Genomic DNA, 57,216 nt, shown 5'->3' on the forward strand with positions numbered 1-57,216 from the left:
AAAGACATGGACCTGCTGTCCGAGCAGAGCGATGCCCTGGGCAAGATCCTGTATCTGGATGAGCAGAACGCCGTCCTGATGACCTATTACCGCAACAACGTGCTGCATATCTTTGCCTTGCCGGCGCTGCTGGCGAGTTTCTTCCAGAGCTCGTCGCGCATGAGCCGCGAGCAGATCCTGCGTTACACCCGCGCGCTCTACCCCTACCTGCAGGCAGAGCTGTTCATTCGCTGGTCGCTGGAGGAGTTGGACGCGGTGGTCGATCAGTGGCTGGAAGCGTTCGTCGAACAAGGCCTGCTGCGCTTTGAAGGCGAGGTTTACCTGCGCCCGGCCCCCAGCTCACGGCATTTTGTGCTGCTGACCCTGCTCTCCAAAAGCATCGCCCAGACCCTGCAACGCTTCTACATGGCCATCTCGCTGCTGCTCAACAGCGGCCAGAACAGCATCAGCGCCGAGGAACTGGAAGACCTGTGCACGGTCATGGCCCAGCGCCTGTCGATCCTGCATGGCTTGAATGCCCCGGAGTTCTTCGACAAGAGCCTGTTCCGCCACTTTATCCAGACCCTGCTCGACGTCGGCGTGCTGCGCCGCGACGAAGCCGGCAAGCTGAGTTATCACCCGGCCCTCGGCGAGTTGGCCGAAGGTGCGGCCAAGCGCGTATTGCCGGCGGACATCCGCCTGTCGATCCGCCAGGTCGCGTTGCACCGCAGCGAGGACGCCAGCGAAGACGCCGCCGAGCAGCTCGCAGCCCCCGTACAAACCGACTAGATTCTTACTGGCGCCAGGTTGTCGCTGGCGCCTTAGACGGAGATCCACCATGAAAAAAATCTGCCTGCTGGCCGTCAGCACTTTGCTTGGCGCCTGTCAGACCCTTCACCCCGCGGCCAAGGCCGACCTTGCAGGAGAAGTGTTCTACCTGCAACGCATCGCCCTGCCACCGGCGGCGACCCTGAGTGTCAGCCTGCAGGACGTGTCCCTGGCCGATGCGCCGGCGGTGGTCCTGGCCGAGCAGAAAGGCCCGGTCAAGGGCCAGGTTCCGCTGCCCTTCCACCTCAGCTACGACCCGGCCCAGGTCAAGCCCGGCCACCGCTACTCGGTGAGTGCGCGGATCGAGGTCGATGGCCAGCTCATCTTTATCAGCACCGAACATCACGCAGTCAACCTCGACGGCCAGGATCCTCAGCCGTTGAAAATCCGCGTCGACGCCGTCCGTTAATCCCCCTTGAACAAGGAAGCCGCCATGCTCCGCTCCTCCCTTCGCTTCACCGGCCTGTGTGCAGGCCTGCTGCTGTCCGCCAGCGCCCTGGCCCTGTCGCTCAGCGACCTGTCCCAGAGTGACGCCAGCGGCGGCCTCAAGGACGCCCTGACCCAAGGCGCGCAAATCGCCGTCAAGCAACTGGGTACCCCGGGTGGTTTCAGCAACAACCCCGAGGTGCGCATCGAGCTGCCGGGCAACCTGGGCAAAGTCGCGAAAAAGATGAAGCAGTTCGGCATGGGCGATCAGGTCGACCAGTTGGAAACCAGCATGAACAAAGCCGCCGAGGCCGCTGTGCCGCAAGCCCAGGCGCTGCTGGTGGATGCCGTGAAGAAAATGACCGTGGCCGATGCCAAGGGCATCCTCAGCGGTGGCAATGATTCCGCGACCCAATACCTGAACAAGTCGAGCCGCGAGCAGATTCGCGCCAAGTTCCTGCCCATCGTCAAGCAAGCCACCGATCAGGTGGGTCTGGCCAAGCAGTACAACTCGTTCGCCGGCCAGGCCGCGACCCTTGGCGTGGTGGATGCCAAGAGCGCCAATATCGAAAGCTACGTCACCGAAAAAGCCCTCGACGGCCTGTTCGAAATGATTGGCAAGCAGGAAGAAACCATTCGCCAGAACCCGGCAGCCGCTGCCACCAGCCTGGCCAAGAAAGTCTTCGGCACCCTGTAAAACCCCGCACCCCACCAGCGCCCGGGAGCAACTCCCGGGCGCTGGCTGCTAAGTCTTCTTGATCCTGAACCACGCCGCATACAACGCCGGCAGGAACAGCAGGGTCAACGCCGTCGCCACAATCAAGCCCCCCATGATCGCCACCGCCATCGGTCCGAAGAACACGCTGCGTGACAGCGGGATCATCGCCAGCACCGCCGCCAGCGCGGTCAGCACGATTGGGCGGAAACGCCGTACCGTGGCTTCGATAATCGCATCCCAGGGTTTGAGGCCGGCGCTGATGTCCTGCTCGATCTGATCCACCAGAATCACCGAGTTGCGCATGATCATCCCGGACAGGGCGATGGTGCCGAGCATCGCCACAAAGCCGAAGGGCTGGCGGAACACAATCAGGAACAGGGTCACGCCGATCAGCCCCAGGGGCGCGGTGAGGAACACCATGACCGTGCGCGAGAAGCTGCGCAGTTGCAGCATCAGCAAGGTCAGCACCACCACGATAAACAGCGGCACACCGGCCTTCACCGAGTTCTGGCCACGGGTCGAGTCTTCGACGGTGCCGCCCACGTCCAGCAGGTAGCCGTCAGGCAGCTCGGCACGGATCTGCTCCAGGGTCGGCAGAATCTGCTTCACCAGGGTCACCGGTTGTTCCTGGCCATAGATATCGGCACGGACCGTGACGTTCGGCAGGCGGTTGTAGCGCCAGATAATGCCCTCTTCGAAGCCATACTCCAGGGTAGCGATCTGCGACAACGACACGCTTTTGCCGTTGTCGGTGGGCACCGAGAGGCTCGGCAGCAACGACAGTTCGGTGCGCTCATGCACGGTGCCGCGCAGCAGGATCTCGATCAACTCGTTGTCCTCGCGGTACTGGCTGACGCTGGAGCCCGACAGCGAGCTTTGCAGGAACTTCGACAGGTTCGCGGTGCTCACCCCCAGGGCCCGCGCCCGGTCCTGGTCGACGTTGAGGTACACCACCTTGCTCGGTTCTTCCCAGTCCAGGTGAACGTTGACCACATGCGGGTTCTCGCGGACCTTGGCCGCCACCTTGCGCGCCAGGGCGCGCACCTCGGCGATGTTCTCCCCCGACAGCCGGAACTGCACCGGGTAACCCACGGGCGGGCCGTTTTCCAGGCGCGTGACCCGCGAGCGCAAGGCCGGGAACTGTTCATTGAGGGTTGCGATCAGCCAACTGCGCAGGGCTTCACGTTCCTCGATGGTCTTGGCCAGCACCACGAACTGGGCAAAGCTTGCCGCCGGCAGTTGCTGATCCAGGGGCAGATAGAAACGCGGTGAACCGGTGCCGATATAGGCCACGTAGTTATCGATCCCCGCGTGGTCCTTGAGCATCGCTTCCAGGCGCTTGACTTGCTCGGCGGTGTTGCTCAGGGAGGCGCCTTCGGCCAGCTTCAGGTCGACCATCAATTCCAGGCGGCCCGAAGCCGGGAAGAACTGCTGCGGTACGAAGCGGAACAGCACCACCGAGGCCACGAACAGCACCACGGTCAGGGTGATCACGGTCTTGCGCCGCCGCACGCACCAGCCCACCAGACCCCGTACCCGCTGATAGAACGGCGTGCCGTACGGGTCCGGCTGGCCGTCGCCGGTGCCGTGCTTGGCGGCATGAATCTTCGCCAGGTCCGGCAGCAGTTTTTCACCCAGGTACGGCACGAACACCACCGCGGCAATCCACGAGGCGATCAGGGCAATGGTCACCACCTGGAAAATCGAGCGGGTGTACTCGCCGGTGCCGGACTGCGCGGTGGCAATCGGCAGGAAGCCGGCAGCGGTAATCAGGGTCCCGGTGAGCATCGGGAACGCGGTGCTGGTCCAGGCGAAGCTGGCGGCCTTGATCCGGTCGTAGCCCTGCTCCATCTTGATCGCCATCATTTCCACGGCAATGATCGCGTCGTCCACCAACAGGCCCAGGGCCAGGACCAGCGCCCCCAGGGAAATCTTGTGCAAGCCGATGCCCAGGTAATACATGGTGGCAAACGTCATCGCCAACACCAGGGGAATCGCCAGTGCCACCACCATGCCGGTGCGCACGCCAAGGGAGAAGAAGCTCACCAGCAACACGATCGCCAGGGCCTCGACCAGCACCTGGACAAACTCGCCGACCCCGGTTTTCACCGCCGCCGGCTGGTCAGACACCTTGCGCAGCTCCATGCCGGCCGGCAGATGCTTCTGGATCCGCGCAAACTCGACCTCCAGCGCCTTGCCCAGGACCAGGATGTCGCCACCGTCCTTCATCGCCACGGCCAGGCCTATGGCGTCTTCGCCCATAAAGCGCATGCGGGGCGATGGCGGGTCGCTGAAACCACGGTGCACATCCGCCACATCGGCGATGCGGAAGGTGCGATTGTCGACGCGAATCGGGAAGTTCCGGATCTGCTCGACGCTCTGGAAATTACCGGAAACACGCAGTTGCAGGCGCTCGCTGGAGGTCTCGAAGAAGCCAGCGGTAGATACCGCGTTCTGCTCCTGCAACGCCTGTTGCACCGCAGCCAGGGGCAGGCCGAGGGTGGCCAGCTTGACGTTCGACAGCTCGATCCAGATTTTCTCGTCCTGTAAACCCAACAGGTCGACCTTGCCCACGTCCTTGACCCGTTGCAGTTGGATCTGCACGCGGTCGGCGTAATCCTTGAGCACCGCGTAGTCAAAACCGTCGCCGGTCAGGGCATAGATGTTGCCGAAGGTGGTGCCGAACTCATCGTTGAAAAAAGGCCCCTGCACACCCGGTGGCAGGTTCTGGCGGATATCGCTGACCTTCTTGCGCACCTGATACCAGAGGTCGGGGATCTCTGCCGAGTGCATCGAGTCCCGGGCAACGAAACGCACCTGGGATTCGCCAGGACGCGAGAAAGAGATGATCCGGTCGTACTCGCCGGTTTCCATCAGTTTCTTTTCAATACGCTCGGTGACCTGGCGCGAGACTTCCTCGGCGGTGGCCCCCGGCCAACTGGTCTGGATGACCATGGCCTTGAAGGTAAAGGGTGGGTCTTCGCTCTGCCCCAACTTGGTGTAGGACAAGGCGCCGACCGTGGCCAGCAACAGCATCAGGAACAGGACGATCTGGCGATTGCGCAACGCCCATGCAGAAAGGTTGAAACCCATCGGGAATTACTCCTTGGCCGCCAGATTGACCACGCGGTTGGAGCGATCCACCGGGCGAACTTGCTGGCCCTCATGGAGCACATGGACCCCGGCAGCCACCACCCAGTCGCTGGCATTCAGGCCTTCGAGCACCGGCACGCTGTTTTCACCGAACGCACCGACCCGGACCGGGGTTTTCTGCAAGGTATTGTTGGCGTCCACGCGCCAGACATAGGTTGCGCCGTTTTCCGCCGTCAGCGCCGACAGCGGTACGGACAGCGGCACCACATCGGCGCTCTGGATAAACACCCGGGCGCTCTGCCCCAGCTCGGCAGGAACCTTGCCGGTGCTGAAGGCGATACGCGCGGCGAAAGTCCGCGACTTGGGGTCGGCCGCCGGCGACAACTCACGGATCCGCCCGGCAAAACGCTGGCCCGGCTGGGTCCAGAGCTCGACCGAGACCGGCTGCTCGATCTTGAAACGCCCGAAGCTCTGCTCGGGAAAGCTGATCAGTACCTCACGCTCGCCATCGGTGGCCAGGGTGAACACGGTTTGCCCGGCCGCCACCACTTGCCCGACTTCCACCGCACGCTTGGCCACCACGCCATCCTGGGGTGCACGCAATACTGCGTAGCCAGCCTGGTTATTGGCGACGTCGAACTCGGCCTTGATCTGCTGGAGGCGTGCTTCGCCGGAACGGTAGAGGTTTTCGGCGTTGTCGTATTGCGAACGACTGACCATCTGCCGCTCGAGCAAGGTCTTGTAGCGATCACGCTCGGCCCGCACCAGGCTCAGGTTGGCCTGGGCCGCCGCGACCTGCGCGCGACTGGCCTCCAGTTGCAGGCGCACGTCCTGGGGATCGAGCTCCGCCAGGGGCTGGTTGGCCTTGACCCGCTCACCCTCGTCGACCAGTCGTCGGCTGACTTTACCCGGGATGCGGAACGCGAGATCCGGCTCGTAGCGTGCCCGCACCTCACCGGGATAGCTGTCCATGCCGCGCGCCGATGGCTCTGGCTGAACCACCATGGCCGGGCGCACGGTGGTCTGCACCGGTTCTTCATGCCCGCAGGCAGACAATAAAAAAGCCAGACTGACTGGCAGGGCGATGGGCAGGGCATAGCGGAACATGGTGGCGGACCTTTCGCTAATGGCGCTTGGAATAATTATACTGGCCGGTATGTTATTAATAGCAAACTCACCAGTCCAGTATTAAAAGCGAAGAATGTCAGACAATAATTCCGTATCCACCGGCCCCGGCCGCCCCAAGGACCTGGCAAAACGCCAGGCCATTCTCGAAGCAGCTAAAAAACTGTTTTTGAGCAACGGATATGCAAACACCAGCATGGATGCGGTAGCCGCCGAAGCCGGCGTGTCAAAACTCACGGTTTACAGCCACTTCACCGACAAGGAAACCCTGTTCTCTGCCGCCGTGGTAGCCAAGTGCGAGACCCAATTGCCGAACTTGATGTTCGAGCTGCCGGACGGCGTGCCGATCAAGCAGGTGCTGCTCAATATCGCGCGCGGTTTCAACGTGCTGATCAACAGTGAAGACTCGGTGAACCTGCATCGGCTGATCATGGCCCTGGGCAGCCAGGACCCGAAGCTGTCGCTGATCTTCTTCGAAGCCGGGCCCGAACGCGTACTCAAAGGCATGGAGCGCCTGCTGAGCAAGGTCCATCAGCTCGGCACCCTGCACATTGAAAAACCGCACAATGCCGCCGAACACTTCTTTTGCCTGGTCAAGGGCGGCGCCAACTTCCGTTTGTTGTTCGGCTGCGGCGACGTCCTGATCGGCGACGCAGCAGAAGCTCACCTGCTGGAAGTGGTGGAATTGTTTATGCGGGCTTATCGGCCTGAACCGGCCTGAGAAATAACGCCCTGGCAGGTCGGCCCCTGCAGGCATGACCTGCAAGGACCGACGCGGCGGCCATCAGGCCTTGAGCGCTTTTTTCGGATAGATGTCGTAGCGGCTGGACTTGCCGTCCAGCGCGTGGCTGGGCTTGGGCCCCTCGATGCAGGGCGCCTTGCGCGGCCGCTTGACCACCACCCGGTGGCTGGCCAAGGCCAGGGCCGCCTCAAGCAGCGCTGGGGCATCGGGATCGTCGCCAACCAAGGGCCGGAACAGGCGCATTTCTTTTTTCACCAGCGCGGTTTTCTCGCGGTGGGGGAACATCGGGTCGAGGTAGATCACCTGGGGCGGCTCGCCCTGCCAATTGCGCATCAACTCGATGGAGTTGCCCTTGAGCAACTGCATGCGCGCGACGATCGGCGCCACTTCAAAATCCGCGGCAGCCCGCAACAGGCCATCTTCCAGCAGGGCACCGATCAGCGGCTGGCGCTCGATCAGGCTCATCTGGCAGCCCAGGCTGGCCAGCACGAATGCATCCTTGCCCAGCCCGGCGGTGGCATCCAGCACCCTGGGGCGCACGCCCTGGGCGACGCCGACCGCCTTGGCGATCATCTGCCCACTGCCGCCGCCATACAGCCTGCGATGGGCCGCACCACCCTCGACAAAGTCGACCCGCACCGGCCCCGGAGCGTCCGGCCCCAGTTGCTGCAACTGCAACCCCTGCTCGCCGAACTGCAGGGCAAACTCGGCATCTGCGTCCTGCAACGGCAAGCCCAGGCGCTCGGCCCACTGCCGTGCCGGGTCGGCGAACGCCTCGGCCAAGGCCTCGACTCTGATGCGGCAGGCCGCTGGTTGCTCACTCATCGTTAAAACACGCTCAAAAAATTAATGATCGGCAAAAACTGCCGATAAAAGAACTATCAGGCATTTTGCCAGAGCTGAGCGTCGACCGAGAGAAATGTCAGACATTCAATCCATCCCAGTAGGCTTTATCTCGCCCTATGGCGATTACGGCTTGCGCAATTCCCAGGCACTGAGCGGCGTCAGCCATCTGTGGCAGGATTTCTTTGCCCGGGCATTGGCCGAGCAACAGGGTGATGGAGCGAAGGCTGTTGGCGACCAGCCGCTGGCGGAACTTGACCCCGCGGTCGAACCCAGCGCCGGCAGTGACCTGTTGATGCAGATCGTCAGCCAGCGCCAGTGCGACGTGAAAGACACCGAAGTCCGTCCGCCGGAACCGTTGTTCCTGCCCATCGCCGAGTTCGAGACCGACCTGCTGGACAAACCGTTCCCGCCCTTCCCGCCGGAAGAAATCACCGCCCAGCAGCGCCAGCAGGATTTCGAGAGCGGTTGGGTCCGCCCGATCGTGCTCAACGCCGGCCAGCCACTGCCTGAGCCGGGCCCGGCGCCCGAGCCACGGCCGCTGCACCTGCCCATAGCCGAGTTTGAAATGGACCTGCTGGACAAACCGGCCGAGCCGTTCCCGCCTCAGGAAATCATCGAGCAGAACCGCCAGTTTGATTTCGATATCGGCTGGGCGCGCCCGCTGGTCCTGCAGAACCTGCGCATCGCCGCCTGACCCCTACCCGCTTCAGCGACAGATCCACCACGGCCCCACATCCAGATGGAAGTGATTGCGATGGGCGGCGTTGTAGTCCGGGCCCAACACCACATTGAAACTGTCGCAGGCCCCATCCCGGGCCAGGCGTAGAAAACGCGCGTCCGCCCCTTGCTTGGGCCAGTCCTTGAGTACGCTGATGCTGCGCCCGTCGGCCAGGCGAAAGCCGGCGATGTCCAGGGCATTGGCACTGGCATGCTGACTGCGGGCACCCTGCTCGCGCCCGTACATGTTGCGGCAGGCAAAGCTGCCCAGATGATCGACCCGCACCACCGCCTGCCCATACACCGCTTGAGCGGCCGGCTGCAGCCCGTGACGCTCGAACAGGGCAAAGGCCACGGCCAACGGGCAGCTGGCGAGAAAGCTGCTGCTCAACGCCACCTCACCGCCCTGCACCCGCAAGGTATTGCTCAGCGGGCACGTCACATCCGGGCGGCTGTCCTGCTGGCGGGTCACCCGCAGGCCGGACCGGCTCAGCACCTGATCGCACAATTGCGGGTTGTCCCGCAGGCGGCTCAGCTTGTAGCGGGTCAGCAGGTTCGGTTCGGCGCGCACATCCAGCGGCGCCCAGGGATTCCAGGCCGGCGGCAACCAGTCGCGCCAGGCACTGAGGACAAACAGGGCAATGATGAGCAGTAACGGCAAAAGCACTTTCAGGGACCGCACGACAACTCCTGGCTGATCAGTTCTTGAACAATTGATTGATCTGCCCGAACGGCATCGCCTGGTTGGCCAGGTCAAAGCGCCCCTGGCCCTGAATCTCCTGCGCCGCCGCATAAAACGCCCCGTAGGCGGCGCGGGCCAGCGTCGAGCCGAGACTGATCCGCTTGACTCCCAGGGCCCCAAGCTCGGCCACGGTCAGGCTGAGGCCGCCGGACATCAGCACGTTCACCGGTTTTGGCGCCACCGCGCGCACCACCGCCAGGACCTCTTCAGGGGTCCGCAGGCCCGGGGCATACAGCACGTCGGCGCCGGCTTCGGCGAATGCCTGCAGGCGGCGAATGGTGTCCGCCAAGTCATTGCGGCCATGCAGCAGGTTTTCGGCGCGCGCCGTCAGGGTGAAAGGCAGGCCGAGACTGCGCACTGCCGTGACCGAGGCCTGGATGCGCTCCACAGCCAGCTGGAAGTCATAGATAGGGTCCTCGGCGCGGCCCGTGGCGTCTTCAATCGAGGCGCCGACCGCGCCACTGGCGGCCGCTTGCAACAGCGCCTGGGCGCAACCGGCCGGGCTGTCGGCGAAGCCGTTCTCCAGGTCCACCGCCAACGGCAGGTCGCTGGCGCCGACAATCGCCCGCACATTGCCCAGGGTGTCCTCCAGGGACAACGCGCCTTCGGCATCCGGGCGCCCCAGGGAAAAGGCAAAACCGGCGCTGGTAGTGGCCAATGCCTCAAAACCCAGGCTCGCCAGCATCCTGGCTGAACCGGCATCCCAGGGGTTGGGGATTACAAAAGCGCCATCGCGCTCGTGCAGGGCTTTGAAGGCATGGGCACGACGGGTTTGAGCATCCATGGGCTCGCTCCTGAAGAAGGTCGGGAACCTGCGTCAGAGCAAACCGAGCTGCTCCGCGGCGGGTTCTCTGTATAACTCAGGCAAGGCGGGCAAGCCAGGCAAACGTGCCATCAATTGCTGATGAAAACGCCGCGCCAGCTCGGCGGCCAGACGGTTGTCGGCGGTGTGCAGGAAGATATAGGGGGTGCGCCCTTCCTCGATCCAGCCGGCGATTTTCTCGACCCAGGGCACCAGGAACGGATCATTGGCCTCAAGCTCCGGATGGCCGATAAAGCGCACCTGGGGAAACTGAGTGAAGGCCGCGGGCCGTGGTGGCACCTTGGGCTTTTTCGACTGGGCGTGGAGCACCGATGGCGCGGTGGAAGTGCAGCTGAACAACGCTCGTGGATCCAGGCAGATCCGCTCCACGCCGCGCTCCAGCAGCAAGCGGTTGAGCATGCGCTCGGCATCGCCCTTGGCGAAGAACTCCGGATGCCGGACCTCCACCGCCAACGGCCGCTCAAGGCCATCGATAAAGCCCGCGAGCTCCGCCAGGCGCTGCGGGGCGAAGCTTGCCGGCAGTTGCAACCACAAGGGCGAAACCCTCGCACCCATGGGGCTGAGCAACTGCACAAAGGTTTCGGCGGCGGTCAGTTGCTCGCGCAGGTCGCCGCCGTGGCTGATGTCGCCGGGGAACTTGGCGGTGAAGCGAAACGTCTCGGGCATGATCTGCGCCCAGCGCTCCACAGTACTGGCCGAGGGCCTGGCATAGAACGTGGTATTGCCTTCCACCGCGTTGAACACCTGGCTGTACAGCCCGAGGAAGTCCGTCGGGCGCGCGTTATCCGGGTACAGGTACTCACGCCAGGCGTTTTCGCTCCAGGAAGGGCAACCCAGGTAATACGGCAGCATCAGATATGCAGATCGAGCCCCAGCACTTCCATGTCCCAATCAACAAAACCGGCGGTGGTCAGGTAACTGGCCAGGGCATTGGCCACGCTTTTGCTCATGGCGCGCTGGAAAATCATGTCTTGCTGGCGGGCGGGGAGATTGCTGGTGCGTCCGGCGGATGCCTGGGAACGCGGTTGGGCGGGGCTGGCGTCGGCTTGAACGTCAACGGCATCGGCATCTTCCAGGGACTCGTCAACCAGCACATTACCTTTGCGAGGCTTGCGCTTGATGGGATACGAGTGAGAGGAAACGCCGTCTATGCGCATAAATACATGCCCGGTATCAATGATGGCAATTTAGCGGCACAACACCGACTTAGCAAATGCCCAAGTGATAACTAGAACACAGAAAACGTAAAAGGTTTAAAAACAGGGGAAATCTGGCATGAAAACCAGACGATTGACCAGATCCTGAAGAGAAAAACGCAGAAAATCCGGCGTGGTCGGCACGCCGGGCAACCTGGCAGCAGGCCTCAGCGGGCCTTGGGCGTGGCCACTTTATCGCGCAGATACACCGGTTGCGCGTCATCCGCGGCAATCGCCTCGCCCCGAGCCCAGGCAAACCGCGCCAGGCTCAGCAGGTCTTCGGCGTGGGGCAGCATGGCCGCATCCTGCCCCACCGTTTTGACGCCAATGCGTTCGGCATAACCCCAGCCGGTGCCGGCACCGAACCAATCGCCGCTGGCATCGACAGGCAGCGTTGCCGCTTCGGGTGGCAACACCGCTTCAGCACCGACCAGACGCATCTCGCCGGCGGTTTCCTGATAGCAGCCCCAGTAGACTTCATCCATCCGCGCATCGATGGCCGCGGCCACTTGGGTGGCGCCGTGTTCACGCAGGGCGCGCTGGGCCAGCACCGCCAGGTTCGACACCGGCAATACGGGGCGTTCCAGGGCAAATGCCAGGCCCTGGACCACTCCGATCGCAATCCGCACCCCGGTGAAAGCCCCCGGGCCCCGGCCAAAGGCAATCGCGTCGACCGCCTGCAAGGTGGTGCCGGCATCGGCCAGCAATTGCTGAATCATCGGCAACAGTTTTTGCGCATGCAGGCGCGGGATCACCTCGTAATGGCTCGTGACCTTGCCGTCATGCAGCAAGGCAACGGAGCAAGCTTCAGTCGCGGTGTCCAGGGCCAGCAAGGTGCTCATCGATGTTTCCGTTACAAAGTGGGAGTAAAAAAGTCACGCATTATAAACAGCAACGGCCCGCAAGCGGGCCGTTGAAGATGCAGCAAAACCGACTTATCAGCTCAGTGCTTCAAGCACCTTGCCGGTGATCGCTTCTACCGAGCCAACGCCAGCGATGTGGCTGTACTTTGGCTTGCCCTGGCTGGCAGCCAGGTTCTGGTAGAACTCGACCAGCGGTTTGGTCTGGGAGTGGTAGACCGACAGGCGATGACGCACGGTTTCTTCGGTGTCGTCTTTGCGCTGCACCAGCTCTTCACCGGTGATGTCGTCCTTGCCAGCGATTTTCGGCGGGTTGTAGACGGTGTGGTAAACCCGGCCAGAGGCCTCGTGTACACGGCGACCGGCGATACGCTGGACGATTTCTTCGTCATCGACGGCGATTTCGACCACGTTGTCCAGCTCGACGCCGGCCTTGACCAGTGCTTCAGCCTGGGGAATGGTGCGCGGGAAACCGTCGAACAGGAAACCGTTGGCGCAGTCAGCCTGGCTGATGCGTTCCTTGACCAGGTTGATGATCAGGTCGTCGGATACCAGGCCACCGCTGTCCATGACGCTCTTGGCGATCAGGCCCAGCTCGGTGCCGGCCTTGACGGCTGCACGCAGCATGTCGCCGGTGGAGATTTGCGGAATGCCGAATTTTTCGGTGATGAACTTAGCCTGAGTACCTTTACCGGCCCCGGGAGCTCCCAGCAGAATTACGCGCATCGATGTGCTCCTCAATTTTTTATTTAGAAACGCTCGGATTCGCCTCGTGGGGCCAATCTCGGAAATAGGATCGCGGCCGCCCAAACGGCCAAAGGCTGATCAAGATACACAGCCGACACAGAGCACACAAGCAGCCGAAAGTCGGAGGAACCCGCTCCCTTTGTGCCCTGGCGACGGGGTGCGACAAGTCGCAACCCCATAACAAACTGTCGCCTGGCGACGCTGACCAGGGCCCGACGCACGGTTACCGGCCGACGGCGCCAAGCCCCTGAAATACCGGCAAATACCTCAACCGGTATTGCGCAACCCGGCGGCGATCCCCGCTACAGACACCAGCAGCGCTTGTTCTACCGGGCTGCCCTGGACCACATCCGGTTGCCGCGAGCGTGCCAGCAGTTCGGCCTGCAATAGATGCAGCGGGTCCAGGTAGGTGTTGCGCAAGCGGATGAACTCCAGGGTGTCCGGGCTATGTGCCAGCAACTGCGACTGGCCGGTCAGGCCCAGGACCACGGTGCACGCCTGCGACAATAGGTCGCGTAAATGGGCGCCCAAAGGCAGCAGATCCACCTCTACCAGGCGCTCGTCATACGAGCGGGCGATGTCGGCGTCGGCCTTGGCCAGGACCATTTCCAGCATATCGATACGGGTGCGGAAAAACGGCCACTGCTCACGCATCTGCCCCAGCAACTCACCCTCGCCGCGTTCCAATGCCTTGCTCAGGGCCGCTTCCCAGCCGAGCCAGGCCGGCAGCATGAGGCGGGTCTGGGTCCAGCCGAAAATCCACGGGATGGCGCGCAGACTTTCGATGCCGCCGGCGCGGCGCTTGGCCGGCCGGCTGCCGAGGGGCAAGCGGCCCAGCTCCTGCTCTGGTGTGGATTGGCGGAAATACTCGACGAACTGCGGGTTCTCGCGCACCACCGCGCGGTAGGCCTTGACCCCATCGCTGGCCAGTTCGTCCATCAGGTGGCGCCAGGCCGGCTGCGGCGGCGGTGGCGGCAGCAACGTCGCCTCCAGCACGGCGGCCAGGTACAAGTTGAGGTTCTGCTCGGCGATGTCCGGCAGGCCGAATTTGAAACGAATCATTTCCCCTTGCTCGGTGGTGCGGAAACGCCCGGCCACCGACCCCGGCGGCTGGGACAGAATCGCCGCGTGTGCCGGGCCACCGCCCCGCCCGACGGTGCCACCACGGCCGTGGAACAACAACAGCTCGACCTGCTGCTCGCGGCAGATTTCGACCAATTGTTCCTGGGCCCGGTACTGCGCCCAGGCGGCCGCGGTGGTGCCGGCATCCTTGGCCGAATCGGAGTAGCCGATCATCACTTCCTGCGGGCCGTGCAAGCGCGAACGATAGCCCGGCAACAGCAGCAGCTTCTCGATCACTGGACCGGCGTTATCGAGGTCGGCCAGGGTCTCGAACAGCGGTACTACGCGCATCGGCCGCAGCACGCCGGACTCCTTGAGCAGCAGTTGCACCGCAAGGACGTCCGAGGCGGCGCCGGCCATGGAAATCACGTAGGAACCCAGGGACGCAGCCGGCGCATCGGCCACTTCGCGACAGGTGGCCAGCACTTCGGCGGTGTCCGCCGAGGGTTTGAAATGGCCCGGCAGCAAGGGACGCCGGTTGCTAAGTTCGCGCATCAGGAACTCGATGCGCTGCTCTTCGCTCCAGTCCTCGTAACGGCCCAACCCCAGGTAATCGGTGATTTCGCTCATGGCGCCGCTGTGGCGGCTGGAGTCCTGGCGCACATCCAGGCGGACCAGGAACAGGCCGAAGGTCACCGCCCGGCGCAGGCAATCGAGCAACGGCCCATCGGCGATCACGCCCATGCCGCATTCGTGCAGCGAGTGGTAGCAAAGCAGCAACGGATCAAGCAGGTCGCGATTGTTCTGCAGCACATCCGGGGTGGCCGGCACCGGTCCCTTGAGCGCCGCCTGCGCCCAGTTGCGGGTTGCCCGCAGCCGCTCGCGCAATTGTTTGAGCACCGCGCGATAGGGTTCAGAGCTGTCCCCGGCCTTGGCCTGCAGGGCGGCACTGGTCTGTTGCATGGACAGTTCGGCCGCCAGGTGATCGATATCGCGCAAGTACAGGTCCGCCGCCATCCAGCGTGCCAGCAGCAGCACCTCGCGGGTCACTGCGGCCGTGACGTTGGGGTTGCCGTCGCGATCGCCGCCCATCCACGAAGCGAAGCGGATCGGTGCCGACTCCAGCGGCAGGTGCAGGCCGGTCGCCGCATGCAGGGCTTTGTCGGCCTTGCGCAGATAGCTCGGGATGGCCTGCCACAGGGAATGCTCGATGACCGCAAAGCCCCACTTGGCCTCGTCCACCGGCGTCGGCCGGGTGCGGCGGATTTCTTCGGTGTGCCAGGCTTCGGCGATCAGCCGTTGCAGGCGTTCGTGGATCTGCGCGCGCTCGGCACTGGTCAGGTCGCGATGGTCCTGGGCTGCCAATTGCGCGGCAATGGCGTCGTACTTTTGAATCAGGGTGCGACGGGCCACTTCGGTGGGGTGCGCGGTCAGCACCAGTTCGATTTCCAGGCGCCCCAACTGCTTGGCCAGGGACTCGGCACCGTGGCCCTCGGCACGCAGCCGCGCCAGCAGCTCGGGCAGGACTCGTGCCTCGAACGGCGCCGGTTGCGACTCATCGCGACGGTGAATCAATTGGTATTGCTCGGCGATGTTCGCCAGGTTGAGAAACTGGTTGAAGGCCCGGGCCACCGGCAGCAGCTCGTCTTCGCTCAACTGGTCCAGGCTGGCACTCAGTTCGGCGCTGGCCGAACCACGCCGGTCGGCCTTGGCGCCCTTGCGAATCTGCTCGATCTTGTCAAGAAACCCCTCCCCGTACTGCTCGCGGATGGTGTTGCCCAACAGCTCACCCAAGAGGTGAACATCTTCGCGCAGGCGCGCATCAATATCGCTCATGTACCTGTTCTCCGGCTGATTCGGGGCGGCTCGCAAGCCTCAAGAGTGCCGTCAGCACAAGGTGCTTAGCAAGCGCGCGACCAACTGACTTTAAACCTTGCGCGTTGCGGCTAGTCTCAAGAGTACGCCGCACAACGGCGCAGCGCCGGCCCGGGCCGGTCATTCACCCACCCCTGCCACGAGCAGGTGTCGATTGAGGTCGCCATGAAAATCCGTGAGCTCGCGCAACACTGGGAAGAAAACGCCAAGGGTCGCCTGACCAAGACCGGCTATGTGATCCATCTGGATGTCGAAGCCGCTGCACGCCTGGCCGCCATTGCCGAGATGTACCCCAAGCGCCAGACCGAGGAACTGCTGGGCGAACTGATCGGCGCCGCCCTCGAAGAACTGGAAGCCAGCTTCCCCTACGTCCAGGGCCAGCACGTCGTTGCCACCGATGAGGAGGGCGATCCACTGTACGAGGACGTCGGCCCTACACCCCGCTTCCTGGCCTTGTCCCGGCGTCATCTGCAGGATTTGTCGGCGCAACCCGACGAACAAAAGCACTGATCCAACTGCCCCTTTCCTGACCTTGCACAGCGTTATTCCTGACCCGTCCCCGGGTCGGGAATACCCCTGCGCGCCGCAAAAGTTCCCGGCCTAGAGCGCTGTCCGTTCGGTCAGAAATTTTTTTAGGCAATTCGCCATCTGCGCTGAACTATTCAAAAAAGCCTCGGGTCACAGCCAGTAGCCATCACTGGAACAGCCGTTTCAAATTTTGTGAAGAGCGTCACTGCCACTCAGGGTCGCGGCGCTAGAACCGGGATGGATTTAGATGTTTTCCAGGAGTTACCCAATGGAGTTGAAGACCATGAAGATCAGCACTGCCACATCCTCGTCTAACCCTTTGCGCGGGCTCAAACTGGCCGCCCTGGCCCTCGGTAGCAGCCTGGTTCTGGCCGGTTGTGCCGGCAACCCGCCAACCGAGCAATACGCTGTGACCCAATCTGCGGTCAACAGCGCCGTCAGCGCCGGCGGTACCGAGTTTGCTGCCGTGGAAATGAAGTCGGCCCAGGACAAGCTCAAGCAAGCCGAGATTGCCATGCACGACAAAAAGTATGACGAAGCCAAGCGTCTGGCCGAACAGGCCGAGTGGGACGCCCGCGTCGCCGAACGCAAGGCCCAGGCCGCCAAAGCCGAACAGGCTGTGAAGGACTCTCAGAAAGGTGTTCAGGAACTGCGTCAGGAAAGCCAGCGCACCGTGCAATAAGCACCGTGCCCACGCCTACCGAACCTCGTTACCTGAAGTTTCAACCGATAGAAAGGACGAACCATTATGCGTAAACAATTGATGATCCCAGCCCTTCTGGCCCTGAGCGTTGGCCTGGCGGCCTGTTCCTCACAGCCAAACGTGAACCTGGAACAGGCCCGGACCAATTACTCGGCGCTGCAAGCCAACCCTCAGGCCAGCAAAGTAGCGGCCCTGGAAACCAAGGACGCCAGCGATTGGCTGGACAAGGCCGACAAGGCCTATATGAACAAGGAAGACCAGGCCAAGGTCGACCAACTGGCTTACCTGACCAACCAGCGCGTTGAAGTGGCCAAGCAGACCATCGCCCTGCGCACCGCTGAAGCCAATCTGAAAGATGCCGCTGCGCAACGTGCCCAGGCCCGCCTGGACGCTCGTGACGCACAGATCAAGCAACTGCAGAACAGCCTCAACGCCAAGCAGACCGAACGCGGCACCCTGGTGACCTTCGGTGACGTGCTGTTCGCCACCAACAAGGCCGACCTGAAATCCAGCGGTCTGGTGAACATCAACAAGCTGGCGCAGTTCCTTCAGGAAAACCCTGATCGCAAAGTGATTGTCGAAGGCTACACCGACAGCACCGGTTCGGCGGCTTACAACCAGTCGCTGTCCGAGCGTCGCGCCACTTCCGTGCAGGTTGCGCTGATCAAGATGGGTGTCGATCCATCGCGCATCGTGGTCCAGGGCTATGGCAAGGAATACCCGGTAGCGGATAACACCAGCGTTTCCGGTCGTGCCATGAACCGTCGTGTGGAAGTCACCATTTCCAACGACAACCAGCCGGTTGCCCCACGTTCTTCGATGAGCAACTAAGCCGGGGTCGCCCCCAGCCTGGTAACCGCCAGTAAAAAGCCCCGCCTATGCAGATAGGCGGGGCTTTTTTTCGACTGCGATCTCTCGCCCGTGTGCTTACTGTTGCAGCTGCGGGGTTTCCTGGCCCATGCAGCGCACGGCTTTTTTCTTGCTGTTGATCAGCACGCCGCTCAGGCCCTTCTGCTCGGTATCGAACAGCACCAGCACGCCGTCGATGCACTGGGCAACTTGCGCCGCTGGTTCCAGGGAGACCTTGTAGTCCTCGCCCGGCACGGTCTTGAGCATGGTGAAGTCGCTGAGCAGCAGCGCATCCTCGGGCTTGGCGAAGTGCAGGTAACCGTAGTACCAGAGGCAACCCACGGTGCCGAGGATGGTGCAGATACCGGTGATGATCAGGGGGATGGCGTTACGTTCTTCGCTCATTGCGGACTCTCTGGAGGTTCAACTTCTGAATTCGGGGGTGTCGGGTAGTTCGGGATCTCGCCAAGGCGGCGCAGGCCGTTGAAGTGCAGCGGATCCTCGAGGTAGCGCAGCATCACCTGGCGCCAGGTCGGATCGGCAAAGGTCTGCACGTGGCCGCCTCGGGTCAGTTGCAGCACCCGCGGCGCGGGCGCAGCTTGATACAGACGGATGCCATTGGAAAGGGGCACGATCGGGTCATCGATGCTGTGATACAGCAGTTTCGGCACCCCGGTCAGGCGCGGTATGGCGTGGATGGCGCTATCGGCGTCCGGCACCAGCCACGACAGCGGCACCTGCAACGGCCAGGTCAGCCATGAGGTGCTCAGGGCGTACTGCCCGACATCGCGGTAACTGGCCGGCACACCGTCGAGCACGATGGCCTTGAGCTGGCGCTGGCGCTCCGGGTGCTCCACCAGGTAATGAATCGCCAGCGCGCCGCCCAGGCTCTGGCCGAGCACGATCAGCGGCTTGTCCTGGACCTCCGGAGCCTGGTCCAGCCATTTGAAGGCGGCATCGACGTCCTGATAGACCGCCGGCAGGCTGGGCGCGCCTTGGGACAGGCCATAACCGCGATAGTCCACCAGCAACACCTGGTAGCCCTGTTCCGGCAACCACCAACTGCCACCCAGGTGCCAGGCCAGGTTGCCGCCATTGCCGTGCAGATGCAGCACCGTGCCCTTGAGCGGCACCCCGGCCTTGGCCGGCAGCCACCAGGCATGCAGCTTCAGGCCATCGGCGGTGGTCAGGGTGACGTCGCGGTACTCGAGCTTGGCGCGCTCGGGGGTAAAGGGCAGGCCCTGCTCGGGGTAGAACAGCAGTGAGCTGCAAGCGCTGAGAGAGAGCAGCAGCGCCAGGGCGGCAACGATTCGGATCATCGCGCGCCCCCTGTGGCGACTTTTGAGGTCAGGGGTGAGCTCACGCTGGGCGTCGGCAGCGCTGTCGAGCGCGGCCTGCGGCAGCGGCTACAAGTGGTGGGTGAAGCGTCCATGTGCAGCCCCCATGAGCGTCAAAGGATATTGGAGTAGTCGGCCTCGATCCGGTCCAGGCTCAGGTGATTGAGGAAGTTGGAGAAGCACATCCAGGCCGACAGCGCGTTCATGTCGCGGAACTGGTCCGGCAGGTACTTGGGCGGCACCACCAGGCCTTCGTCCACCAGCTGGCGCAGGGTACGCATGTCTTCCAAGGTGGTCTTGCCGCAGAACAACAGCGGCACTTGCTCCAGCTTGCCTTTACGCACGGCCAACTGAATGTAGTTGTAAACCATGATAAAGCCCTTGAGATAGGACAAGTCTTTGGTAAATGGCAGCCCGGTCGGCACCGAACCACGGAACACCCGGCTGGCGTTGCCGTAGCTTTCGGCCATTTCAAAGCCCTGCTCGCGGAAGAACTCGAACACCTGCAAAAAGTCGGCGCCCTCCTCCACCATGTGGATCGCCCGGGTACGGTTGGTCAGTTTGCGCAGGCGGCTGGGGTAGGACGCGAAGGTGATGATCTCCATCAGGATCGCCAGGCCTTCCTGGGTCACGGTGGACGAAGGCGGCCCCTTGGACAGGAAGGTGCAGATCGGCTGGTTCTGCCCATTGAGGGTGGTGCCCACATGCACCAGGCCTTCGTGGACTTCCAGGGCGCGCACGTCACGGTCGTTGAACATGGCGTCGGCGCGGATCTTGATGTAGTCGGCGCCAGCCGCGGCATCGGCGACGATCCCGTCCGACTCGAATACGCGGATGGTTTCCTCGGCCTCGCCGAACACCTTGTTCAGCCGGCTTTGCAGCAGGCTTACGGCGTCCTTGGCGGTCAGGGTCTTGGGCTCGTCCTTGAGGTCGCCACGGCCGTCGATGTTGTTCAGGTAGTCGGAAAGCATCAGCCCGAGGTCGGCCAGGGTCGGGTCGCCGGCGTGAAACGCATCGGATGCGGCGCCGTACAGCTCCTGGGAGATCAGGCCGAAGTCCTCGGTGCCGCGGGCTTCGAGCATGCGCACCACCATGCGGTATTCCTTGCACATGCGCCGCATGATCTGCCCGACCGGGTTGAACTGCCCGAGTTGGCGGGTGATGTCGCGCTCGATGTTCTGGAACTCCAGCTTGACCGCGCTGGAGTCGAAGGACAGGGGTCGGTTCTGGTAGTAATCACGGTCGACCGCAGGCATTTCCTTGCCCTGGGCCTTGAGGAAGCCCTTGCGGATGTTGTCGTCCCACTTCACCGCATCCAGTACCCGGATTGGCGTTTGTGCCAGCACTATGCGATCGGACAAGGTGCGTATCGTCTGCTGGTAATCGTCCACCCGAAGTTCCTCTTGATAACGTTTGTGCCGCGCCCTGGTTACTTGCCCGCGCGGGTGAAGCGCGCCGCCTCGACAAACACGTCAGAGTTGGCCGGGTCGTCCAGGTACGCGAAAACCTCAGGCAACGGGCTGCTGATCAGCACGCCATCGCCTTCGGTGGTAGTAAAGGCTTCGCCGCTCAGGGCTCTTTGACCCAGGGCCTGGTTGATCTGTTCCAGATCGAGGTTGTACAGCACCAGTTCGTGCTGCTCGTTGAGTTCAAAACCGGCGATGGTGAAGCGTCCGCCCAGACGCTGGGGAACCGCCGCCGACAGGTACCAGCGGTTGCCATGGCGCGACACGGTGAAATCATAGCTCTCGCGCTGCCGGGATTGCCCCGGGTGAGACGTCACGGCCTGGTAGCGATTGCTGGCAATGCGCTTGAGTTCAAGGCTCAGGGGCTCGCCCCAGGCATTCTTGCTGGTCCATTTGCCCAGCAACGCCGCAGGCGCGGCCTGATCGGCGGGCAGCGGGTCCTTGAAGGTCACCAGGCAGCCGCTGAGCAGGAGAAACGACAAGGCGATCAGGGCACGCCAGGCTTTCATTCAACACTCCTAATGGACACAACAGTGGGCCGGCGGCGGTGACCGGTGAACCTCAGACCGAGGCCAGCACCAGGTGCATGTAGCGGGTGAGGATACCGAGCATGTCTTCGTCAGCCAGAGGCTCTGCGCCGTTGAGCAGGCCCTGATATTCCATCCGTCCGATAATCGCCGTCAACACTTTGGCATCTTGTTGTGGCTCCCGGGAACCCAATACCTGAAAAAACTGGCAAGTGCCCTGCAACAGAATTTGCTGGTGCGAGCGCACCAACAGCGCCAGGCGCGGGTTGAGCAAGGCTTCCTGGCGGAACGCCTGTTCAGCCATCAGGTGCTCGCGGCGGTTTTGCAACTGGCGCTGGACGTAGTCAGCCGTGAGCCGGGCAATGTCATCGGCCAGATGGGAGCGCGACTCGGGACTGCCGTCGCCGTAGGCCACCATCTCGCGCAGCAGGCCTTCATTGTTGGTCCAGAACTTGGCCATGTACGCGGCACTGCGTTCGACGTATTGGGCAAAGGTATCGGTGAGCAGGTCATCGATATCCTTGAAGTAGTAGGTGGTGGCCGACAGCGGCACACCGGCTTCGGCGGCCACCGCGCGATGGCGCACGGCGCGCACGCCGTCACGCACGACAATGCGCATGGCGGCGTCGAGAATGTCCTGTCGCCGTTGCTCGCTGCCCTGCCGGCTGGCTTTGCGCCCCTGGTACTGAACGCTTTCAGCTACCGCAGTGGCGATACCCGCTGCGCCTTCTTGAGCAATTGCACGGTTCACGACAGGTCTTCCTCTTAAAAATCACACAGAATTAAAAGCGGTACGTCAGTTCCACACAGACAATAAAAAGCCGCCTGATAAAGGCGGCTGATTATTCAAGGCACTTACGCCTGCGGCCGCATGTGCGGGAACAGGATCACGTCACGGATCGACGGCGAGTTGGTCAGCAGCATCACCAGGCGGTCGATACCAATGCCTTCACCGGCGGTCGGCGGCATGCCGTATTCCAGGGCACGTACGAAGTCGGCATCGTAATGCATGGCTTCGTCGTCGCCGGCGTCCTTGTCGGCCACCTGGGCCATGAAGCGCTCGGCCTGGTCTTCCGCGTCATTGAGCTCGGAGTAGGCATTGGCGATTTCGCGGCCACCGATGAACAGTTCGAAACGGTCGGTGACGTTCGGGTTTTCATCGTTGCGACGGGCCAGCGGCGACACTTCGAACGGGTACTGGGTAATGAAGTGCGGCTGCTCCAGCTTGTGCTCCACCAGCTCTTCGAAAATCATCACCTGCAGCTTGCCCAGGCCTTCAAAGCCCAGGACCTTGGCCCCGGCTTTCTTGGCGATGGCACGGGCCTTGTCGATGTCGTTCAAGTCATCGGCCGTCAGGTCCGGGTTGTACTTGAGGATCGAGTCGAATACCGACAGGCGCACGAACGGCTCGCCGAAGTGGAACACCTTGTCGCCGTACGGCACGTCGGTTGTCCCGAGAACAAGTTGCGCCAGTTCGCGGAACAGCTCTTCGGTCAGGTCCATGTTGTCTTCGTAGTCGGCGTAGGCCTGGTAGAACTCCAACATGGTGAATTCAGGGTTGTGACGAGTCGAAACGCCTTCGTTACGGAAGTTGCGGTTGATCTCGAACACTTTCTCGAAGCCGCCAACCACCAGGCGCTTGAGGTACAGCTCCGGGGCGATCCGCAGGAACATTTCCATGTCCAGCGCATTGTGGTGGGTTTCGAACGGCTTGGCTGCCGCGCCGCCAGGAATGGTTTGCAGCATCGGCGTTTCGACTTCCAGGAAGTCACGCTGCATCAGGAAGCTGCGGATGTGGGCGATCACTTGCGAACGCACGCGGAACGTCTGGCGTACTTCTTCGTTGACGATCAGGTCGACGTAGCGCTGGCGATAACGCTGCTCGGTGTCGGTCAGGCCGTGGTGCTTGTCCGGCAGCGGGCGCAGGGATTTGGTCAGCAGACGCACGCTGGTCATTTCAACGTACAGGTCACCCTTGCCGGAACGGGCCAGGGTGCCTTCGGCAGCGATGATGTCGCCCAGGTCCCAGGTTTTCACCTCAGCCAGGGTTTCTTCCGGCAGGGTCTTGCGGTTGACGTAGACCTGGATGCGCCCGGTCATGTCCTGAATCACCATGAACGAGCCACGGTTGAGCATGATGCGACCAGCAACCTTGACCGGGATCGCAGCCTCTGCCAACTCTTCCTTGGTCTTGTCGACGTACTGCTTCTGCAGGTCCTGGCAGTAGCTGTCACGGCGGAAGTCGTTGGGGAAGGCGTTGCCCTTGGCGCGCTCGGCAGCAAGCTTTTCCTTGCGCAAGGCGATCAGGGTGTTTTCTTCCTGTTGCAGGGCTTGCGGGTCGAGTTGTTGGTCGCTCATGTCTTTTGAAATTCCATCACAGGTTCGTTGCCCCCACGGGTGGCAGGGGACTTAAGGTCTAGGCTGACGGTTTACAGCCCCGATTTCAGGCTGGCTTCCAGGTATTCGTCGATATCGCCGTCGAGCACCTTGTCGCAGTCGCTGCGTTCGATGTTAGTGCGCAGATCCTTGATCCGCGACGCATCGAGCACATACGAACGGATCTGGTGACCCCAGCCGATATCCGACTTGGTGTCTTCCAGCGCCTGGGAAGCGGCGTTGCGTTTCTGCATTTCCTGCTCGTACAACTTGGCCCGCAGCATTTTCATGGCGGTGTCCTTGTTCGCGTGCTGGGATCGTTCGTTCTGGCAACTGACCACAGTGTTGGTCGGTACGTGGGTAATACGTACGGCCGAGTCGGTGGTGTTTACGTGCTGACCACCGGCACCGGAGGAACGATAGGTGTCGATCCGCAGGTCGGCCGGGTTGATCTCGATTTCCACCTTGTCGTCGATCTCTGGCGAGACGAACACCGCGGAGAACGAGGTGTGGCGACGGTTGCCGGAGTCGAATGGGCTCTTGCGCACCAGACGGTGCACGCCGATCTCGGTCCGCAACCAGCCAAAGGCGTATTCACCCTTGATGTGTACGGTCGCGCCCTTGATACCGGCCACTTCACCGGCCGACAGCTCCATGATGGTCGCGTCGAAACCGCGTTTGTCGGCCCAGCGCAGGTACATGCGCAGCAGAATGTTGGCCCAGTCCTGGGCCTCGGTGCCGCCGGAACCGGCCTGGATGTCCAGGTACGCGTTGTTCGGGTCCATTTCGTGGCTGAACATGCGGCGGAATTCAAGCTTGGCGAGGTTTTCCTCGAGACGGGCCAGCTCGGCGACGACATCGCCCACTGCGCTCTCGTCATCTTCTTCGACGGCCATGTCCAGCAGGTCGCGGCAATCGCCCAGACCGGTGTTCAGTTCGTCGAGGGTTTCGACGATCTGCGCCAGCGCAGCGCGCTCGCGGCCCAGTTCCTGGGCGTATTCAGGTTTGTTCCAGACACTCGGATCTTCAAGCTCGCGATTGACCTCGGTCAGACGCTCATGCTTTTGATCGTAGTCAAAGATACCCCCGAATAGTTTCGGAGCGCTCGGACAGGTCCTTGATGGTGTTAAGGATCGGGTTGATTTCCATGGCGGGCAGCACTCGTTGGCGAACTTTTGAAAGCCGGCGAGTATAACGGAATCGCCGATTCACGGCAGCCCGCTTAGCGGGTTTAGCGGCGAATCGGCCATCTAATTTTGCCGATAAGGCCTGCAAAAACCTGCTGTACGGGCAATTTGATCCCGCGTATCGCCCCGCCCCCCTCGTAGCCGCGGACAACCACGGTACCCCGGGACCGGCCCGCGCTATACAATCCCCGGGCGAAATGACAAGGAAGCAGCAGGCACCATGGGCAGACGACTCAGCCACGCCGAGATCGAACACATCAAGCGCCGGGAGCGCCGAAACCTCAAGGGTGGCCAGGCGTTCATCTCGGCGCTGCTCAGTGCACTGGTCTGTATGCCGTTGATGGCGGTCTGGCTGATTGTCTCGCCGGAGCTGGCCTGCGTGCTGGGGTTGGTTTGGCTGATCTTTCTGTGGTGGTGGGTCTGCTACCGCCTGCGAGCGATGGTCGATGAGGTCGGCGAGCAAACCCAATGGCTGCAAGCCAGCTTCAGCGCACACCCGGTGTATGCCCACCGGAACTTCCACTTCGACTATCGCTTTGGCGACTACACGATTGCCGGCAGCAACCTGTTGAACAACTGGTTTATCGACAACACCCTCAACACCCACACCCTGTACCGCATTGAGGCGGTCACACTCACCTGCCCGCAGACCTCGGCCGTCAGCTATTACCTGCTCCGGGAGACCCTGGTCGAAGCGACACCCGCGCAGGTTGTCGCCAACGAGGCCGTCCCACAGGCGGCACGCTGAAAACGCCTACTCGATCCCGACCTGATTGCGCCCATTGTGCTTGGCCAGGTACAGGCCCTTGTCCGCCGCCGAAATCAACTGCCGGCAGTGGCTGTTGGGCTGCGGGGTCATGGTCGACAGGCCGATGCTGATGGTCAGGCTCGAACCTTCGGTCGGCGCCAGATGGGGGATTTTCAGCATGGCAACGGTCTGGCGCAGCTTTTCAGCCACCAGGCGCGCCCCGCCCGGCGAGGTGTTGGGCAGCACCAGGGCGAACTCCTCACCGCCATAGCGCGCCGGCAGGTCCGAAGGACGGCTGCTGGCCTCGCGGATGGCCGTGGCCACTTTGCGCAGGGCCTCGTCGCCCTCCAGGTGGCCAAAGTTGTCGTTGTAAGACTTGAAGTAGTCGACATCGATCATCAGCAGCGACAGCTGGGTCTGATCGCGCATGGCCCGGCGCCACTCCAGCTCCATGTATTCGTCGAAGTGGCGGCGGTTGGACAGCCCGGTCAGGCCATCGGAATTCATCAGCCGCTGCAGCACCAGGTTGGTGTCCAGCAGTTGCTGCTGGCTGACGCGCAGGGCCCGGTAGGCCGCGTCACGCTGCAACAGGGTCATGTAGGACCGCGAGTGGTAGCGAATACGCGCCACCAGCTCGATGTTGTCCGGCAGTTTGACCAGGTAATCATTGGCCCCGGCAGCGAAGGCCGCACTCTTGATCAGCGGGTCTTCCTTGGTCGAAAGCACAATGATCGGAATGTTCTGGGTCGCCGGGTGATTGCGGTACTCACGCACCAGGGTCAGGCCGTCGAGGCCGGGCATCACCAGGTCCTGCAGAATCACCGTCGGCTTGATACGGATCGCCTGGGCGATGGCCTGGTGCGGATCGGCACAGAAGTGGAAATCAATGTTTTCTTCATTGGCCAACCCACGCCGGACAGCTTCACCGATCATTGCCTGGTCATCGACCAACAACACCATGGCGGCATTTTCATCGGTCTTGAATTCGTCGAGCTGTAAATCATTCATGGGTTGTCACCTGAATTGCTACCTGGCCAGGACAGCTGCGTGTGTCAGTCATTTGGCAAATATCTCCAGCAAACGTGGAGCGATCTTGTCCAGTGGGCGAATCTCTACGGCGGCGTCGATGGCAGCGGCCGCCTTGGGCATGCCATACACCGCGCTGCTGTTCTGGTCCTGCGCGATGGTCATATAGCCTTGATCACGCATGAGTTTGAGGCCCTGGGCACCGTCGCGCCCCATGCCGGTCAGCAGCACGCCAACCGCATCGCCATTCCAGTAGGTGGCGACGCTCTCGAAAAACACATCGATCGAGGGTCGATAGATTTCATTCACCGGCTCGGCGGTGTACGCCAGGGTGCCGTTCTTCAACAGACGGATATGGTGATTGGTGCCCGCCAGCAGTACCGTGCCGCTTTGCGGCGGCTCGCCTTCCCGGGCCAGGCGAACCTTGAGCCCGGAAGCGCTGCTGAGCCATTCGGCCATGCCCGCGGCAAACACCTGGTCAACGTGCTGGACCAGCACAATGGCGGCGCGAAAGTCCTGGGGCAAGCCCTTGAGCAGGACCTCCAGGGCCGCCGGACCGCCTGCGGAGGAGCCGATGGCCACCAGGCTCTGGCGCGGAGCGCTGCTGCGCAAGGGCGCCGGCGCCGAACGCACGCGGCTGCCGCGCTGGCCGATCAGCCAGCCGATATTGAGGATCTTGCGCAACAGTGGCGCGGCCGCCTCCTGGGCATTGCCGGCGCCCAGGGCCGGGGTGTCGACCACGTCCAGGGCGCCATAGCCCATGGCCTCGAACACCCGGTGCACGTTCTGCTGGCGGTCGACGGTGACAATCACAATGGCGCAGGGAGATTCGGCCATGATCCGCCGGGTCGCCTCCACGCCATCCATGACCGGCATGATCAGGTCCATGAGAATCAGGTCCGGGGTCAGCTCGGCGCAGTATTTGACCGCCTCCGCGCCGTTGGTGGCAACCCACACCAACTCATGGCTCGGATCGAAAGCCAGGGCTCTGCGCAAGGCCTCCACGGCCATGGGCATGTCGTTGACAATAGCGATTTTCATGCCCGCGCTCCTCCAATCAACTCCACCACCGCGTCGAGCAGGGCGTCGTCGTGGAAACTGGCTTTGGCTAGATAATAGTCGGCTCCGGCGTCCAGTCCACGACGGCGGTCCTCTTCCCGATCCTTGTAGGAAACCACCATCACCGGTAGCGACTGCAAACGGTTGTCGCGACGTAAAAGTGTGACCAATTCAATACCGTCCATGCGGGGCATATCGATGTCGGTGATCAGCAGGTCGAAGTCTTCGGAACGCAAAGCGTTCCAGCCATCCATGCCATCGACCGCGACCGCCACGTCATAACCGCGATTGAGCAGCAGCTTGCGCTGCAATTCACGCACCGTAAGCGAATCGTCGACCACCAGAATGCGCTTGCGCGCGGCCTCGGCCTGGGGCCGGTCATGCCGGGCAATCCGTTCCAGACGCCCGGTGTTGAGCAGTTTGTCCACCGAACGCAGCATGTCTTCGACATCGACGATCAGCACCACCGAACCATCGTCGAGCAGCGCACCGGCGGAAATATCCTGGATCTTGCCCAACCGATCATCCAGCGGCAGCACCACCAGGGTCCGCTCGCCGATAAAACGCTCTACCGCCACGCCATACACCGCGTCGCGCTCGCGAATCACCACCACTTTCAGGGTCTGCTGGCTGCCTTGCGCCGCGGGGCGCTGCAACAACTGGCTGGCGGCCACCAGGCCGACGTGGCGGCCTTCATGCCAGAAATGCTGGCGCCCCTCGACCTGCACAATGTCCTCGGGCGCGAGGTCGCACATGCGTTCGATATGGGCCAGCGGGAACGCATAGGCCTCGCCGCCGACCTCCACCACCAGGCTGCGCACTACCGACAGGGTCAGCGGAACTTCAAGGTGGAAGCGACTGCCTTCGCCGGCGGTCTGCTCCAGCACCACCGCGCCGCGCAGCTGGCGAACCATATGCTGCACCGCATCCAGCCCCACGCCCCGTCCCGAGACCTCGGTGACTTTGTCACGCAGGCTGAAGCCGGGCAGGAACAGAAAGGTCAGCAGCTCTTCTTCGCTGAGCTGGGCGGCGGTTTCCGCCGGGGACAATTGGCGTTCGATGATGTTCTGCCGCAGCCGGTCCAGGTCCACGCCGTGACCGTCGTCAGTCAGCTCCAATACCAGCAGGCCGGCCTGGTGCGAGGCCCGCAGGCGGATCAGGCCTTCGGCCGGCTTGCCGGCCAGCAGACGCTGGTCCGGCGGCTCGATGCCATGATCGACGGCATTGCGCAGCAAGTGGGTCAGGGGTGCTTCGAGTTTTTCCAGCACATCGCGGTCGACCTGGGTCTTTTCACCTTCAATCTCCAGGCGCACTTGCTTGCCGAGGCTACGGCCCAGGTCGCGGACCATCCGCACCTGGCCTGCCAGCACATCGGCGAACGGGCGCATGCGACAGGCCAGCGCGGTGTCGTAGAGCACCTGGGCGCGCTGGCTGGCCTGCCAGCCGAACTCGTCGAGCTCGGCGGTCTTTTCCGCGAGCAACTGTTGCGATTCGGCCAACAGCCGGCGGGCATCCTCCAGCGCTTCCTGGGCCTCCAGGCTCAGGGCGTGCTCCTTGAGGTGCACATTGAGACTTTCGAGGGCGCGCAGGCTGTTGTTCTGCATGCGCTTGAGGCGCTGCAGATTGGCCAGATAAGGTTTCAGACGCTGGGTTTCCACCAGCGACTTGCTCGACAGGTCGAGCAGGCTATTGAGGCGTTCGGCGGTGACCCGCAATACCCGCTCGCCGCCTTCGGTCAGGCGCGAGCCCTTGCGCACCGGGGCCGCCACGGACTCCGCAGGAGCCTCGGGCAGCAGCGACTCGGGGTTGGGCTCGGTAGCGGCCTCGCTACTCGGCGCCTGCAACTGCAACTCGGCCATCGGCGGGGGCGCCACGGGCGGCGGGACCGGGCTCGCGCCAGGCGTTGCCGGCGCCAGCAGGCGCGCCATCAGCTCGACATAGGCCTCGATATCCTGGGGCCCGACATTGGCACTGCCCGGGTTGGCGATGCGCATCAGGAAGTCAGTGCCCTGGAGCAAGGCATCAATATGTTCAGGCAGCAGGTACAGGCGCCCTTCCTGCGCACTGACCAGGCAATCTTCCATGACGTGGGCGACGCTGACGCCGGCATCGACGCCGACAATCCGCGCCGCGCCCTTGAGGGAGTGCGCCGCGCGCATGCAGGCTTCCAACTGGTCGGCCTGGGTCGGGTTGCGCTCCAGGGCCAGCAGCCCGGCGCTGAGCACCTGGGTCTGGGCCTCGGCCTCCAGGCTGAACAACTCCAGCAGCGATGCGTCGCGCATTTGATCGGGGGTCATGAAAGGCTCCGGGTCACGGCCGCGAGCAATTGCTCTTCATCCAGCAGGCGCAAACTGCGCCCCTTCCACTGCAACACGCCACGGGTGTAGCGGGCGCTGGCCTGCGAACCCGAAACCGAAGCGGCATTGAGGGTGCGCTCATCGATGGCGTGGATGCCGTCCACCTCATCCACTGGCACCACCACCGGCCCGCCATGGGCCGCGATGATCAGCATGCGCGGCATGATCCGTGCGCCCGACGCCACGCCGACAGTCGCATCCAGCCCCAGCAGTTCGACCAGGGACAGGCAGGCCACCAGCGCACCGCGCACATTGGCCACGCCCAGCAGGGCGCGCGAGCGCTGGTGAGGCAACGAGTGAATGGTCTGCAACGGCGCCACCTCGACCAGGCAGCGGGTCGGCAGGCCCAGCCATTCCTCGCCCAGGCGGAACATCAACAGCGAACGGGTGACGATGTCGCTGTCGACCTCCAGCGCCATGGATTGCACGCGGTCCTGTTGCTGCAACGAATAGCGATCGAGCAAGCGGGTGGCCGCCGCCGAGTACACCGAACAGTTGCGGCAATGGATATGCTCGACCAGCAGCGGACAGGATTTGTCGCCATGGATGCCGATGCGATTCCAGCAGTCATCGATCTGCTGGGCATCTTCATGGGTCACGTTCAACGAATAGGAGCTGCTCATCGTTCAGGCTCACGGTCAACGGTGCGTACGCTGCGGGCGGCACGCTCCTGCAATCGACGGGCACCCGCGGTATCGCCCTGGGAGGCCAGCAAGGCGGCCAGGTGCGCCAGCGCCTCGGGATGCTGCGGCTGCAGGTACAGGGCCTTGCGATAAAAACCCTGGGCTTGCAGGGTACTGCCGGCCACATCACTGAGCAGGCCCAGCCAGTAAAACACTTGGGCGACCGGCTCATGGCTGCGCAGGTACAGCTCGCAGGCGGCACGGGCTTCGGCGCTCTTGCCTTCGTTGGCCAGCGCGGCAATCTTCGCCAACAAGGCGTTGGCGTCGCTGGGCGGCGCTGCCGGAGCATGCCGCGCAGGCGCCGGCATGGAACTGAAAGGCCGAGCACGTGGTGCCGGCGGCGGCACACTGCGCAGTGGCTGGCGCGGCGCCAGGGGCAACACCGGTGGCGCCAGGACCGGGGCAGGAACCGGCAACGGTGCCGGCTCGACATGGCGACTGAAGGCAAAGGACTGCGCGATACCGATCGAGCGCATGCCCAGGCGGCCCAACAGGCTGCCTTCGGCCGGGCCGATAAACAGCACGCCGTCGACATGGGTCAGCCGCTTCAGCACCTCGAACACCTGCTGCTGGGTCGGCTGGTCGAAATAGATCAGCAGATTGCGGCAGAACACAAAGTCATAGGGCGGCTCATTGGCCAGCAGGTGGGGGTCGAGCAAGTTGCCGACTTGCAGGCGCACCTGCTCGCGGACCCGCTCATCCAGCCGATAGCGCTCGTCCTCGGCACTGAAGTGGCGCTCGCGAAACCCGCTCTGCTGGCCGCGAAAGGAATTCTTGCCATACACCGCCGCCTTGGCCCGCTCCACCGACAGCGGGCTGACGTCCAGGCCATCGACCTTGAACTGGTGCGGCGCGATGCCGGCATCCAACAGGGCCATGGCAATGGAATAGGGTTCTTCACCGGTGGAGCACGGCAGGCTGAGCAGGCGCAGGGCGCGCATGCCGCGAATCTCGGCCAGGCGCGCCTGGGCCAGTCTGGCCAGGGTTGCGAAAGACTCCGGATAGCGAAAGAACCAGGTCTCCGGGACGATCACCGCCTCGATCAGTGCCTGCTGCTCATCCTTGCTGCCGCGCAGGGTGTTCCAGTACTCCTCGGCATCCCGGGCCTGTTGCGCGGTCATGCGTTGGCGCACCGCGCGCTCGATGATGGCCTCGCCCACCGACGCCACGTCGAGGCCGATGCGCTCCTTGAGAAAATCGAAAAAACGCTGGTCGCGGCTCACGGCAGTTCCTCGAGCAGCGCCGGATCCAGCGGCGGAGACGGAAACAGCAGCGCACGCACCTGGGTATCGAGCAGGTCGTCGACCCGCACCCATTGCAGCAGGCCGTGCTCGTCTTCACGCACCGGGCCCAGGTACGGGCTCTGCCGGTTATCCAGGCCGTAGGGCTGGAACTGCGCCGGGTCGCAGCGCAAGGTGTCGCTGGCCTGCTCCAGGATCAAGCCCAGCAACTGGCCGGCCTGCCCGGGGCTGGCGCGATAGTGCACCAGCACCAGGCGGGTGCTGGTCCGTGCCTGTGCCGGCTGGCCAAATGTCAGGGCGCTGAGGTCGATGACCGGCACCACCACGCCCCGATAGGCAAAGATCCCGGCAACCCAGGCCGGGGCCTGGGCGATGGGCTTGAGCAACAGGCGCGGCAGGACTTCGACCACCTCGGTGGCCTGCAGGGCATAACGTTGGTTGCCGATGCGAAACACCAGAAACAACACCTTCTTCGGCGGCGCCTGTGAGCCGCGCCTGGCCGCGAGATCGCTCATCAGACTTTGAAACGCGAGACGCCGCTACGCAGCCCCACGGCCACCTGGCTCAACTCGTCGATGGCGAAGCTGGCCTGGCGCAGGGATTCAACGGTCTGGCTGCTGGCATCGCCCAGTTGCACCAGCGCGTGGTTGATCTGCTCGGCGCCGGTGGCCTGGGCCTGCATGCCTTCGTTGACCATCAGCACCCGTGGCGCCAGCGCCTGGACCTGATGAATGATCTGCGACAGTTGCTCACCCACCTGCTGCACCTCGGACATGCCGCGGCGCACCTCCTCGGAGAACTTGTCCATGCCCATCACCCCGGCCGACACCGCCGACTGGATCTCGCGCACCATCTGTTCGATGTCATAGGTGGCTACGGCGGTCTGGTCCGCCAGGCGCCGGACTTCGGTCGCCACCACGGCAAACCCGCGTCCGTACTCACCGGCTTTTTCGGCCTCGATCGCAGCGTTGAGCGACAACAGGTTGGTCTGGTCGGCGACCTTGACGATGGTCACCACCACCTGGTTGATGTTGCCGGCCTTCTCATTGAGGATCGCCAGCTTGGCGTTGACCAGGTCGGCCGCGCCCATCACCGAGTGCATGGTGTCTTCCATCCGCGCCAGGCCTTGCTGGCCGGAGCCCGCCAATACCGACGCTTGGTCGGCGGCGGTCGACACTTCGGTCATGGTGCGGACCAGGTCCTTGGATGTGGCCGCGATTTCCCGGGAAGTGGCACCGATCTCCGTGGTCGTGGCCGCGGTCTCGGTGGCGGTGGCCTGTTGCTGCTTGGAAGTGGCGGCAATCTCGGTCACTGAGGTCGTGACCTGCACCGAAGAGCGCTGGGCCTGGGACACCAGGGCCGTGAGCTCGGTCATCATGTCGTTGAAGCCGGTTTCCACTGCGCCGAATTCGTCCTTGCGGTCGAGGTTGAGGCGCCCACTGAGGTCACCGGTGCGCATTACGTCGAGAATCTTCACGATGCGGTTCATCGGCGCCATGATCGCGCGCATCAACAGCAGCCCGCACAACCCGGCGGCCAGCACCGCGATCAACAGCGACAGGCCCATGCTCACTTTGGCCGCGGCCACGGCATCATCGATCGCCGTGGTGGCGGCATCGGCCACCGACTTGTTCTCGCTGATCACATCGTTGAGACGCATGCGCCCGGCGATCCAGGCTGGGGTCAGCTGTTCGTTGAAAGTGCGATTGGCCTCGGCATCCTTGTTTTGCTGGTGCAGGTCGAGAACCACCGCCTGAATCCGGTTGAATTCCTGATGCTGGGTTTCGAAGGCGTCGAACTCGACCTGATCTTCACGGCCGTTGATGGTGGCCCTGTAGCTGGCCATGTGTTGCTGCAGGCGTTGTTCGAAGGATTTGAAGTCCGCGGCGTTTTCGGGGCTGATCCCCTGCCCTTGCTTGAACCCGAGGATCTGCTGGGTCAGCAGGTAGCTGTCGACCCAGGCGCTGCGAATCATCGAACTGTAATAAACCCCGGGGATGGCGTCGGTGCGCATGCGCTCTTCACCGGCCTCGATTTTCAACAGACGGGAGTACGAGACCACGACCATCAACAGCATGATGGCGATAATCACCGCAAAGCTCGCCAAAATGCGTTGGCGCAACGTCCAGTTCTTCACAGTCAGTCCTCGGGGCCGTTCAAATGGGGGGCAGTATAGCCGAGGGCGGGCCATCATTTATCTGCGGTTTGCGCACCAGGTCTCACTCGGCGCTAAAGCCTGCGTGGGCTCTGGGTGGCTACTTTCCGCCATATGACCGAGCGCGAGCCAGTGCTGTTTCGGCAAATACAGCCAGCATATCCGCCATCCACCCCGCCCCCGGCGCGCCCACGCCGCAACGTCCGCGCCCCTGGCCTCAGGTCGCGGCCAGACGCACCTGGTTTTCCAGTTCGCGCTTGAGCCCCGGTTCGAGTTTGAGCTGACGCGCCAGTTCGTCCAGGTAGGACTTCTCCATGAAGTTCTCTTCATCCACCAGCATCACGCTGGCGATGTACATTTCCGCGGCCATTTCCGGGGTGCTGGCGGCGCGGGCGACATCCGCCGGATCCAGCGGTTTGTTGAGCTCGGCGTGCAGCCAGTGCTGCAACTCCTGATCGTTATCCAGGCGGGTGAACTCGCCCTCGATCAGGGCCCGTTCGCGCTCATCGACATGCCCGTCGGCCTTGGCCGCGGCCACCAGCGCCTTGAGGATCGCCTGGCTATGCTGTTCGACCTGCTGCGCCGGCAGGCGGTCAATGGTCTGGGGTTCGCGCTGGGGAGCGGTTCCCTGCTGCGCCTGCCAGTTGCCATAGGCCTTGTAGGCGATCACCCCGAGGGCGGCCAGGCCACCATAGACCACCGCCTTGCCGCCGAACTTGCGGGCTTTTTTATTGCCCAGCAGCAGGCCCATGGCGCCGGCGGCCAATGCACCGCCGCCGGCACCGGACAACAGGCCGCCCAGACCGCCGGCACTGCCACCGAGCAAACCGCCCAGCGCGCCCTTGCCGGCCGGGGCCTTGCCCGATGCGCCTGAGGCCTTGTTCTGCAGCAGGTCCTGGCCGGACTTGAGCAATTGATCGAGCAATCCACGGGTATTCATTGCGACCTCCGGAAACTTCGGTTCAGTGGCTAAATAAGGCCACCAGCCTAGTGGGAAGTGCCCGTGCGCTGTGCTCGAGAGTGCTTCGGGATGTTGCCTGGACGCAGCGGCCCATCGATTAAAAAGATATACACTGCGAAAAATCTATAAAACCGTCCAACCGGTATCCCCCACCATGATGACCCTGCGCCAGATCCGTCACTTTATCGCCGTGGCCGAAACCGGCTCGATCTCCGCCGCCGCCCAGGCAGTGTTCATCTCGCAATCGACCCTGACCCTGGCGATCCAGCAGTTGGAGCAGGAGATCGGCGTCAACCTGTTCAATCGCCACGCCAAAGGCATGACCCTGACCCACCAGGGCCACCAGTTCCTGCGCCAGGCGCACCTGATCCTGGCCACCGTCGACAACGCCAAGCGCAGCCTGCAACAGAGCACCGACCAGGTGGCCGGGCAATTGATCGTCGGCGTGACCAGTCTGGTGGCCGGCTACTACCTGGCGGACCTGCTGACCCGTTTCCAGCGTGCCTACCCCAATGTGGAAATCCGCGTGATGGAGGACGAACGCCCGTACATCGAGCACCTGCTGGTCAGCGGCGAGATCGATGTCGGGGTGCTGATCATCTCCAACCTGGAAGACCGTCACGCGCTGCAGACCGAGGTCCTGACCCACTCGCCGCACCGGCTCTGGCTGCCGGCCCAGCATCCGCTACTGGAGCGCGACAGCATCAGCCTGGCAGACGTTGCCGGCGAGCCGCTGATCCAGCTCAACGTCGATGAAATGGACCACAACGCCCAGCGCATGTGGACCGGCGCCGGCCTGCAACCGCGAATCACCCTGCGCACGGCCTCCACCGAAGCGGTGCGTAGCCTGGTGGCTGCCGGGCTGGGGGTGTCGATCCAGCCGGACATGACCTACCGCCCGTGGTCGCTGGAGGGCGACATCATCGAGGCACGCTCCCTCGCCGACCTCGGCCAGACCCTCGACGTCGGCCTGGCCTGGCGCCGTGGCACCGCCCGTCCGGCACTGGTGGACCCGTTCCTGACCGTGGCCCGCGAGCAGCCCCACGGCGGGCGCAAGCCATCGATTTAATCGAATGTTCAATTCTGTATTTAGTATTTGTCGTCCTTCTGCCCGGCCACTAGTCTCTTCCCACTCCGGAAGCGGCGGTGGTCGGACACCGGGCACCCGGGAGCTACCATGGCTACGCAAGAAAAGAGAACCCGCAAAATGGCTGGCGTGCACACTCCGTTACTGACCGCGTTATTGATCGATGGTGAACTGGTGGCCGGCCAGGGCTTTGTCGAGCCGATCATCAATCCGGCCACCGGGGAAGTGCTGACGCACATTGCCGAAGCCAGTACCGAACAGGTCGAGAGCGCGATTCTGGCCGCGCACCGCGCCTTCTCCGGCTGGTCGCGGACCACGCCCCAGCAGCGCTCGAACATCCTCCTGGCCATCGCCGACGCTATCGAAAAACACGCCGATCACCTGGCCCGCCTCGAATCCCTGAACTGCGGCAAGCCATTGCACCTGGCGCGCCAGGACGACCTGAGCGCCACCGTCGATGTGTTTCGCTTCTTCGCCGGTGCGGTGCGCTGCCAGACCGGCCAGTTGTCCGGCGAATACCTGCCGGGCTTTACCAGCATGGTGCGCCGCGATCCGATCGGCGTGGTGGCGTCGATTGCCCCGTGGAACTACCCGATCATGATGGCCGCCTGGAAAATCGCCCCGGCCCTGGCCGCCGGCAATACCCTGGTGTTCAAGCCCTCGGAGCACACGCCGCTGTCGATCCTGGCCCTGGCGCCGACCCTGGCCCAACTGCTGCCGCGCGGGGTGATCAACATCATCTGTGGCGGCGGTGAAGGCGTCGGCAGCCACCTGGTCAGCCACCCGAAAGTGCGCATGGTGTCGCTGACCGGGGATATCGTCACCGGGCAGAAAATCCTCCAGGCCGCGTCCAAGACCCTCAAGCGCACCCACCTGGAACTGGGCGGCAAGGCGCCGGTGATTGTCTGCAACGATGCCGACTTGCAGGCGGTGGTCGCCGGCGTGCGCAGCTATGGCTACTACAACGCCGGGCAGGACTGCACCGCCGCCTGCCGTATCTACGCCCAGGCCGGAATCCATGACCGCCTGGTGGCCGAACTCGGCGCCGCCGTCAGCAGCCTGCGCTTTGCCGGCAAGCGTGACACTGACAACGAAATCGGGCCGCTGATCAGCACCCGCCAGCGCGACCGCGTGGCCAGCTTTGTCGAGCGCGCCCTGGGCCAGCCCCATATCGAGCGGGTCACCGGAGCCGCCGTGCACACAGGCCCTGGCTTCTATTACCAACCGACCCTGCTCGCCGGCTGCAAGCAAAGTGACGAAATCGTCCAGCGCGAAGTGTTCGGCCCGGTGGTCACCGTGACCCGCTTCGACGAACTGAGCCAGGCGGTGGACTGGGCCAACGATTCGGAATACGGCCTGGCGTCCTCGGTCTGGAGCCAGAGTCTGGACAAGGCGATGCAGGTTGCGGCGCGCCTGCAATACGGCTGCACCTGGATCAACAGCCACTTCATGCTGGTCAGCGAAATGCCCCACGGCGGCCTGAAACGCTCCGGCTACGGCAAGGACCTGTCCAGTGATTCGCTGCAGGACTACAGCGTGGTACGGCACATCATGGCCCGCCATGGCACCGACCTTTAGGAGCAGTTGCTGGCGGCGAGCTACGAGCTGCAAATGAGCGCGGGTTCTACTCGCAACTTGCCGCTTGCAACGTGCCGCGGCTCAAAAGCAGGTGCCTTCGGCGTCGCTGCACACCCCATACGGCGTATTGCTGATAAACCAGTTGAGCCAATGGGGCTCCCAGTCCCGCCACTGGATAAAGTAGGTCTTGGTCTCGGTGTTGAATGTCACGCCGAAAATACTCAGTTCCCGGGCACTCTCCGACATGCGCATGTCCAGCGAATCGTCGTAGATCAAGGGCGAGCGGTAAACCCGCTGCGGGTTCTGGAGGTCAACCACCTGCAGATACCCCAGGTGCCTGAAGGGTATGAACAGGTTACCGGCATGGACATGCTGCAAGAGGTAGCGTCCCGAAGATCCTCTGCTGGTGTAAGGCTCGCGATTGAGCACCTCACTCAACTGTTGGATGAACACCCCGGCGCCGCAGGCAAGCAGTATCAGCAGTCCGAAAACGGTCTTCCTGAGCTTCATCGGGCAGCGCCCTGGAGGCTGCAATTCATTGACCTGATCTCCCTGAAAAGGCGCCATTGAACGAGTTCTGGATAAGCGAATCAAGTTGCGGCACTATCCGCCGCCATAAAGTGCCCGCCGCCCTCCACCGGGGCGCTGGAAACGTACCCAGGTAGCAAGGACGCCCCCATGTCATACCCACCATTGTCCGTCCGAAGCGGGTCGACTCCGCTGCGGAGCGCCCGGCGGTGACTTCCGCCCGTGACGAGCTGATTCGCCTGATCACCGCCCTTCTGGCCCACAGCCTCGCGGTGGCCACTTGCGTGTTGATCGATTACTACGGCATCCCGTTCTACGAGCAGATGTTCGGCAGCATCAGCAAGTTTTTTGGCTTTGGCCCGATGATGCGCACCCTGTTCTGCCTGTTCGTCGCGGTCAATCTGCTGATCGCTATCATTCCGGTGCTCAGGATCAAGCTGTTGCTGATCCTGCCGCTGTTGCTGCTGACCGCTTACATAATGTTCCCCCACAACCCGATTCGTGGCCTGGTCTACTGCTCGGAGCTCGGCCTGCTGCCCTTGGCGGCGATCTATCTGTCCCGAGGGCTGCATCAGTTGCTCAGCCCAAGGGCGAAACGAGCCTGCGCCCCATGAGCCGCGACACGTTCATCCGCATAGGCTGCGCGCTATTGGCGCACGGCCTGGCGGTCGCGCTGTTTTACCTGGCGCATCTACTGGGCGTGCCGCTCTACCTGCAGCTGTTCGGCTCGATCTCGCGTGGTGTCGCGGTGGGGCTTGGGGTCTATTACCTGTTCATCCTGTTTATCGGGGTCAACGTACTGGCCGCGCTGGTGCCCAACCTCAAGCTCAAGCTGGGCCTGATCCTGCTGCCGGTGCTGGCCAGCGCCTGGATGTTTTTCCCCAGCAACCCCATACGCGGAATGGTGTATTGCGCCTTGTCCAGCGGCTTGCCGTTACTGGCGATCTGGCTGGCGCAGCGCCTGCATCGATTGCTACGCCCCAAGGACCTGCCCCATGAGTGATGGCCTGCGCCTGCCGGCGCCCCTTCGGTACCTGAGCCTGCTACTGGTGCTGGGCGCCAGCGGCAATTGCCTGGCCATGAGCCTGGACCAGCAGTTCGCCGGCCTGGCCAGTTGCAGCGTCGAGCAGGTGTTTCTCGACCCCAGCAACCAGCAGCTTAGCGGCCAGTACTTTGTCGAGCGCCAACTGCAACCCTGCAACCTCGACGAAGGTGCGCGCTTTTGCGTCAAGGACCAGTTCCACGGGCTGGCGGTGCATGCCATCGGCATTCCGTATCGCGGGCCGTTTTCAGTGCACGCGCTGTACCTCGACGCCGATGTACAGACGGCGCGCCAGCAATTGGGCCAAGGCTTCGACGGCGACGGTGTACAGGCCCCGTTGTTGATTGCCGACCCGAAGAATCCCGGCGGCTCGGTGCTGTACTGCGACCCGGACAGCCAATAATTCCTTTTGCCCCACCCGCGACGGAGCTCTCGATGCCCTCTCCCTTCAACACCCTGAGCCTGGCCCTGCTCGGGCTGCTGATCAGCCTCGCGCCCCCAGCCCTGATGGCGGCGGAATCCGGCTGTCCGAGCGGAGATTTGTCGAGCTTCGTCCAGGCGTTCGCCAGCAGCCCCGAGTTGCAACAGACCTACACCCGCTCGCCGCTGATCGAACAGCGTCCGGCCTATGGCGATCAGGGCTATGGGGTCACGACCCTGCACAAAGTGCCCGCCGCCAACCCCGCGAGCCTGGCCCTGCTCGACCCTAAGGTCCAGGCCAAGGCCGGTTTGCAGACCTTCTGGATCGACAAGCGCAGCCTGGTGGTGCACGACAGCCTGGGCGATGTGCTGCAGGTCTTTGTGTTCCAGCAGTTGCCGTGCTGGACCCTGGTCCGAGTCGAACAGTGGTCGCTGCAAGGCCTGCTCGACGAGCGGGCGCCGGCCAATGAAACGCCCTTGCAGCGCGAGCTGCGCAAAGCTGACCTCTTTGAAGGCTATGGCGCGGTGGAGCTGTATCCGCTGACCACGTACTTTTTCGAGCTGGCGCAGCGCATCGACCTGCACGCCGCCGACAACGGCTCGGCCGCCGGCGCCACCCGGGCCGTGATCCTGGGTTATTCGGGGATGTCACCGGAAGTGGAGCCGGCGCGGATCGAATCCCTGCTGAGCACCTATGCCGAATCGGACGTCGAGGCCAAGTTGCTGCTGGCGGACTTTTACTGCTTCCGGGGCAATCAGGTGTCGGAACGAAAATGCCAGGCGCCGCGCCAGGCCGAAGACACCGTGACCCAGGCCGCCCGACAGTTCGACACCGGCATGGCCTATGCCACGCTCGGCTATGGCTACAGCGAAGGCCTTTGGGGCACCACCGACCTGCCGCGTGCCCTGTCCTGCTTCAAGGAAGCCGCCGACCGCCATGAGCCGAGCGTGCTGCAGAACCTGGTCCACTACGCCAAGGAAGGCCAGGTGCCACAGCCTGGGGTCAGCTGCCTGCAAGCCCCGGCACCGACCGCCGGTTGAGTGTATCGGGCAATGGACTGGCGCCGCTGATCCATGCTTTCGGCCAGCAAAACCGGGGGAAATAAGGGCTTTTTGCTGGCGCGATGGCTTTTTTACCAATGGATACAGCTAATCATTTTTTCAGATATGGCGAACCGTTTATCCTCTGCGGCATCTGTTTAAAGTCCGTTGCGTTTGGCCGAAGGCATGACCGAACCTCACATAGCGATCCAGCGCGCAGCCAGGAAGGCCTCGGGATCCCCAGAACAAGGTTCACCTATGCACCGCAGGAATCTACTCAAAGCCTCCATGGCCCTGGCTGCCTACACCGGCCTTTCGGCCAGCGGCCTGCTGGCGGCCCGTGCCTGGGCCGGCGCTGCCGATGGCGAGGCGCAGACTTTTGATTTCGAGGGCCTCAAGGCCCAGGCCAAGCAGTTGGCCAGCAGTCGCTACCAGGACACCAAGCAGGTGTTGCCGCCCACCCTGGCGACCATGACCCCGCAGAACTTCAATGCCATCCAGTACGACGGCGCACACTCGCTGTGGAACGACCTGAATGGCCAGCTGGACGTGCAGTTCTTCCACGTCGGCATGGGCTTCAAGCAGCCGGTGCGCATGCACAGCGTCGACCCGAAGACCCGCCAGGCGCGGGAAGTGCACTTTCGTCCGCCGCTGTTCAACTACCAGAACACCAGCGTCGACACCACGCAGCTCAAGGGCGACCTGGGTTTTGCCGGGTTCAAGCTGTTCAAGGCTCCGGAGCTGGACAAGCACGACGTGGTGTCCTTCCTCGGCGCCAGCTACTTCCGCGCGGTGGACGCCACCGGCCAGTACGGCTTGTCAGCCCGTGGCCTGGCAATTGATACCTACGCCAAAAAACGCGAAGAATTCCCCGACTTCACCCAGTTCTGGTTCGAAACCCCGGACAAGGACAGCACCCGCTTCGTGGTCTACGCCCTGCTCGACTCGCCAAGCGCCACCGGTGCCTATCGCTTCGACATCGACTGCCAGGCCGAGCGCGTGGTGATGGACATCGACGCCCATATCAACGCGCGCACCGCCATCGAGCAACTGGGCATCGCCCCGATGACCAGCATGTTCAGCTGCGGCACCCATGAGCGGCGCATGTGCGACACCATCCACCCGCAGATCCACGACTCCGACCGCCTGGCCATGTGGCGCGGCAATGGCGAATGGATCTGCCGCCCGCTGAATAACCCGGCGAACCTGCAATTCAACGCCTTCGCCGACAAGGATCCGAAAGGTTTCGGCCTGGTACAGACCGACCACGAGTTCGCCAGCTATCAGGACACCGTGGACTGGTACAGCCGGCGCCCGAGCCTGTGGGTCGAACCCACCACGGCCTGGGGCGAAGGCTCGATCGACCTGCTGGAGATCCCGACCACCGGCGAGACCCTGGACAACATCGTGGCCTTCTGGACCCCGAAAAAACCGGTGGCCGCCGGCGAATCGCTGAACTATGGCTACAAGCTGTACTGGAGCGCCCTGCCACCGGTGGGCACGCCGCTGGCGCGGGTGCATGCCACGCGCTCGGGCATGGGCGGCTTCGTCGAGGGCTGGGCCCCGGGCGAGCACTACCCCGAGGTCTGGGCCCGGCGCTTTGCCGTGGACTTCACCGGTGGCGGCCTCGATCGCCTGCCGGCCGGCACCGGCATCGAACCGGTGGTCACCGCCTCCAACGGCCAGGTCAAGGACTTCAATGTGCTGGTGCTGGACGAAATCAAGGGCTACCGCATCACCTTCGACTGGTTCCCCACCAACGACAGCGTCGACCCGGTAGAACTGCGGCTGTTCATCCGCACCCACGACCGCACCCTGAGCGAAACCTGGCTGTACCAGTACTTCCCGCCCGCCCCGGAAAAACGCAAATACCCCTGACCCGTAACCTCGCCAGCCCGGCAGCGGCACACGCTCTGTAGCCGCTGCCGCAGGCTGCGCTGGCCCCAACGGGTACCGTGCCGTGTCAGCTGTACTCGATGCTTTAACCGACCCTTCGATTACGGCGCGCCATAAAAAACCGGTCTACAGGGCCAATGCCGATCAGTTAAGCGCTAGAGCGAACGAAACATAACCTGTGGCGAGGGTGCTTGCTCCCGTGGGGCCGGCCGGGGCTCCGGGGCGTAGCAGCCCCATTTTTGGGGCCGCTGCGCGGCCCAGCGGGAGCAAGCTCCCTCGCCACAATGACGGTGCTTGCCCTTAACTGACTGGCATTAGCCGACAGGGCCGGTTTTTTATGCCGCGGGTTTGTCAGTCGCGCAGATCCGATTCATGAATCGGCTGGTCCCTGTGGGTCGCCCGCTGGTACTGCGCCGGCCAGGTGGCCTTGCGTCCGCCCAGGTCATCGTCGGCGTGCAGCGGCCAGTACGGATCGCGCAGCAGTTCGCGAGCGAGGAAGATGATATCGGCCTGGCACGTGCGCAGGATGTGCTCGGCCTGAGCCGGCTCGGTGATCATGCCGACGGTGCCGGTGGCAATCCCGGCATCCTTGCGCACCCGTTCGGCGAAGCGCGTCTGATAGCCGGGGCCGACAGGAATCTCGGCATTGGCCGCCGTGCCCCCGGACGAGACATCGATCAGGTCCACCCCCAACGCTTTCAGGCGGCGTGCCAGCTCCACCGTTTCATCCGGGTTCCAGCCGTCTTCCACCCAGTCGGTGGCCGACACCCGCACAAACAGCGGCAGCTCTTGCGGCCAGACCGCGCGCACGGCTTCGCTGACTTGCAGCACCAGGCGAATCCGGTTGTCAAACGAGCCCCCGTACTGATCGCGTCGCTGATTGCTCAACGGCGAGAGGAACTGGTGCAGCAGGTACCCATGGGCCGCATGCACTTCGACCACCTTGAAACCGGCAACCAGTGCGCGTTTGGCGGCGTCGACAAAGGCCTGGATCACCTCGGCGATCTGCCCCTCGTCCAATTGGGTGGGTGGCGTGTGCTGCGGGTCGAAGGCAATTGGCGAAGGCCCGACCGGGGTCCAGCCGCCGTCTTCGACCTTGACGCTGCCATGCTTGCCCAGCCATGGCCGATGGGTGCTGGCCTTGCGCCCGGCGTGGGCCAGTTGAATCCCGGCTACCGCGCCCTGGGCGGCGATAAAGCGGGTGATGCGTTGCAGGGGTTCGATCTGTTCGTCATGCCACAGGCCCAGGTCCTGGGCGGTGATGCGCCCGTCGGCGGTGACCGCCGTGGCCTCGGTGAAAATCAGCCCGGCACCGCCCACGGCACGGCTGCCCAGGTGGACCAGATGCCAGTCGTTGGCCAGGCCATCGACGGCGGAGTATTGGCACATGGGTGAAACCGCGATGCGGTTGAGCAGGGTCAGTTGACGCAGGGTATAGGGTTCAAGCAGCAGACTCATGGGGCACCTCTCGATCAATGGTCAGGCTCCAGGGTTCTGTTTGAAAAGTCGACGAGTGACAACAAGGTGAAACGCCCGCCCCCGCGGGGTGAAAAAGGACAAGAGGTCACAAGGCCAATCAGACAGTGCTTAGAGACTAGTCGACAACATTGGCCGGAGCAGGGTTCCTGGTAAAAAGCCCCTGAAGGGTAGGCGCTGGAGTATCGGGAGAATGGCGGCGGGTTTAGCCGCTGCCGCCAGGCTGCGCTGGCGGGACAGCCGCCGAATGGTGCCAGGAATAGCGGCGGTGAGGCTGATGGCCAGCGCAGCCTGGCGGCGGCTACAGGAGCCGGCCGAGGGGTGTCAGGCGGAGCTGGCCATCAGGATCAGCGGGGTTCGATATGGGCGATCATCAGTTGCACGGTTTCCTGGCCCCGGAATTCGTTGACGTCGAGTTTGTAGGCCAGCTCCACCCAGCGGATGGTCGGGTTGGGCCAGACTTCGCGGTCGATGCCGAAGGCAATGCCGTCGAGTTTGAGCGAACCGCACTCGCTGCGCAGCACCACCTTCAAATGGCGCTCGCCGACGACGCGCTGTTCCACCAACTGGAACACACCATGGAACAGCGGCTCCGGAAAATGCTGCCCCCAAGGCCCGGCATCGCGCAGAGCCCGGGCCAGTTCCAGGTGGAATTCTTCGATGGCCAGGGTACCGTCCGACAGCAGGCGTCCGGTCAGGTCTTCCTCCTGCAACTGGCGTCGGACTACTTCATCGAACGCCTCGGCAAATGCCGGGAAATTCCCCTCAGGCAACGACAAACCGGCCGCCATGGCATGCCCGCCGAACTTGCTGATCAACTGCGGGTGCCTGGCGGCCACCGCGTCCAGCGCATCGCGAATATGGAACCCCGGCACCGAGCGCGCCGAGCCCTTGAGCATGCCCTCGCCGGCATCGGCGAAGGCGATGGTCGGCCGGTGATAACGCTCTTTGAGGCGCGACGCGAGAATCCCGATCACCCCCTGGTGCCAGTCGGCATCAAACAGGCACAGGCCGAACGGCATGGACTCCAGCGGCAGGTCCTTGAGCTGGGCCAGGGCCTCGCGCTGCATGCCCTGCTCGATGGATTTGCGGTCCTGGTTCAGCTCGTCGAGCTGCCCGGCCATTTCCCGCGCTGCCGCCGCATCGGCGGTGAGCAGGCATTCAATGCCCAGGCTCATGTCGTCCAGGCGCCCCGCCGCGTTCAAGCGTGGGCCGATGATAAAACCGAGGTCCGTGGAGGTGATACGGGCGTGATCGCGCTTGGCCACCTCAAGAATCGCCTTGAGCCCCGGCCGCGCACGCCCGGCGCGAATCCGCTCCAGGCCCTGGTGCACCAGGATCCGGTTATTGGCATCCAGCGGCACCACGTCGGCCACGCTGCCCAGGGCCACCAGGTCCAGCAGCTCGCCGATGTTCGGCTGCGGCTGCTGCTCGTACTTGCCCAGGCTGCGCAGGCGAGCACGTAGCGCCATCAGCACATAAAAGATCACCCCGACCCCGGCCAGGGCCTTGCTCGGGAACTCGCAACCCGGCTGATTGGGGTTGACGATGGCATCGGCCGCCGGCAGCTCATGGCCCGGCAAGTGGTGGTCGGTCACCAGCACCTGCAAACCCGCTGCTTTGGCTGCGGCCACGCCCTCGACGCTGGAAATACCGTTGTCCACCGTGATCAGCAACTGCGGCTCGCGCTGCAGCGCCACCGCGACGATTTCCGGGGTCAGGCCGTAGCCGTATTCGAAGCGGTTAGGCACCAGGTAGTCGACATGGGCCGCCCCCAGCAGTCGCAGGCCCAGCACGCCCACGGTGCTGGCGGTGGCACCGTCGGCATCGAAATCGCCGACGATCAGAATGCGCTGGCGCTGCTCCAGGGCCACCACCAGCAAATCCACGGCGGCATCGATACCCTTGAGTTGCTGATAGGGAATCAGCCGCGCCAGGCTCTTATCCAGCTCGGCCTCGGACTGCACGCCGCGGGCGGCGTACAGGCGGGTCAGCAAGGGCGGCAGATCACCGAGAAACGGCAGGGTGGCGGGCAACTCACGGGGTTCGATACGCATGGGGCGATTGGGGCTTCTCTTCTAATGCAGGGTGACGTCAGAGGACGGGAACGAACGGTTGGCAATCAGCCGCGATCGCCCATCAGCCATTCGAGCTGGACTTCGTGCTGGCCACGGTCATCGGTGACGAAGATCGTGCCTTCGCTGATCATCACGTCCCACTTGATCACCCGGGGCATGTCCTTGGCCAGGGTCTCCAGCACGTCCTGGGGCACGCCGGCGATGTTGACGTTTTTCAGGTTCTTCAGGGTGTCGACCACCCGGGTCTGCCACACACGCAGGCTGCCGTAGGCCAGCAGGCTGGTGCGCTCGGTGCGACGCGAGCACCAGGTCAGGCGGTCGGCATCCGGCTGGCCGACTTCGATCCAGTGCAGGACGCGATCATCCAGGCTCTTTTCCCACAGGGCCGGCTCATCCACATCCGACAGGCCGCGACCGAACGACAAGTGCTCGTTGTACCAGAAGGCGTAGGCCAGCAGCCGCACGGTCATGCGCTCTTCGGTTTCCGAAGGATGACGGGCGATGGTCTGCTTGACGCTCTCGTACACCCCACGGTCGAGGTCGGTGAGGTTCAGTTCAAACTTGTAGGTGGTGGACGGCTGGGCCATGTGCGCGCTTCTTGATGTGCGAAAAGGCGGCAAGTCTAACCCGAAACCTTTCCCCCTGCCCGGCCGATGACCCGCCGTCGGGCACCTGGCGCCACCCCACGCCAGCCCGGCGGCCGCTATTCAAGCAGGCAGGCGAAGGCACGACCCTGGCACCGATTGCCACGATCCGCGCTAGCAGGGGTTGTTCCCAGGCGCCGAGGGCTTTATAACGCTCGCGCGATTCAGGATGTGCGTTGTGCCGACCTGAAGCTATCAACGGAAAAGGAAGCTCATGGAAGTGTTTGTAGGAATCGGTGCCGTGGTTGCCGTAGTCGCGGCAGGCTATTGGTTTTACCGGCACAAGAAAGCCAAGGCCCTGCGCCTTAGCCCCCACGACGTCGCCCAGATCAATCGGGTCAATCTGGTGCTCAGGAGCGAACCGCTGCTGGCGCTGGAAATCGCCCAACGCCTGGAAGGGTATGCGCGGCAGCTGGCGTTGCAATATGTGGCCCCGCAGTTGGTCAGGAACGGGCACCGCGCCGCCGGCTTCCAGGCCCTGGCCGAACTGGTCAAGCCCAACCACGCCGACCCGCTGAAAACCATCCTCGAGATCCTTCTCGAACAAGGCGATCCCAAAGCCGCCCGGGAGCTGCTGGATATCAAGGGCTCGCAACTGCCGATCGACGGGCATATCGTCGGCATCGACCTGGCCCTGGCCACCGGCAACAAGGCCTCGGCGGTGCAACAACTCAAAGCCATCACTGAACTCCAGGAAGTCGCCGGGGCCTTTGTCCTGTCGCGCGCCGACAGCCTGAAAATGGCGGCCCGCCAGCGCGCCATGCATATGAAGCAAGCCGCGTCCGTGAGCATCGCCTGGGCCTGGTCGACCCTGGGCGCCGATGGCACCCTGGACCGCCAGGAAATACGCGCCATCCTCCAGGAGTTTTTCGCCCAGGAGGGCGCCGCGCGGGTTATCGAACTCGCCGAGCAACTGCCCGAGGCCTATAAGGATTGCGCCGCCAGCGTGCTGTTTGAAGGTGGCGAACTGGAACCGGCCTTTATCCTGCTGGGCGAGGCCGGTGCGGAGCTGCCCTGTGAGACCTACCCGCAACTGCTGGCTCTGGCCCTCGCTGCCGAGCGTCGGGATGACGCCCTGCGCCTGGTTGACGCGGATCCTGAGTATTACACCGACGATCTGCTGCTCAAATTGCTGCAATGGCACGTGCAGCGCGGTGAAACCGTAGCCGCCGACGCCCTGATCGAGGCCCGTCTGAACACACCCGAGCAGCACCTCACTCTGGGTCTGGAGCTGGCGACATTCAGCCACGCCTACCAGCCGCAATGGAGCCTTGCCTTGCGCCAGCGCACCGAGCAACAGCTGGAGCATTTGCAGGGTGGAGAAAACGAGGTGTGGTATCAGTTGCTGGTGCTGGAAGGCCAGTTGCAGGCCCAGGCTCACCTGCCCGAAGCACGCCGCGATCAGGCGCTGATAGGCAACCTTCAGCAACAGATCGCCGAGCTCAACACCGCGCTGGAAATGCCGGCCATCCAGGAGCGTTATGAAGCACAAGCCGTGCTCCTGCATGCCCTGGGCCAGGACGATGCTGCCGGCCAGCGGCTGCAGGCGCTGGCGCAGTACATCAAGGACCATCCGGACGAAGATGACGAGGAGGACGAGGACGAAGGCACCGGCAGCTATGGCTTCAGCCAGAAACTGGACCTGGAGTGCGTGGCCGAGGCCTATCTGCGGATCGACCAGCCGCTGCCCGCCATTGCCCTGCGCGATGAACTCGAGCGGCACGACTATCCGTGCCGTGACGTGTCGCTGCAGATCGCGCTCAATCACATCCGCCACCAGCGCCTGACGCAAGCCATCGAGGCGATCGATGTGAGCACCCTGACAGGCGGTGAAAACCTGCTGGCGCCGCTGCACCAGGCCATTGAACAGTTGCAGGCACAAGCCCCGACCCGCTATCGCGAGTTGCGGGAAAAGCTCCTCGACACCTTGATCAACGGCGACCTCTAGCCAGCGCCATGACCCAGGCGCCCGCGCGCCGCTGACGGACGCGGGCACCACCCGCCATGCAAAGGAAAGCTCATGGATACACTCACAGCAACCGGATTGGCCGTGGCCATTGCCGGCGTTGCGGCCTATAGCTTTTACCGCTACCGCAACGCCCTGACCCTGCGCGTGACGGCGTCGCAGTGGGCGGTGATCAATCGCGCCCTGCTCCTGGCGCGCAGCAACCCCCTGGTGGGCCTTGAGATAGCCCGGCAGCTGGATGGCCATGCCCGGCAAATCGCCCTGCAAGGCCTGGCCCCGCTGCTGGTCGGTGCCGGCTACCGCCAGGAAGGCCTGCAGGTCTTGGGCGAGCTGGAAAAAAACAACCTGCCACAGCCCCTCAAGGAAGTGGTCGAGCTGCTGCTGGACCAGGGTGATCACCTGGCCGCACAGGCCCTGCTGGATCAGACCGGGGTATTGATGCCAGTCGACGGGCATATCGCGCTGATGAAACTGCGGTTCGCCAAAGGCGACAAAGACGGCGCCCTGCAAATACTCAAGATGATCGGCAGTGTCCAGACCCAGTCAGGCGCGGACTTGGTCTCGGCCCACGACAGCCTGCGTATCGCCCCGCTGCAACGCCAGTTCGGGCAGACCGAGTGCGCCGCCATGAGCATCGCCTGGGCCTGGATCAATGCACGTGAGGCAGACGGCAGCCTGGCGCCGAAAAAGCTGCGTGCCCTCTTGCATGAGTTCTACCTGCAGGACGGCGCTACGCGGGTGATTGAGCTGGCCCAGCAACTGCACGCAAGCGAGAAAGCCATCGCCGCCAGCGTGCTGTTCGAATTCGGTGATCTGGAACCCGCCATGACCCTGCTGGGCGAAGCCGGCAAACACCTGCCTCACGACGCCTACGAGCAGTTGCAGCGCCAGGCCCTGGCCGCCGACGAGCTGGACAAGGCCGAGCGCTTGATCGAACTCGCCCCCGCCTACGAACATCATGAATTGCTGTTGGGACTGATGAACTGGCACGCGAAACGCGGCGCCACCGCCCTCGCCGAGGAACTGCTGGAAACCCGCATCCACCCTCCCGAACACCGCCTGGAGGTGCTGCTCAGGCTGGTGAACATGAGCCATGCCAGCCAGCCGCAATGGAGTGCCGCACTCCTGGATCGGGCCTCGGAGTTTCTGCCAGTGACCCTGCACGGGGAAGCCGACAACTGGCATCGCCTGCTGATCCTGGAAGGCCAGTTGCAGGCCCAGGCCCGCCTGCCCGAGGCTCGTCGCGACCAAAACCTGATCAGCCACAATCTGGCGCAACTGCAGGTACTCAACCCGGACCTGAACCTGGAGGAAAAGCTCGATCGCTACTGCGCCCAGGCCCCACTCCTGCACCTGTTTGGCCAGACCGGATACGCCGTCCAGCTCCTCGATCACCTGGTGCAGCAACTTCGCGGCAATCAGGAGGCGGATGACATCGAGCAGTTGTTCGATCTGGAGCGAGTGGCGCGGGTCTATCTGAGCATCGACCAGGTCGAGCCGGCCATCGCGCTGCACGAGGATTTGCGCACACTTGAGGCGCTCTACCGTCACGAACTGATCCAGGGCATCGTGCTCAACCACGTCCAGCACCAGCGCTTTGCCGAGGCCATCGCCGCCATCGATTTCAGCATCCTGATCGACCCAAACCGCGTGCTGACGGCCTTGTACCAGGCCTTGCAGCACTTGCAGTTGCAGCAACCGGAGCAGGCCCACGTCTTGCACCAGCAACTGCTCGACACCCTGATCAATAGCTCGCTGACCACAGGCACCCCGGACTGATACCCGCCTAGCCGCAGCCCGGTGGTCCACGCCGGCCCTGACCCGTACCAGAGGAAAATCGAATCATGGAAGTGTTTATCATCCTGCTGCTCATCACCGGCGTGATCTCGCTGCTGGTGGTGTATGCCCACAAGAGCAGCAGCACCAGCAATGCCCTGGGCATCACCGAGGGCGAAGCGGCGCAGATCAATCGCGCCGCCCACCTCAGCGTCATCGAACCCCAGGTGGCCTTGCAACTGGCCCAGCGCCTGACGGGCAAGGCCCGGCAGCTGGGGCTGTTCCAGATGCCCGCAGCGCTGTACAAGCAGGGAAACCAGGAGCAGGCCCTGGAAGTACTGGCCGAACTCGATGAAACCTACCAGCCCATGGCGCTGAACCAACTGCTCGAAACCCTGCTCGACCAGGAGGGCCCGCAGGCGGTGCTGAGCCTGCTGGAGCGCCTGCATCAACCCCTGCCGTCAGCGCCCATGCTGCGCATCCCGCTGCTGGTGGCCATGGGTGAACACGAGCAGGCCCGCGCGCTGCTGGTGACCTTCGGCGTCAACCCGTCGAGCCCGGACGCCCCCCGTGAGTACCGTCAGTTGGCCATGCTGCAACGCAGCCTGGGCCTGGCCGACAAAGCCGCCATCAGCATCGGCCTGGCCTGGCAACTGCTGCTGAAACAGCCGGCCAACGAGCTGGACCCGCATGAAGTGGAACAGACCCTGCTCGAGTACCGGGCCCAGGGACAGGATGCGCAGTTCCCGGCCATGGCCGCGCAATTGCCCGAGTCGGCGCAGATCATCGTGGTGGTGCTGCTGATGCAGGCCGGGGAATTCGACGCCGCGTTCGACGTGCTGGCGCAGAACCCCGAGCCCGACGATTACTTCGGCTACCCGCCGCTGCTCAAGCTGATTCTGGACGCCAACCGCCCGGACCTGGCGCGACAGCTGATCGCCCAGGTGCCGGAGACCTACGCCAGCGAGCTGCTGTTGAGCCTGTTGAATTGGCATGTCGCGCGCAATGAGATGGCCGAAGCCGAGTCGGCCTTGCAGGCCTGTGCCGTTTCGACCGGGCAGCGTATCTGGTGCCTGATCTGCCTGTGGGGCAGCTACGTCGAGGAACACGCGCAATGGTGCGCCCACCTGCTGGAGCAGGCCTTGCAGGCATTGGAGACCTTGCGTGGCGATGAGCAATGGCCGTGGTTGCGCCTGCTGATCCTGGAAGCCCAACTGCGGGTCCAGGCCGACCTGCCGCGCCTGCGCCGCGACAGCTGGCTGATCCGCAACAACCTGGAGGAGATGGCGCGCCTCAACACCCAGCTCGAATACGCCGATCGCCCGATGAAACAGGCCTTGCAGGCCAAGCTGCTGCACGACCTGGAGCAGACCCGGCAAGCCGGCGAACTGCTGGACCAGGCCGTGCAAGCCCTCGACGACGAGAGTCAGAATGCGGCGCTGGACCCTGGGGAAAAAAACCTGTTCCTGGAACAGCTGGCGCTGAGCTACGTCTACATCGACGACCAGGCAAAAGCGCTCGCGCTGCAGACCCGCCTGGAACAACAGGCGACCTTCACCCACCAGTTGAGCCAGGCCATGGTGCTGAACCATATCCGCCAGCAACGCTTTGAGGAGGCGATTGCCGGCCTGGAGCTGCGCAATCTGTTTATCGGCGAAAACCCGGTGCAACAGTTGCACCTGGCCCTGGAAACCCTGAGCCACAGCGCCCCGGAAAAAGCCCAGGGGCTGCGCCAGAAACTGATCGACAGCCTGGCTGCCGAGAGCGCCTGGGGTTACCCGAACGCTGCCTGAGGCCGTGTCGAGGCCAGCCGCTGCACGCCTTAACGCGGCGCGTAGCGGCTCCAGAGCTCGTTGAACTCCTTGAGATAACTGGTCACCAGTAGCGGATGGTCGATCACCAGCAGGTTTTCCTCATTGCCGGTGGTGGCGCTGCGGGTCCAGTTGAAGCTGCCGTTGAGCAAGGTACGGCCATCGAACACAGCGAACTTGTGGTGCATGTGGAACGGCGTGTCGTCGATCCGTACCGGCACGCCGGCCTCGCGCAACGCGGCGATATCACTGCCGACATCGAACTGCTTTTCACTGTCGCTGATCACCCGCACGGCCACGCCGCGCTGGTGGCAGGCGCGGATTTCATCGCTCAGTTGATCATCGGAAATGGTGAACACGCAGATATCCACCGAGATTCGGGCCTGGCGACACAGATCGCGGATCTTGCGCCGGCAGTCTTCGCCAGGGCTGAAGTGGGCGCTCGCCTGGTCTCGCACCGGGGCGTTGTTGACATCCAGGGTCTTGATCACCTGCTCCAGCCATTTCAACGCCGGCAGCACATTGGCGCTGTCGGCCAGGGCCAGCTCGCGCACCAGGTCAAAGGCACGGTTACGCATGTAGCGCACCTGGTCCTGACCCAGTTCACTGCCCAACTGGCGCAGCTCGTCGCGCTCTTCGTTGCTCAGCCGCAGGTCCAGCACGCTGTCGCGCAGTTGACGGTCCAGCCCTTCAAAGTCCATGCAAACTCCCTGTTGTTCAGATCCACGCAAGTGGCGCCCGCAGCCTTGGCCCGGGCGCCCCGGTTCAAGGCTGCTTGTCGTCCAGGGTCGGCACCTGGCCATTGCCAAGCATCTGCCCCAGCTCATTGAGACGGTTGGAGATGTCAGTGATGCGGTGGTGGGTGTAGAGGTCGACGTCGATCTTCTTGTGCATGACCTTGATCAGCGGCAAGAAACTGCTCTCCAGGTTCACCGCCAGGCTTTCCAGGACCTCGCGCAGGCCCTTTTGCTCCGGCGCCAGCACTTCGACCTCGATGTTGGTCGGCTGGCGCCCCAACTGCTCCAGCCCGGCCAGCAGCTCGCGCCATGGCAAGCCGCCTTCGGCATTTTCAGCCACAGGCTGGCGCGCCAGGCCACGCACACCTTCCACCAGGTCGTTGAGCTGGGCCACCACGCGGCTGCCAACGTCGCTGTCGCTGCCGCCCATGGAGCGGTTGCGCTGGAAGTCGCGCTTGATCTGCGTCCAGCGTTGCACCTGCTCCGGTGTCTGGTTACCGCGCAGCTCGGCGAGCTTGAGCAGGTTTTCCTCGGCACCGGTGGTCAGCAGCTGGGACTCGCCCTGGTAGTGATCGGCGAGCAATTGCAAAAGCTCGGCGTCGTTCATCACCGCGGAAATCTTCTCCGCCATTTTGTTCATGTTGCGGTAGCTGCCCTGCAACTTGAACGGCGGTTCGGTGCGGTACTGGTCGGCCTGGGCCGCACTGGCGATGTACTGCTGGTTGACCTTGAGCACCACGTCGCGCACTTGCATCAGGCGCTGCAAGGTGGTGGTGATCTCGTTGATCTCGGCACCGCTGTAGCTGTGGCTCAACTCGTTGCTGGAGAACGGCTTGCCCTCGGCCTTGGCCACGAAGCGATAGACGTCGGCCATGTCGCGGGTGGCCAGCGGCGCCAGCACCGGGTTGGAGGTCAGGCCGTTTTCGATGTAGCTCAGGGCGAAGGATTCCTGCATGCCGCCCAGGGTGTCGCCCAGGTTATAGATATCGGCCCGGTTGGCGAGCATGTCGGGGATCTTGAACACATCGCCGGACTCGGTGTACGGGTTGCCCGACATCACTACGCAGAACTTCTTGCCGCGCATGTCGTAGGTCTTGGTCCGTTCCTTCCACACGCCTTCGATGCGCCGGGTGCCGTCGCACAGCGAGATGAATTTCTGCAGGAACTCGGGATGGGTGTGCTGGATGTCGTCGACATACAGCATCACGTTGTTGCCCATCTCCAGGGCCAGGTTGAGTTTCTCCAGTTCCTGGCGCGAGGTGGCGTCCGGGGCCTGGGCCGGGTCCAGGGAGCGCACGTCGTGCCCCAGGGCCGGACCGTTGATTTTCATGAAGATCAGGCCCAGGCGATGGGCGACGTATTCCATCAGGGTGGTCTTGCCGTAGCCCGGTGGCGAAATCAGCATCAACAGGCCCATGAGGTCGGTGCGCTTGTTCTCGCCGACCGTGCCCATCTGCTTGGCCAGGTTGTCGCCGATCACCCCCAGGTACACATCGTTGATCAGCTTGTTGCGCACGAAGGAACTCAACGGACGCGGCTTGAATTCGCTCAGGCGCAAAGCCTCGCGCTCGCGGCCGATGATGCCCTGGCGCAATGCCTGGTAGCGCTGCAGGCCCGGCAGGAAGTGCTCGCGATGGCCGCGCAGGCGGGCGAAGAACTCGTCCACCGCCAGGGTCAGGCTGCGCTCCTTGATCCGCGGGTGTTCACCCATCAGGTTGTCGACGCTGAACCGCAGATCGACTTCGGTAATGCGCTTGGCAAAGTCCTGGGGCAGCAGCGACAGGGCCACGGCCTCGGGCACGTAGTCCGCCAAGGCGGCCAATTCGGCCTCCGAGCACAAGCCATCGAGCCAGTTGCCGGCCAGCGCCCATTGCGCCGCCGGACGATCCTCAAGCCGCGCCAGCGCCTGCTGGTAGTCGTCCCACATGCGCGCACCCTGCAAGCGCACCTTGAGTGCTTCCTGCAGTTGCTTGGCGTACTTGCTGAAGGTGAATTCGATGCGTTCGGCAGCCAGTTCCTGGACCAGGTACTCGGCGGCCTCGGCCACCTGCGAGCCATTGAGCGCCAGAGGTTGTTCAAGCAAAAACTGCTGCATCGCCGTGGCGATTTCCGCCTGCAATTGCAACAGCCCTTCGCGACGCCCGAACAGTTGCTGGATATGCCGGCTGGTGCGCGCCCGTTCCGGCCACTGCGCCGGGGCTTCAAGGCTGCGTTGCAGGTTCCAGAACACACTGGCGAAGGCCCGTGGCAGCGCGCCGTAGCGCAGCAGCCCGGCGCTTTCGCGCAGCGGCAGTAGCTGGATCAGAATCGCCGCCGCGTCGTGATCGTGGATGCCTTTTTCGTAGCCTTCCTTGTAGCGTGGCGCGGCGAAATCACGAATCACCCGCGCCAGTTCTTCCGGCTGCGCCAACAGCGGCTTGAGCAGTTCCAGACTCAGGCCTTCCTGCCCGGCATCGGCCGCATCCAGCACCTGACCGGCGAGGTATTCGGCGCGGTAGAGCTGGGCCGATTCGGACTCCAGCGCCACCTGCCAGAAGTCGCGCAGCGCTTCGAGTTCGGCATCGTGCAACGGCTCGAGGAAATCGGTGCCGGTCAGGTGCAGGTGCAACTCGTCACCCCGGGGCATCAGGGTCAGGTCGAGTTCCTGGGTGTTGACGCTGAAGCGATGGCGCGGGCCGAGCTTGATGACATTGCCGCCCTCTTCGAACAGCTCGGTCTTGTCGCGCAAGGCCCGAACCGCCTGGTCGCGGGCGCCCTTGAGGCGGGCCTCGACGTCATCGGCCTTGACGCTGTCCTTGAGCTGGCGCAGGCGTTCGGCCAACTCGCGCAACTTGAGGATCAGCGGGTCGGCGGCAAAGAATGCATTGAGCTCTTCAGCCTGGGTGAACTTGGCGGTACGCCGGGTCAGGCTGTCGAGAATCCGCCGCGCGGCGTCGAGCAGGCCCTGGGCCTTGCGCTGGCGCTCGTCGAGCAGGGATTGCTTGTGGGCTTCGAAGGTTTCCAGCAACTCCTCACGCTTGGTGAGGATGTCGCCCATGAATTGTTCGTGATCGCCGAAGCGGCTTTCCAGCTCCTCCAGTTGCACCAGCAGGCGCGACAATTGTTCGTCGCAACGCTCCGGGTCCTGGGCCTGTGCCAGGGCATTGGTGATGCCCTGGCTGAACAGTTTGAACTGGGCGCCGAACTGGGCCACGGTCTCGGTCGAGCCCAGGGCCTTGCGCCGCTGTTCGGCGCGGGCCTTGGCCTGGTTCAGGCGGGCGTAGATCTCGGAGATGGACTCGATGATCCGCGTGCGCTGGGTCGCGTCGTCGATCTGCAGCGAAGCCATCAGTCCGGACAGCATGTCCAGGTCGGCAGCCATGGCTTGCAAGGCCTTCAGCGGCTCGGCCAACTGGGCCACGGTCTGGGCTTTCTGCGCCTCGCCGTCGAGCGCCTCCAGGCGCGTGACAAACGGCTGCAGCGCCTGCTCGCTGGCGAGGAAGGTCGCGGTGCCGGCGGCGGTGCGTTCCTGGGCCTGGAGCAGCTCGGCTTCCATGGCATCGATGCGCGCCACGTCGATGTAGCGGTATTCGCGTATGGTCAGCAGCAGGCCGCGCTGGGCGGTGATGGCGTTGAGCGCATCGACGAAGTTCTGCACCTGGTCCCAGCTGTCCACCAACAGGCCGGCGAGCAGGGCTTTCTGCTTGTCCTCGGCGCTGAGCATGGCCTGGTCGGACTGGCGACGAATGCCCTCGACCTTCTCGTACTCATCGAGCACCAGCTCCGAGGTGGCGGCCACTTCGCGCAGCAGCGGCGCCAGGCCGCCGACTTCCTCGCTGCCCAGCCAGTGGTAGACGTCGAACAGGCGACGGGTGTTCTGGCACAGCAGCGAATAGCGCTGCACCGACACCGCCGGAGTGCCGATCTCACGGCACAGGTCGTAGAGGTCGGACACGCTGCGCACCAGCTCGGCATTGCCGATACGCCCCAGGAAACCGCTGCGCGCCGGCTGACGAGCCGCGTATTCCTCGGTGAAAAACGGCGTCTGCCAGACCTGCATCGGGTGGATACGGGTCGGCTCATCACCTTCGGCGGCAAAGATCACCATGCGCCCGTCTTCCAGGCGCGCGTAGCCGTGGCCGAACAAGGGGTTCTGCAACTGGCGGTTGATCATG

The 57,216-nt window shown here is 63.5% G+C and carries 50 protein-coding genes (2 of these 50 only partly in view); 19 read left to right on the plus strand and 31 right to left on the minus strand.

Going from position 1 to position 57,216, the window contains the following annotated elements:
* The 3 genes in view from plsB to AC19YX_RS19985 are tightly spaced (at most 49 nt apart) and all read left to right on the plus strand, a layout consistent with a single transcriptional unit that may run on beyond the window.
* A protein-coding gene (plsB, locus tag AC19YX_RS19975; RefSeq protein WP_500606840.1) for a glycerol-3-phosphate 1-O-acyltransferase PlsB crosses the window boundary here: on the plus strand, positions 1-768 show its 3' end. 1,749 nt of this gene lie to the left of the window's left edge; only the last 768 of its 2,517 coding nucleotides appear in the window; the start codon falls outside the window, past its left edge; its stop codon occupies positions 766-768.
* A gap of 49 nt (positions 769-817) precedes the next feature.
* Complete coding sequence (locus tag AC19YX_RS19980; protein WP_500606841.1) at positions 818-1,216, plus strand: YbaY family lipoprotein; 399 nt, start codon at positions 818-820, stop codon at positions 1,214-1,216.
* A gap of 24 nt (positions 1,217-1,240) precedes the next feature.
* Positions 1,241-1,930, plus strand: a complete 690-nt coding sequence (locus AC19YX_RS19985) for a DUF4197 domain-containing protein (protein ID WP_078470056.1) — start codon at positions 1,241-1,243, stop codon at positions 1,928-1,930.
* A gap of 48 nt (positions 1,931-1,978) precedes the next feature.
* Here the strand turns inward: AC19YX_RS19985 and AC19YX_RS19990 are convergent, their stop codons facing one another.
* Both AC19YX_RS19990 and AC19YX_RS19995 read right to left on the minus strand, forming a co-directional pair.
* Positions 1,979-5,044: an efflux RND transporter permease subunit gene (locus AC19YX_RS19990; protein WP_500606842.1), complete on the minus strand. Its 3,066-nt coding sequence runs from the start codon at positions 5,042-5,044 to the stop codon at positions 1,979-1,981.
* Positions 5,045-5,050: 6 nt separating this feature from the next.
* The gene (locus AC19YX_RS19995; protein ID WP_078470054.1) at positions 5,051-6,151 is read right to left on the minus strand and encodes an efflux RND transporter periplasmic adaptor subunit; all 1,101 of its coding nucleotides are present in this window, start codon (positions 6,149-6,151) and stop codon (positions 5,051-5,053) included.
* A 94-nt stretch (positions 6,152-6,245) separates the two neighbouring features.
* On the opposite strand from AC19YX_RS19995, the gene AC19YX_RS20000 reads away from it, so the two are divergent.
* Entirely contained in the window at positions 6,246-6,890 is a 645-nt protein-coding gene (locus tag AC19YX_RS20000; protein WP_078470053.1) for a TetR/AcrR family transcriptional regulator, read from the plus strand.
* 63 nt (positions 6,891-6,953) lie between these two features.
* Here the strand turns inward: AC19YX_RS20000 and AC19YX_RS20005 are convergent, their stop codons facing one another.
* Positions 6,954-7,736, minus strand: a complete 783-nt coding sequence (locus tag AC19YX_RS20005) for a class I SAM-dependent methyltransferase (protein ID WP_078470052.1) — start codon at positions 7,734-7,736, stop codon at positions 6,954-6,956.
* Positions 7,737-7,830: 94 nt separating this feature from the next.
* Between AC19YX_RS20005 and AC19YX_RS20010 the strand changes: the two genes are divergently transcribed.
* Positions 7,831-8,451 (plus strand): energy transducer TonB, encoded by a 621-nt coding sequence (locus AC19YX_RS20010; RefSeq protein WP_201129620.1) that lies wholly within the window; start codon positions 7,831-7,833, stop codon positions 8,449-8,451.
* 12 nt (positions 8,452-8,463) lie between these two features.
* Here AC19YX_RS20010 and AC19YX_RS20015 read toward each other — a convergent pair whose 3' ends face one another.
* The 7 genes from AC19YX_RS20015 to ppc form a co-directional block, all read right to left on the minus strand.
* On the minus strand, positions 8,464-9,156 hold the full coding sequence (locus AC19YX_RS20015; RefSeq protein ID WP_078470050.1) for an extensin-like domain-containing protein: 693 nt from the start codon (positions 9,154-9,156) through the stop codon (positions 8,464-8,466).
* A gap of 16 nt (positions 9,157-9,172) precedes the next feature.
* The gene (locus tag AC19YX_RS20020) at positions 9,173-10,000 is read right to left on the minus strand and encodes an isocitrate lyase/PEP mutase family protein (protein WP_500606843.1); all 828 of its coding nucleotides are present in this window, start codon (positions 9,998-10,000) and stop codon (positions 9,173-9,175) included.
* A 33-nt stretch (positions 10,001-10,033) separates the two neighbouring features.
* Positions 10,034-10,894 (minus strand): DUF72 domain-containing protein, encoded by an 861-nt coding sequence (locus tag AC19YX_RS20025; RefSeq protein WP_178102925.1) that lies wholly within the window; start codon positions 10,892-10,894, stop codon positions 10,034-10,036.
* Positions 10,891-11,196 carry a hypothetical protein gene (locus AC19YX_RS20030; RefSeq protein WP_078470047.1) on the minus strand — a complete coding sequence of 102 codons (306 nt, stop codon included), beginning with the start codon at positions 11,194-11,196 and terminating at the stop codon, positions 10,891-10,893. Before AC19YX_RS20030 ends, AC19YX_RS20025 begins: the two co-directional genes overlap by 4 nt.
* Positions 11,197-11,402: 206 nt before the next feature.
* Complete coding sequence (tsaB, locus tag AC19YX_RS20035) at positions 11,403-12,077, minus strand: tRNA (adenosine(37)-N6)-threonylcarbamoyltransferase complex dimerization subunit type 1 TsaB (RefSeq protein WP_500606844.1); 675 nt, start codon at positions 12,075-12,077, stop codon at positions 11,403-11,405.
* Positions 12,078-12,173: 96 nt separating this feature from the next.
* Complete coding sequence (gene adk / locus AC19YX_RS20040) at positions 12,174-12,821, minus strand: adenylate kinase (RefSeq protein WP_020296650.1); 648 nt, start codon at positions 12,819-12,821, stop codon at positions 12,174-12,176.
* A 288-nt stretch (positions 12,822-13,109) separates the two neighbouring features.
* Positions 13,110-15,740 (minus strand): phosphoenolpyruvate carboxylase, encoded by a 2,631-nt coding sequence (gene ppc, locus AC19YX_RS20045; RefSeq protein WP_500606845.1) that lies wholly within the window; start codon positions 15,738-15,740, stop codon positions 13,110-13,112.
* Between the two features lie 204 nt (positions 15,741-15,944).
* Between ppc and AC19YX_RS20050 the strand changes: the two genes are divergently transcribed.
* The 3 genes from AC19YX_RS20050 to lptF all read left to right on the plus strand — a co-directional run bounded on the left by AC19YX_RS20050 (position 15,945) and on the right by lptF (position 17,841).
* Entirely contained in the window at positions 15,945-16,289 is a 345-nt protein-coding gene (locus AC19YX_RS20050; protein WP_020296652.1) for a hypothetical protein, read from the plus strand.
* A gap of 286 nt (positions 16,290-16,575) precedes the next feature.
* Positions 16,576-16,989, plus strand: coding sequence for a DUF4398 domain-containing protein (locus tag AC19YX_RS20055; RefSeq protein ID WP_020296653.1), 414 nt, complete (start codon positions 16,576-16,578; stop codon positions 16,987-16,989).
* A 66-nt stretch (positions 16,990-17,055) separates the two neighbouring features.
* Positions 17,056-17,841 (plus strand): lipotoxin F family OmpA-related lipoprotein LptF, encoded by a 786-nt coding sequence (gene lptF, locus AC19YX_RS20060; protein ID WP_078469997.1) that lies wholly within the window; start codon positions 17,056-17,058, stop codon positions 17,839-17,841.
* Positions 17,842-17,937: 96 nt separating this feature from the next.
* On the opposite strand, the gene AC19YX_RS20065 is transcribed toward lptF, so the two are convergent.
* From AC19YX_RS20065 to prfB, 7 genes are all read right to left on the minus strand, one after another.
* The gene (locus tag AC19YX_RS20065) at positions 17,938-18,264 is read right to left on the minus strand and encodes a PA3694 family proteiin (protein WP_020296655.1); all 327 of its coding nucleotides are present in this window, start codon (positions 18,262-18,264) and stop codon (positions 17,938-17,940) included.
* Positions 18,261-19,175: an alpha/beta hydrolase gene (locus AC19YX_RS20070; RefSeq protein ID WP_500606946.1), complete on the minus strand. Its 915-nt coding sequence runs from the start codon at positions 19,173-19,175 to the stop codon at positions 18,261-18,263. The genes AC19YX_RS20065 and AC19YX_RS20070 overlap by 4 nt, the downstream gene beginning before the upstream one ends.
* A 134-nt stretch (positions 19,176-19,309) precedes the next feature.
* On the minus strand, positions 19,310-20,587 hold the full coding sequence (locus AC19YX_RS20075) for a flavohemoglobin expression-modulating QEGLA motif protein (protein ID WP_078469996.1): 1,278 nt from the start codon (positions 20,585-20,587) through the stop codon (positions 19,310-19,312).
* 38 nt (positions 20,588-20,625) lie between these two features.
* Positions 20,626-21,171, minus strand: coding sequence for a hypothetical protein (locus tag AC19YX_RS20080; RefSeq protein WP_421547971.1), 546 nt, complete (start codon positions 21,169-21,171; stop codon positions 20,626-20,628).
* Between the two features lie 52 nt (positions 21,172-21,223).
* Complete coding sequence (locus AC19YX_RS20085; RefSeq protein WP_020296659.1) at positions 21,224-21,940, minus strand: TetR/AcrR family transcriptional regulator; 717 nt, start codon at positions 21,938-21,940, stop codon at positions 21,224-21,226.
* A gap of 104 nt (positions 21,941-22,044) precedes the next feature.
* A complete protein-coding gene (lysS, locus tag AC19YX_RS20090; RefSeq protein WP_020296660.1) occupies positions 22,045-23,547 on the minus strand; it encodes a lysine--tRNA ligase in 1,503 nt (500 codons plus the stop codon).
* 71 nt (positions 23,548-23,618) lie between these two features.
* A protein-coding gene (gene prfB / locus AC19YX_RS20095) for a peptide chain release factor 2 (protein WP_102047897.1) occupies positions 23,619-24,714 on the minus strand; the annotation gives its coding sequence in 2 pieces (ribosomal slippage) (positions 23,619-24,641 and positions 24,643-24,714; 1,095 coding nt in all).
* Between the two features lie 258 nt (positions 24,715-24,972).
* Here prfB and AC19YX_RS20100 point away from each other — a divergent pair.
* On the plus strand, positions 24,973-25,500 hold the full coding sequence (locus tag AC19YX_RS20100; RefSeq protein ID WP_500606846.1) for a hypothetical protein: 528 nt from the start codon (positions 24,973-24,975) through the stop codon (positions 25,498-25,500).
* 6 nt (positions 25,501-25,506) lie between these two features.
* On the opposite strand, the gene AC19YX_RS20105 is transcribed toward AC19YX_RS20100, so the two are convergent.
* The 8 genes from AC19YX_RS20105 to AC19YX_RS20140 form a co-directional block, all read right to left on the minus strand.
* Complete coding sequence (locus AC19YX_RS20105) at positions 25,507-26,508, minus strand: response regulator (RefSeq protein WP_020296663.1); 1,002 nt, start codon at positions 26,506-26,508, stop codon at positions 25,507-25,509.
* A gap of 48 nt (positions 26,509-26,556) precedes the next feature.
* The gene (locus tag AC19YX_RS20110; protein WP_201129616.1) at positions 26,557-27,567 is read right to left on the minus strand and encodes a chemotaxis response regulator protein-glutamate methylesterase; all 1,011 of its coding nucleotides are present in this window, start codon (positions 27,565-27,567) and stop codon (positions 26,557-26,559) included.
* Entirely contained in the window at positions 27,564-29,882 is a 2,319-nt protein-coding gene (locus AC19YX_RS20115; RefSeq protein ID WP_500606847.1) for a hybrid sensor histidine kinase/response regulator, read from the minus strand. The genes AC19YX_RS20110 and AC19YX_RS20115 overlap by 4 nt, the downstream gene beginning before the upstream one ends.
* Complete coding sequence (locus tag AC19YX_RS20120; RefSeq protein WP_078469991.1) at positions 29,879-30,565, minus strand: chemotaxis protein CheW; 687 nt, start codon at positions 30,563-30,565, stop codon at positions 29,879-29,881. The genes AC19YX_RS20115 and AC19YX_RS20120 overlap by 4 nt, the downstream gene beginning before the upstream one ends.
* Positions 30,562-31,848 (minus strand): CheR family methyltransferase, encoded by a 1,287-nt coding sequence (locus AC19YX_RS20125; protein ID WP_500606848.1) that lies wholly within the window; start codon positions 31,846-31,848, stop codon positions 30,562-30,564. Before AC19YX_RS20125 ends, AC19YX_RS20120 begins: the two co-directional genes overlap by 4 nt.
* Positions 31,845-32,381 carry a chemotaxis protein CheW gene (locus tag AC19YX_RS20130; protein ID WP_078469989.1) on the minus strand — a complete coding sequence of 179 codons (537 nt, stop codon included), beginning with the start codon at positions 32,379-32,381 and terminating at the stop codon, positions 31,845-31,847. The genes AC19YX_RS20125 and AC19YX_RS20130 overlap by 4 nt, the downstream gene beginning before the upstream one ends.
* Complete coding sequence (locus AC19YX_RS20135) at positions 32,381-34,003, minus strand: methyl-accepting chemotaxis protein (RefSeq protein WP_078469988.1); 1,623 nt, start codon at positions 34,001-34,003, stop codon at positions 32,381-32,383. Before AC19YX_RS20135 ends, AC19YX_RS20130 begins: the two co-directional genes overlap by 1 nt.
* A gap of 235 nt (positions 34,004-34,238) precedes the next feature.
* Entirely contained in the window at positions 34,239-34,961 is a 723-nt protein-coding gene (locus AC19YX_RS20140) for a tellurite resistance TerB family protein (protein WP_201129612.1), read from the minus strand.
* Between the two features lie 175 nt (positions 34,962-35,136).
* On the opposite strand from AC19YX_RS20140, the gene AC19YX_RS20145 reads away from it, so the two are divergent.
* Entirely contained in the window at positions 35,137-36,051 is a 915-nt protein-coding gene (locus AC19YX_RS20145; RefSeq protein ID WP_078469986.1) for a LysR family transcriptional regulator, read from the plus strand.
* 108 nt (positions 36,052-36,159) lie between these two features.
* Positions 36,160-37,647 (plus strand): gamma-aminobutyraldehyde dehydrogenase, encoded by a 1,488-nt coding sequence (locus tag AC19YX_RS20150; RefSeq protein WP_421547976.1) that lies wholly within the window; start codon positions 36,160-36,162, stop codon positions 37,645-37,647.
* 81 nt (positions 37,648-37,728) lie between these two features.
* On the opposite strand, the gene AC19YX_RS20155 is transcribed toward AC19YX_RS20150, so the two are convergent.
* On the minus strand, positions 37,729-38,157 hold the full coding sequence (locus AC19YX_RS20155; protein WP_078469984.1) for a hypothetical protein: 429 nt from the start codon (positions 38,155-38,157) through the stop codon (positions 37,729-37,731).
* Positions 38,158-38,384: 227 nt separating this feature from the next.
* On the opposite strand from AC19YX_RS20155, the gene AC19YX_RS20160 reads away from it, so the two are divergent.
* From AC19YX_RS20160 to AC19YX_RS20180, 5 genes are all read left to right on the plus strand, one after another.
* Positions 38,385-38,789 carry a hypothetical protein gene (locus AC19YX_RS20160; RefSeq protein WP_500606849.1) on the plus strand — a complete coding sequence of 135 codons (405 nt, stop codon included), beginning with the start codon at positions 38,385-38,387 and terminating at the stop codon, positions 38,787-38,789.
* Complete coding sequence (locus tag AC19YX_RS20165; protein WP_201129609.1) at positions 38,786-39,178, plus strand: hypothetical protein; 393 nt, start codon at positions 38,786-38,788, stop codon at positions 39,176-39,178. Before AC19YX_RS20160 ends, AC19YX_RS20165 begins: the two co-directional genes overlap by 4 nt.
* Complete coding sequence (locus tag AC19YX_RS20170) at positions 39,171-39,620, plus strand: hypothetical protein (RefSeq protein ID WP_500606850.1); 450 nt, start codon at positions 39,171-39,173, stop codon at positions 39,618-39,620. The genes AC19YX_RS20165 and AC19YX_RS20170 overlap by 8 nt, the downstream gene beginning before the upstream one ends.
* A gap of 32 nt (positions 39,621-39,652) precedes the next feature.
* On the plus strand, positions 39,653-40,678 hold the full coding sequence (locus AC19YX_RS20175; RefSeq protein ID WP_500606851.1) for an SEL1-like repeat protein: 1,026 nt from the start codon (positions 39,653-39,655) through the stop codon (positions 40,676-40,678).
* Positions 40,679-40,936: 258 nt separating this feature from the next.
* Positions 40,937-42,556, plus strand: a complete 1,620-nt coding sequence (locus tag AC19YX_RS20180) for a glucan biosynthesis protein D (RefSeq protein ID WP_201129602.1) — start codon at positions 40,937-40,939, stop codon at positions 42,554-42,556.
* 369 nt (positions 42,557-42,925) lie between these two features.
* Here AC19YX_RS20180 and AC19YX_RS20185 read toward each other — a convergent pair whose 3' ends face one another.
* The 3 genes from AC19YX_RS20185 to AC19YX_RS20195 form a co-directional block, all read right to left on the minus strand.
* Positions 42,926-44,032 carry an NADH:flavin oxidoreductase/NADH oxidase gene (locus tag AC19YX_RS20185; RefSeq protein ID WP_421547981.1) on the minus strand — a complete coding sequence of 369 codons (1,107 nt, stop codon included), beginning with the start codon at positions 44,030-44,032 and terminating at the stop codon, positions 42,926-42,928.
* A gap of 365 nt (positions 44,033-44,397) precedes the next feature.
* The gene (gene recJ / locus AC19YX_RS20190) at positions 44,398-46,107 is read right to left on the minus strand and encodes a single-stranded-DNA-specific exonuclease RecJ (RefSeq protein ID WP_500606852.1); all 1,710 of its coding nucleotides are present in this window, start codon (positions 46,105-46,107) and stop codon (positions 44,398-44,400) included.
* 65 nt (positions 46,108-46,172) lie between these two features.
* Complete coding sequence (locus AC19YX_RS20195) at positions 46,173-46,715, minus strand: YaeQ family protein (protein WP_020298997.1); 543 nt, start codon at positions 46,713-46,715, stop codon at positions 46,173-46,175.
* 271 nt (positions 46,716-46,986) lie between these two features.
* On the opposite strand from AC19YX_RS20195, the gene AC19YX_RS20200 reads away from it, so the two are divergent.
* The 3 genes from AC19YX_RS20200 (at position 46,987) to AC19YX_RS20210 (ending at position 52,307) form a co-directional block, all read left to right on the plus strand.
* Complete coding sequence (locus AC19YX_RS20200; protein ID WP_500606853.1) at positions 46,987-48,720, plus strand: hypothetical protein; 1,734 nt, start codon at positions 46,987-46,989, stop codon at positions 48,718-48,720.
* 72 nt (positions 48,721-48,792) lie between these two features.
* On the plus strand, positions 48,793-50,517 hold the full coding sequence (locus tag AC19YX_RS20205; RefSeq protein ID WP_500606854.1) for a hypothetical protein: 1,725 nt from the start codon (positions 48,793-48,795) through the stop codon (positions 50,515-50,517).
* A gap of 65 nt (positions 50,518-50,582) precedes the next feature.
* Positions 50,583-52,307 carry a hypothetical protein gene (locus AC19YX_RS20210; protein WP_500606855.1) on the plus strand — a complete coding sequence of 575 codons (1,725 nt, stop codon included), beginning with the start codon at positions 50,583-50,585 and terminating at the stop codon, positions 52,305-52,307.
* A 29-nt stretch (positions 52,308-52,336) separates the two neighbouring features.
* On the opposite strand, the gene AC19YX_RS20215 is transcribed toward AC19YX_RS20210, so the two are convergent.
* On the minus strand, positions 52,337-53,026 hold the full coding sequence (locus AC19YX_RS20215) for a phospholipase D-like domain-containing protein (protein WP_201129596.1): 690 nt from the start codon (positions 53,024-53,026) through the stop codon (positions 52,337-52,339).
* 64 nt (positions 53,027-53,090) lie between these two features.
* On the minus strand, positions 53,091-57,216 hold the 3' portion of the coding sequence (locus AC19YX_RS20220; RefSeq protein WP_500606856.1) for a DNA repair ATPase. It continues 1,127 nt past the right edge of the window; only the last 4,126 of its 5,253 coding nucleotides appear in the window; the start codon falls outside the window, past its right edge — the gene reads right to left on this strand; the stop codon is at positions 53,091-53,093.

It is taken from the genome of Pseudomonas sp. MF09150 (assembly GCF_059862355.1).

What these genes read in the sequence shown, in the direction of transcription:
- AC19YX_RS19980 (WP_500606841.1), top strand. Translation starts at nt 818, where the DNA reads ATGAAAAAAATCTGCCTGCTGGCCGTCAGCACTTTGCTTGGCGCCTGT.
- AC19YX_RS19985 (WP_078470056.1), top strand. Translation starts at nt 1,241, where the DNA reads ATGCTCCGCTCCTCCCTTCGCTTCACCGGCCTGTGTGCAGGCCTGCTG.
- AC19YX_RS19990 (WP_500606842.1), bottom strand. Translation starts at nt 5,044, where the DNA reads ATGGGTTTCAACCTTTCTGCATGGGCGTTGCGCAATCGCCAGATCGTC.
- AC19YX_RS19995 (WP_078470054.1), bottom strand. Translation starts at nt 6,151, where the DNA reads ATGTTCCGCTATGCCCTGCCCATCGCCCTGCCAGTCAGTCTGGCTTTT.
- AC19YX_RS20000 (WP_078470053.1), top strand. Translation starts at nt 6,246, where the DNA reads ATGTCAGACAATAATTCCGTATCCACCGGCCCCGGCCGCCCCAAGGAC.
- AC19YX_RS20005 (WP_078470052.1), bottom strand. Translation starts at nt 7,736, where the DNA reads ATGAGTGAGCAACCAGCGGCCTGCCGCATCAGAGTCGAGGCCTTGGCC.
- AC19YX_RS20010 (WP_201129620.1), top strand. Translation starts at nt 7,831, where the DNA reads ATGTCAGACATTCAATCCATCCCAGTAGGCTTTATCTCGCCCTATGGC.
- AC19YX_RS20020 (WP_500606843.1), bottom strand. Translation starts at nt 10,000, where the DNA reads ATGGATGCTCAAACCCGTCGTGCCCATGCCTTCAAAGCCCTGCACGAG.
- AC19YX_RS20030 (WP_078470047.1), bottom strand. Translation starts at nt 11,196, where the DNA reads ATGCGCATAGACGGCGTTTCCTCTCACTCGTATCCCATCAAGCGCAAG.
- tsaB (WP_500606844.1), bottom strand. Translation starts at nt 12,077, where the DNA reads ATGAGCACCTTGCTGGCCCTGGACACCGCGACTGAAGCTTGCTCCGTT.
- adk (WP_020296650.1), bottom strand. Translation starts at nt 12,821, where the DNA reads ATGCGCGTAATTCTGCTGGGAGCTCCCGGGGCCGGTAAAGGTACTCAG.
- ppc (WP_500606845.1), bottom strand. Translation starts at nt 15,740, where the DNA reads ATGAGCGATATTGATGCGCGCCTGCGCGAAGATGTTCACCTCTTGGGT.
- AC19YX_RS20050 (WP_020296652.1), top strand. Translation starts at nt 15,945, where the DNA reads ATGAAAATCCGTGAGCTCGCGCAACACTGGGAAGAAAACGCCAAGGGT.
- AC19YX_RS20055 (WP_020296653.1), top strand. Translation starts at nt 16,576, where the DNA reads ATGGAGTTGAAGACCATGAAGATCAGCACTGCCACATCCTCGTCTAAC.
- lptF (WP_078469997.1), top strand. Translation starts at nt 17,056, where the DNA reads ATGCGTAAACAATTGATGATCCCAGCCCTTCTGGCCCTGAGCGTTGGC.
- AC19YX_RS20065 (WP_020296655.1), bottom strand. Translation starts at nt 18,264, where the DNA reads ATGAGCGAAGAACGTAACGCCATCCCCCTGATCATCACCGGTATCTGC.
- AC19YX_RS20080 (WP_421547971.1), bottom strand. Translation starts at nt 21,171, where the DNA reads ATGAAAGCCTGGCGTGCCCTGATCGCCTTGTCGTTTCTCCTGCTCAGC.
- lysS (WP_020296660.1), bottom strand. Translation starts at nt 23,547, where the DNA reads ATGAGCGACCAACAACTCGACCCGCAAGCCCTGCAACAGGAAGAAAAC.
- AC19YX_RS20100 (WP_500606846.1), top strand. Translation starts at nt 24,973, where the DNA reads ATGGGCAGACGACTCAGCCACGCCGAGATCGAACACATCAAGCGCCGG.
- AC19YX_RS20105 (WP_020296663.1), bottom strand. Translation starts at nt 26,508, where the DNA reads ATGAATGATTTACAGCTCGACGAATTCAAGACCGATGAAAATGCCGCC.
- AC19YX_RS20110 (WP_201129616.1), bottom strand. Translation starts at nt 27,567, where the DNA reads ATGAAAATCGCTATTGTCAACGACATGCCCATGGCCGTGGAGGCCTTG.
- AC19YX_RS20115 (WP_500606847.1), bottom strand. Translation starts at nt 29,882, where the DNA reads ATGACCCCCGATCAAATGCGCGACGCATCGCTGCTGGAGTTGTTCAGC.
- AC19YX_RS20120 (WP_078469991.1), bottom strand. Translation starts at nt 30,565, where the DNA reads ATGAGCAGCTCCTATTCGTTGAACGTGACCCATGAAGATGCCCAGCAG.
- AC19YX_RS20130 (WP_078469989.1), bottom strand. Translation starts at nt 32,381, where the DNA reads ATGAGCGATCTCGCGGCCAGGCGCGGCTCACAGGCGCCGCCGAAGAAG.
- AC19YX_RS20140 (WP_201129612.1), bottom strand. Translation starts at nt 34,961, where the DNA reads ATGAATACCCGTGGATTGCTCGATCAATTGCTCAAGTCCGGCCAGGAC.
- AC19YX_RS20145 (WP_078469986.1), top strand. Translation starts at nt 35,137, where the DNA reads ATGATGACCCTGCGCCAGATCCGTCACTTTATCGCCGTGGCCGAAACC.
- AC19YX_RS20150 (WP_421547976.1), top strand. Translation starts at nt 36,160, where the DNA reads ATGGCTACGCAAGAAAAGAGAACCCGCAAAATGGCTGGCGTGCACACT.
- AC19YX_RS20155 (WP_078469984.1), bottom strand. Translation starts at nt 38,157, where the DNA reads ATGAAGCTCAGGAAGACCGTTTTCGGACTGCTGATACTGCTTGCCTGC.
- AC19YX_RS20165 (WP_201129609.1), top strand. Translation starts at nt 38,786, where the DNA reads ATGAGCCGCGACACGTTCATCCGCATAGGCTGCGCGCTATTGGCGCAC.
- AC19YX_RS20170 (WP_500606850.1), top strand. Translation starts at nt 39,171, where the DNA reads ATGAGTGATGGCCTGCGCCTGCCGGCGCCCCTTCGGTACCTGAGCCTG.
- AC19YX_RS20175 (WP_500606851.1), top strand. Translation starts at nt 39,653, where the DNA reads ATGCCCTCTCCCTTCAACACCCTGAGCCTGGCCCTGCTCGGGCTGCTG.
- AC19YX_RS20180 (WP_201129602.1), top strand. Translation starts at nt 40,937, where the DNA reads ATGCACCGCAGGAATCTACTCAAAGCCTCCATGGCCCTGGCTGCCTAC.
- AC19YX_RS20185 (WP_421547981.1), bottom strand. Translation starts at nt 44,032, where the DNA reads ATGAGTCTGCTGCTTGAACCCTATACCCTGCGTCAACTGACCCTGCTC.
- recJ (WP_500606852.1), bottom strand. Translation starts at nt 46,107, where the DNA reads ATGCGTATCGAACCCCGTGAGTTGCCCGCCACCCTGCCGTTTCTCGGT.
- AC19YX_RS20195 (WP_020298997.1), bottom strand. Translation starts at nt 46,715, where the DNA reads ATGGCCCAGCCGTCCACCACCTACAAGTTTGAACTGAACCTCACCGAC.
- AC19YX_RS20200 (WP_500606853.1), top strand. Translation starts at nt 46,987, where the DNA reads ATGGAAGTGTTTGTAGGAATCGGTGCCGTGGTTGCCGTAGTCGCGGCA.
- AC19YX_RS20205 (WP_500606854.1), top strand. Translation starts at nt 48,793, where the DNA reads ATGGATACACTCACAGCAACCGGATTGGCCGTGGCCATTGCCGGCGTT.
- AC19YX_RS20210 (WP_500606855.1), top strand. Translation starts at nt 50,583, where the DNA reads ATGGAAGTGTTTATCATCCTGCTGCTCATCACCGGCGTGATCTCGCTG.
- AC19YX_RS20215 (WP_201129596.1), bottom strand. Translation starts at nt 53,026, where the DNA reads ATGGACTTTGAAGGGCTGGACCGTCAACTGCGCGACAGCGTGCTGGAC.